Here is a 55580-nt window from a genome sequence, read left to right as displayed (position 1 = left end):
CCGCACCCGGCTCAAGCGGCTGATCGAACAGGCGAGCCGCAAGCCCAAGCCGCGGATCAAATCCCGCCCCTCGCTCAGCTCGATCAGGCGCCAGAAAGACAAGAAGGCGAAGAAGAGCCAGACCAAGGCGATGCGCAAGAAACCAGACGTCTAGGCGTCACACCGCCCGCCGCCCGCAGCTTCCAGCTCGCGGCAGAGCGCGTCGGCGCCCGCCTCATCCCCGCCCGCGCGCAACACCGCAGCGAGACCGGTCACGGCTTCGGCGTTGAGCGGGTCCAGCGCCAATACGCGGCGATACCAGAGCTCCGCCTGTTGCGGCTCTCCGGCTTCAGCCCGCAAACGCGCGACCGACAGGCCTACCGCGCTGTGCCAGGGCCGGATGGCGACGGGATTGGCGGCGTAATCACGTGACATGGCTTCAAAACTGCGCGCCAGAAGCTCCGCCTGCCGCTCGGGATGGCCCGTCAGCTCTTCAAGCTCTGACAGGTTGATCATCGCGCCCCAGTTCTCAGGGTCGATCACCAGCGCCCGGTCATAGGCGCGGCGTGCGGCGTCAAAGTCTGATTGCGCCGCCTTGATGAGCCCCAGCGCCCGCCAGGCGCGAGCGTGTCCGGGGTCAAGCTCGGTCGCCTCTTGCGCCAGCGCTTCAGCGCGCAAGAGCGCCGCTTGCGCGCGCGGCGTCTGCATTTCGCCCGACTGAAGCGCTTCGGTCAGCGTGGTTCGGTTCGCTTCGCCCTCAAGCCCCCAGCGGATGACCCGCTGGGTCAGGGCGTTCGCCTGTCCCGCCAGCGCCGCCGCATTGCCCGGGTCTTGGGCCAGCGCCCGCTCATAAAGCCGCAAGGCCGCTTCATTGTCCGAGCGCGTATACTGGGCGTAAAAACCGTCCGCGCGATCAAGCAGCGCCGAGGTCTCATCGTTTGTCTGGATAGAAGGCTCCGGACGCGGCGCCTCCCCGCCCCGCGATAGCACGCTCGCCCCGACCAGAATGACCATCAACACCGCCGCCGACGCCGCCAGAACCGGCGCGCCCACCTTGCCCAGAGGCGTCCGGGGCGTGTCTTTGACCGGCTCGACCGGTTCAAGCAGGCGATAGCCGCGCCGGGAGACCGTCTGCACATAGCGCGGGGATTTCGCATCATCGCCCAAAGCATGGCGCAGCTTCCAGACCGTACGCGACAAAGCGTCGTCATTGACGCTGGCGCCTGGCCAGAGCGCAGCGGCGATCTCGTCTTTCGAGCGCACCTCACCCTTGGACTCGGCCAGATAGACCAGAAGGTCCATCACCTGCGGCTCCAGCTCAACCACGCCTTCAGGTCCCGTGAGCTGGTTCAGCCCCGGATCGACTCGCCAGGCTCCCATCCGGAACGCGGTTTCAGCTCTCATTTCAGTCCTGACGCGATAAAAGGAGGAAAGGTCAGACAATCAGGAAGCGGTGGTCATGGCAATCTTGCGCCTGTCGATCTTGTGTGAATGAGCGTCCAGTGCGGGACGCCACACAGTTCAGGAAGACACACATGGTTCGATCCCTTTTGCTCGGCGCGCTCGCCGCCGCCCTGCTGCCGACCTGTCAGGCGCAGGAGCTGATCTCCGCGGATCAGGCGCAAGAAGACGCCCAGGCGCTATATGAAGGCCTTCAGGCGGCCCATTATGATCTTTACGTCAACACGCCCAAGCCGGTCTTTGACCAGTATTACCAGGAGCTGCAAGACAGGCTCGACGACGGCCCGATCACCCCGTCCGCCTTTCACGCCGCGCTGCAGCGTTTCGCCGCCCACGCCCATATCGCCCACACCCGGATTGAAGGGTTCAATCCCGGTTTTGTCGACCATATGTCTGATGAAGCTCTGGTCTTTCCCTTGAGCTTTGAGGTGCGCGAGGGCGAGGTGATTATCACCCAGGCGCCGACTGGTTCCAGTGTGCGCCCCGGCGACCGGATCATGATGCTGGAAGGCGCGTCCAATGCGGACTGGCTGGCGCGCCTGACCCGCAACATCTCCGCGGATACGCCCGCCCTCGCCTACAGCCAGATGCAGGGCATGGAGCTGTATTATATCTGGCTGGAATACGGCCCGCTCTCGCGCTTCACGCTCGAGCTTGAAGACGCGGCGGGCGTCAGACGTCAGGTCGAGCTCGACGCCGTTCCCATGGCGGCGCTGTCAGACCGCGAGGGCGTTGAGCGCATTGATCTGTCGGGCCGCGACGCCCGCATGCTGACGGGCGACATCGCGTATCTGCGTCCCGGTCCATTTTACAATACGGCCGCCCAGACCCCGCAAGAGGCCTATGATCCTGAAGCGCTGGCCGCCTACACTGCCTTCATCGACGGCGCCTTTGAGCGCTTCATCGATCAGGGCGCGCAGGCGCTGATCCTCGATGTTCGGGACAATCCGGGCGGGGACAATTCCTGGTCAGATCCGGTCATCTCCTGGTTCGCCGACCGCCCGTTCCGCTTCGCCTCAGAGTTCCGCATTCGCGTCAGTGACCTGAGCACGGCGTCCAATCAGGCGCGGATCGACGCGGCGCCGGGCGGTCCGTCCAGCACATCGCAGATGCTGGCTGATCTCTATGACAGCGCGCCCAATGGCGAAACGGTGAGCTTTGAGCTTCCCTACGCCCATCCGCGTGAGGGGCGGCGGTTTGACGGCGCGGTTTATGCGCTCGTCGACCGGCGCAGTTTTTCAAACGCCGTCTCGGTGGGCGCGATTGTGCAAGATTACGGCTTTGGCGCTGTGATCGGCGAAGCCAGCACCGACATGACCACCACGCTGGGCGCCATGGAGCAGTTCACCCTGCCCCATTCAGGTATTGTGGCGGGCTATCCCAAGGCGCTGATCATCCGCCCCAATGGCGACACGCACACCCACCCGCTGGAGCCGGATGTTCGTTTGCCCGGCCCGAGGCTTGGCGATCAGGGCGATGTGATGCTGGACGCTGCGATCGCTCATATCGAGCGTCAGGGGCGCTGACACAAAAAACCCCGGCGGATCGCTCCGCCGGGGTTTTGCGTTCAGCTCTGCTGGCGCAGATTAGCCGACGATTTCGTCGTCGGAGAAGAAGAACGGGATTTCCTGAGCGGCGGTTTCCGGCGCGTCAGACCCGTGCACGGAGTTGGCTTCGATGGATTCTGCGAACTCCTTGCGGATGGTGCCGGGAGCCGCGTCTTCCGGGTTGGTGGCGCCCATGACTTCGCGATATTTCGCGATGGCGTCTTCACCTTCGAGAACCTGCACGACCACCGGGCCGGAGATCATGAAGCTCACGAGATCGCCGAAGAACGGACGCTCTTTGTGCACGGCGTAAAAGCCTTCAGCCTGCTCTTTGCTCAGACGGATGCGCTTCTGCGCGATGATGCGCAGACCGGCTTCCTCGATCTTGGCGTTGATGGCGCCGGTGAGGTTACGCGCGGTGGCGTCGGGTTTGATGATGGAGAAGGTGCGCTGGATCGCCATGTGACGGAGTCCCTGTCTGGCCTCTCAAGGATTGAGAGGGGAATGGATTTGCCGCGGCTTATAGCCATGCCGGACGGGTATGAAAACCCGTGTCCGCCATTGGCGCTGATCTCATGGCCCTAAAGCCCCTCAAAACCCGCCATGCGCCAGATTTCATCGGGGCTGTGTGCGCTGATCTCCACAATGCCCAGTCCCGAGTTCGCCATGGCCTGCCGCACGAGCTCGGCGCCGGTGCGATAGCCGACCGCTTCGCGGCCGTCAGGATGGGCGAACATCCAGTGCCCGTAATTGGCGCGGCGCGGCAGCGCCCGGATTTCCTCGGCCCAGGCGCGGAAGGTGTCGTCGTCGAGCGGCTCATACGCCGTCTCTCGTCCTTCATAAGCTTCCGCATAGATCTCGGCGAGGCCCTCATTGGCGGCCGCAATGGCGATTCCCGGTCCGAAGGCGTTGTTTTCGATGGTCCAGCCGCGCGCCAGATGGTGCATCTCATGCAGCCCGGTGCGCATCAGGCCTGCCTGCGCCGCCGCTTCGACGCCGCCCGGATAGGTGACCGAGAGCTCGATCACCAGCTCGCCAGGGCGCTGCGCCCGGCCTGTCACCCCGCCCAGCGCGTCCACGCCGGGACGGTGAATCGGCACGACCGTCACGGAGACGCTGTCAGGCAGCGCGGGAAAATCCGCCTGCGTCGCTTGATGCGCCGCAGTGAGAATCCGTGAAATCACCGCGCGTTCTGATGCCGTGAAGTCATGCTCCGAGCCTGTTTCAAACGATACGGAAACCGCACTTTGCACGCTGTCGGCGGGCTGATGGGCAAGCGCGACCATCGTGCCCCCCGAAGCGCCCAGCATGAGGGCGAGCGTAAGTGTTCTGACCATAACCAACCTGTGTTCTGTAATGTTATGCCGTCATGACTAACGCTCCCGTCATGGGCCTGGGATTACCAATCCATGACAAGTTGGACAGCCTGAGGGTCACTCGCCTCCGCGCAATCGGCTTGCCCGCCGCGTCAGGGCGATGTAACCGGCACGCCTTATGTTGCACATCAATGACCTCTCCCACCGCATCGACGGACGCTTGCTGTTTGATCAGGCGACGCTGTTCCTCCCCGCCAAGACCCGCATGGGGCTGGTGGGGCGCAACGGCACGGGCAAATCCACGCTGTTCCGGCTGATCCTGGGCGACGCCACCCCCGATGACGGATCGGTGAGCTTGCAGCCCGGCGCGCGCATCGGCACGGTGGCCCAGGAAGCCCCGGCGGGGCAGACCCCGGTGATGGATTTCGTGCTGGCCGCTGATCTTGAGCGCACCGCTCTGCTCGCCGAAGCGGAAACCGCGACGGACCCGCATCGCATCGCGGACATCCAGACCCGGCTCGCCGATATTGACGCGCACTCGGCTGAGGCGCGCGCGGGCGCGATCCTCAACGGTCTTGGGTTCAGCGCGACCGATCAGGGGCGCGCCTGCGCCGAGTTTTCCGGCGGCTGGCGCATGCGCGTGGCGATGGCGGCGACCCTGTTCGCCCAGCCCGATCTGTTGCTGCTGGATGAACCGACCAACTATCTCGATCTGGAAGGCGCGGTCTGGCTGGAGACCCACCTTCAGAAATTTCCCGGCGCCGCGCTGATCATCTCGCACGACCGCGACCTTCTGAACTCATCCGTGCATTCCATCGTCCACCTCAAGGATCTCAAGCTGTCGGTCTGGGATGGCGGCTATGACCAGTTCCAGCGCCAGCTCGCCGAGCGTCAGCGCCTGCAGATGAAGATGGTGGAGAAGCAGGAAGACGAACGCCGTCACCTGCAAGCCTTCGTCGACCGGTTCAAGGCCAAGGCGAGCAAGGCCAAACAGGCCCAGTCGCGCGTCAAACGGCTGGAGAAGATGCAACCTGTCGCCACCATGGTGGAAGACCCGGTCGCGCCGTTTGAGTTTCCGCACGCCGAGCGCCGCATGGGCAATCCGCTGGTGCGCTTTGACGCCTGCGCGACGGGGTATTCAGACGACAAGCCGATCCTTCGCAACATGGACATGCGCATCGACACCGATGACCGCATTGGTCTGCTGGGCCGCAATGGCGCGGGCAAATCCACCTTCACCAAGCTCCTGACCGGCGCGCTGAAAGTCACCGACGGCGCCATGCGCATGCACAAGAAGGCCGTGGTCGCCCATTTCGCCCAACACCAGATCGACGCCCTGTCGGCCAATCATTCCGCCTACACCCATGTGCTCGAGCGCATGGAGGACGCCACTGAAGCCGAGCGCCGCGCCCGCCTCGCCCGCTTCGGCCTGCCCGCCAACCGTCAGGAAACGCCGGCGAAGAATTTGTCAGGGGGCGAGAAGGCGCGCCTTCTGATGAACCTCATCACCTTTGACGGCGCGCATCTTCTGATCCTCGACGAGCCGACCAACCACCTCGACATCGACAGTCGTGAAGCGTTGAAAAACGCCATCAACGCCTTCGAGGGCGCGGTGATCATCATCTCCCACGACCGGGATCTGATCGAAAGCTGCGTGGACCGGCTCTGGCTCGCCGCAGACGGCACGATCAAGCCCTATGACGGGGATATGGATGATTACCGCCGAGAGCTGTTGGCGGGCGAAGTCAAACCGCGCGACAAATCCAAACCCCTAGGCGGGCAGAAGACCCAGGACCGGCGCGACGCCGCAGCCGCGCGCGAAAAGCTCAAACCCTTGAGGGCGCAAGCGGCCAAATGCGAGAAAGAGATCGAACGCCTCAAAGGCGTGCTTGAGAAGATCGACGCCGGGCTCGCGGTCGATGGCCTGTGGGAGAAGGACCCCAACCTCGCAACCGAGCTGACCAAGAAACGTTCCAGATGCGTGGATCTGATCGACGAGGCGGAGATGGCGTGGCTGGAAGCCGAAGAAGCGCTCGAGGCGGCGACGCAGGCGGCGCAGGCCGGATAAACCCCGACGGTCTAAGCCTAAAGTCGTGTGACCGGCGGTCACCTTGTCCAGAGACACTCCCCGTGTCCAAATGCGGATCAAACGTCTTGAGAACGTGATCCCGGGGAGTGTTTTGACATGGGCTCTATCTACGACACCGATCTTGATCGCAACGCGGCGAACCATGTGCCGCTGAGCCCGATCAGCTTTCTGACGCGCACCGCCCGCGCCTATCCTGAAAAGCTCGCTGTCATCCATGGCGATATCCGCCGCAACTGGGGCGAGGTGTATGAACGCTCGGTCCGGCTCGCCTCGGCGCTGTCAAAGCGTGGCGTAAAGAGAGGCGATACGGTCGCGGTCATGGCGCCGAACATTCCCGCCTTCGTGGACGCGCATTTCGGCGTGCCCATGTCCGGCGCCGTGCTCAACGCGCTCAATATCCGGCTCGACGCAGAAGCGATCGCCTTCATCCTCAAGCATGGCGAAGCCAAGGTGATCCTGGTGGATCGCGAATTCTCCTCCGTCATCGCTCAGGCCGTCGAGGCGCTAGAAACAAAGCCCCTGATCATCGATATCGACGATCCCCTCGCCGAGCATGGCGATCTGATCGGGGAGATCGAGTACGAGGCCTTCCTGAAAGAGGGCGATCCGGACTTTGAGTTTCATCGTCCGACCGATGAATGGGACGCCATTGCGCTCAATTACACCTCGGGCACCACGGGCGATCCCAAGGGTGTCGTCACCCATCATCGCGGGGCCTATCTCAATGCCCTCGGCAACGCCATGGAATGGGATCTGCCCCATTTCCCGGTCTATCTGTGGACGCTGCCGATGTTTCACTGCAATGGCTGGTGCTTCCCCTGGACGATTGCGGCCAAGGCGGGCGTCAATGTCTGCCTGCGCAAGGTCGAGCCTTTCGCCATCCTCTCCGCCATCGCCGAGCACAAGGTCACACACCTCTGTGGCGCGCCCATCGTGATGAGCATGATGATCCAGCTGCCAGAAAAGGAACGGCCCACATTTGATCACCCCGTCGCCATGATGACCGCCGGCGCCTCCCCGCCCGCCAGCGTGATTTCGGGGATGGAGGCGATGGGCGTGACGGTGACGCACACCTACGGCCTCACGGAAGTCTACGGCCCGTCCATCGCCTGCGCGTGGAAGCCGGAATGGGATGAGTTGCCCCTGAAAGAGCGCGCGCGGCTGAAGGCGCGTCAGGGCCTGCCCTACATCACCCAGGAAGACCTGATGGTGGCGAACCCGGAAACCCTGGAGCCGCTGCCCTGGGACGGGGAAAGCCTTGGGGAGATCATGATCCGCGGCAATGCAGTGATGAAAGGGTATCTGAAAAACCCCGCCACCACCGAGAAAAGCTTCAAGGGCGGCTGGTTCCACACCGGCGACCTCGCCGTCACTCATCCCGACGGCCATGTGGAGATCAAGGACCGCTCCAAGGACATCATTATCTCGGGCGGCGAGAACATCTCCTCGGTCGAGGTGGAGGATGTGCTCTACAGCCATCCTGATGTGGCGGCGGCGGCCGTCGTGGCCAAACCTGACGCGAAATGGGGTGAAACGCCCTGCGCTTTCATTGAGTTAAAGAGCGGAAGCGATGTAACGCCTGAGGCGATCATCGCCTATGCACGCGAGCATCTGGCGCACTTCAAGGCGCCGCGTCTGGTGGTGTTCGGCGAACTGCCCAAGACCGCCACCGGCAAGATCCAGAAATTCGTGCTGCGCGAACGGGCAAGGGAGATGGGCTAGCGCGATAGCACGAGCTCATCGGCGTAGAGCGTGCGGATCCAGTCCGGCAGGATCGGACGCACGACCTGGCGCATGCCCCGCTTGAACTCGAGACAGCGTTTGGGCGGGGTGTTGAGCCGCGAATTGTCATAGACGAAACCGCGATCCGCCTTCAGCACCGCTTGGCGGATCAGCGCGCCACAGCGTTCGAACCGGGCGCGGACCTTGTCCTCGGGCACGGCATGGCCGTGCTCATCCACCCGCGCCTTGACCCGCGCGACGGACAGCTCCGGCGTCTCGACGCCGACATGCATGACAATCAGGGTGAAGCCCGCTGCTTTCGCCTCATCCACCAGCGCCAGCTTGGAGGGGTGGGAGAACACCGTCTCGGTGACGAAATCGCGCTTGTCGGCGATGAACGCCGCCCGGCGCTCGGTCGCGATGCGCGCCGCCTCATAGGACGCGTCCAGCGCGCCATCCTTCAGCTCATCACGCTGTATGAGGTCGGCATTGATGAAGGGACCTGCAAAGATCGGCGCGACGCGGGTTTCATAAAGGGTCGACTTGCCCGCCCCGTTGGGGCCGGCCAGCACAATCATGACAGGGGTCATGCAGCGGCGTCGGGAGTCTCGCGCACCAGCTCGCCGTTCTCATCAAGCCCAACGCCACGGCCCAGCTGACGACGCCCCTCAAAGAACGCCTCTTCACCTTCACTGGGCTCAGCCAGAGCGGCTGAAAACGCGTCAAGCCAGACATCGTGCTCTTCATCAGAGAGGGTGTTCGGAGCCGCCTCGCCCGCCAGAACGGCGTTGATGCGGGCATGATCGAAATTGCCCGAGGTCTCGATGGCGCGACCGATCCGCACCCAATGGGCGATCTGACCGGCGATCGAACGACTCTGCCGTTCGGACTCAGTCCGAACGAGCTTCATGATGTCATCACTGAGTTTCACAGACTGGGCCATGATCGCCTCCTGCCAACAAGGTAGCATTTTGCCACCCGCCGGGCAAATGGCGCATAAGTCTGGCCCCTACCCATAGAACTATCCGATGCCCTCGCCGTCCTTACCCGGCCAGTTCCAGACAGGCATGCACCACGAATGCGCGCGGGAAATGGATAAACACGACAGGCGGGACCGCTTCGCAATCCCGCCTGTTTCATCAAAGGGCTAATTGCCCGGCATGTTCGCCGGATCAAAGAACGTCGCCAGCGCGATTGTCGTCAGCAGAGCGATTTCACGATAGGGATCATCCTCAGCTGGCAAGTAGAGCGTTGAGCGCATAACGCCGTAATCCATGCCGGCGATCTCACGCCCGTCAGCGCGGACCACATATCCGGGCACCTTCCCGGACGGAAAGGCTATGCCGCTCAAGCGTTGGGTCTCAAACTGTACGGTCTGGCCTTCATGGACCATCTGCCCAGCGCGTTCATTTCGCCCGGCTCCCAAGAAACCCCGACCGCGCTGGAAGGCGAGCTCTAACCGGCTGTCGATGGGTTCGCCGTTCCGACTGATTGTGCAGACATAGCTCAGCTGTTGACGATCCCAGGTGATCCAGAACAGCTCAAACTCGGACTCCCCGCCCGCACAGGACAGGCTGACAGTTCCGTCCTCAAAGCCAGGGCCGTTGACGGTCAGTTGCGTGCGGGTGGCGTTACGGCGACGCACATTCATCACATTCATCGACGAAGCGCGCCCTGACCAAGTTCCCGAATACGGGCCAGCCTCCCAGGTATTAACGCCGTCTGAGCGGCCGTAACGAATTTCATAGCTTTGCGTGCGCTCGATCATAGGCGCGACGTCTTGCGGCATAGCGTCTTGCGACGCGTCTTGAGCCGTCGCCAGCGTCACCGCCAGCATCATCAGTGTCATCATGGCGCTCTCCCCAGCCCATCAACTGGCGAGAAGAATCCTTCAGATGCTCGAAGAGATCAAGCTGGCGCGTTAACGCCTTTAGCCGCACTTCACCTCGGCCACCGTGCCGTCATCGCCCACGACGATGTTCAGGCGGTCCGGGCGGTAATCTGTGGTGACGACGTCGCCGGAGCCATACACCCGGTGCGGACGCGGCAGGCTGTCAGTGTGCACCCCGCCAACGGGCTGGCCCACCAGCACCTGATAGGCCTCTGCGGCGCAGAGTTGCATCTGGTCCCCGGTCTCCGCCGCGAACTCCGATTGTGGCCCGGTTTCCAGCGGCATGGAGGCGCACGCGGTCAGCGTCAGACCCGCGGCGATGAGGGTGAGTGTACGGATCATGCTTTGCGCTCCCAGCGGCCCATTTCGTTCTGCCGCCAATAGCTAATGGCAATATCAGACTTTTTCTGGGCGGCCCAGAGCGCGCGGGCTCGCGCCAGGCTGGTTTCGTCGGACGCTTCAAACATCACCACCACCCGCTCCCAGGCGGACACATCGCCGGGATCGGCGCCGTCGAGGCAGAAGAGCATGTCAGCTTTGTTGAGATTATCCGTCCCATCAGACAGCAGGATCGGCTGGTCTTCGGGTTGAGGCGCGCTCTCGCGGCCATGAGGCAGGAAGCTGTCTTCGCGGAAGGTCCACAAATGCGCATCGAGATGATCAAGGCGCGCCTCTTCCTGGCTGCACACCAGAGCGCGGCCGCCGCGTTCGGTCAGCTTGGTCAGAAGTTCCGGCAACGCCTGGTCAATGCTGGCGTTTTCCAGATGATAGAACCACAGCTCAGCCATGTTGCGTCCTGAATGGCGACGCCCCCGGCACGAGGCCGGGGGCTCTGCGGAAAGGGCGTTAGCCCTCGAAGTTGTCACGCACCAGACGGTCCAGCAGGCGCACGCCATAGCCGGTGCCGAAGGTGGGCTGACGCGGATCCTTGGAGCCCGCATGCATGCCGGTGCCGGCGATGTCGATATGGATCCAGGGCTTCTCGTTCACGTGACGCTTGAGGAATTGCGCCGCGGTGATCGAGCCGGCCAGACGGCCCTCGCCCACGTTTTTCATATCTGCGTTCGGGGTGTCGATCTGACGGTCGTATTCCGGACCGATCGGCAGACGCCACACGGTTTCGTCGGACGCCTTGCCCGCTTTCTCCAGCTTGGCGACCAGGTCGTCATCATTGGAGAACACGCCCGCATGCTCATGGCCCAGCGCAATCAGGATGGCGCCGGTCAGGGTTGCGAGGTTGATCATGAATTTCGGATCAAAACGGTCTTGGGTGTACCACAGCACATCGCCCAGAACGAGGCGGCCCTCGGCGTCGGTGTTGTGGATCTCGATGGTCTGGCCGGACATGGATTTGACGATATCGCCCGGACGCTGGGCGTTGCCGTCCGGCATGTTCTCGACCAGGCCGATCACGCCGATGACGTTCGCCTTGGCTTTACGACCGGCGAGCGCGGCCATCAGGCCGACCACAGCGGCGGAGCCGCCCATATCGCCCTTCATTTCGTCCATGCCCTGGCCCGGCTTCAGCGAGATGCCGCCGGAGTCAAAGGTGACGCCCTTGCCGATGAAGGCGAGCGGCTTGTCGCCGGACTTGCCGCCATCCCACTTCATCACGACCATTTTGGATTCGCGCACCGAACCCTGGCCCACACCCAGCAGGGCGTGCATGCCGTATTTCTCCATCTCTTCTTCACCGAAGACTTCAATTTCAAGGCCCAGCTTGCTGATTTCCTTGACCTTCTCGGCATAGCTTTCGGGATAGAGCGCGTTCGGGGTTTCGTTGACGAGATCACGCGCCAGGGTCACGCCGTCGGCGACCGGACCCCATTGAGCCCAGAGCTTTTCAGCGGCGGAGGCATGGCTGGACACCATCTCGACGCTGGTGACGGAGGGTTTTTTGTCCTCTGACAGCTTGGTGCGGTAGGTGTCGAACCGGTAGCTCGCCAGGGTCGCGCCCAGCGCGCCGCGGCACAGCTGATCAGCGTCGCCATCCAGATGCACGGACACCGCCTTGGCGCCAGACGTCAGGACCGACTTGATCACGCCCGCCACGGCCTTCTCGGCGCCATTGCCGTCGAGCTTGGATTTCTCGCCCAGACCGAACAGCACGATGCGGGTCGCATCCACGCCCGCGGGCGCTGCAATTTCCAGAAGATCGCCGGCGCCGCCCTTGAAACGAGACGCTTCAATCGCGCGGGTCACTGCGCCGGAGGTCGCCGAATCAAGCGCCTTCGCGGCGTCCGACAATTTGCGGTCGGCGTAAACCGGCGCTGCAACTGCATCGCCAGACGCTGAGGCGGCAAACAGGATTTTCATGGCAAGCCTTTCTAGTATCTGCAAGATTACGGCGCGCGAGGACCGCGCGGCCCGTTGGAGAACTCCATGCGGGCAGTGGTATCGCATCCCAACCCGCGTTAGAAGATGCGGTCTTCATGGATACTGACTGCTCGTCCGTTCACACATTGGCGCCGAATGACCCTGTTTCAACGCTATACTTTCAGACAGGCGCTCTGGCCCTTCCTGGGCGCCATGGCGGCGCTGACCGGTCTGGCGGTCCTGACCCAGTCGCTTTCCAATCTCGATCTGATGGCGGAACGCGGCGAAACGGCGTTGGTGCTGATCTACATCACCGTGCTGGCCATGCCGCAGGTGATCGCGCTCCTGCTGCCGATCGCGGTGTTTCTGGCCGTGGCGATTTCGCTGAACCGGCTGACGAGCGATTCTGAACTGACGGTCGCGGCGGCGGCGGGCATGAGCCGGTTCCAGCGCGTCAGCCCCTTCCTGCGCCTCGCCATCTATGTGGTCCTGGTCAATCTGGTGATCAATCTGTTCGTCCAGCCGGCGAGCTTTCGCGAGATGCGCCAGCAATTGTTCGAGATTCGCACCGACCTCGCCGCCAGCTTCATGCGCGAGGGCGAGTTTGTGCCGCTGGGCGATCAGGTGACCTTTTATGTGCGCGAGATCAGTGATGACAGCGTGCTCAATGACGTCTTCATCGTCGACCGGCGCACCGGCCAGTCCGCCGCCTACGCCGCCCGGCGCGGCCGGATCGCCGCGACAGAACGCGGCCCGGTCATGCTGCTCGAAGACGGGGTGCGCACCCAGATCGACCAGTCGGGCGTTCTGACCAATCTCAGTTTTGACAGCACCAAGGTCGAGCTCACCGTGTTCGTGGACAACACGGCCTCGCTGTTCTTCAAGGAGAGCGACAAATTCCTCTCCGAGCTGTTGCGCCCCACCCCTGCGGACATCGCCCGCGCCGGCGGCAAGGACCGGCTGCTGGCCGAGGGGCATTACCGGCTCTCCGCCCCGCTTTACAGCCTGGCTTTCGCGCTGATCGCTCTGGCCGCCTACATGTCCGGCGAACATCGCCGGATCGGCTATGGGCGTAATCTGATCATCGCCGGCGCGAGCGCCGTGATCTTGCGCCTTGTGGGCTTTGGCGTGCAGGCGGCGGCGGAATCCGATGACGGCATGAACGCCGTGCAATATCTCGTGCCGCTCCTGGGCATTGCGGTTGCGATCGCAATCATCGGGCGCCCGCGTCGCCGGGCGCCCCGGCCCGCGCCTTCGCCGGCAACACTGGCGGAGGCCTGAGCATGTTCGGACGTCTCTGGCGCTATATCTTCATCCAGACCCTGATCGGGCTGATCGGCGCAGCGTTGATCATCACCGCCGTGATCATGCTGATCGACTTTGTCGAGACCTCCCGCGATATCGGCACGCGAGTCGGCATTTCCGCCTTTCAGGCGCTGCACCTGTCGATGCTGAAAGTGCCGCTGCTGGTGCAGGACACCCTGCCCTTCATCGTGCTGTTCGGGGTGTTGTTCACCTTCTTCCGGCTCAACCGCCGGTCTGAACTGATCGTCATGCGGGCCTCGGGGTATTCCGCCTGGCGCATTCTGGCGCCGGTGGCGATCCTGGCGGCGCTGACGGGGGCCGTCAGCACGCTGGCGCTTAATCCGCTGGGCGCCGCGTCCAACGCCCGGTTCGAAGCCACGCGTGAAGCCTTGTTTGAAGGCGAAGGCCAGTCCAGCGGCGCGGACCAGTCCGGCCCGGTCTGGCTGCGTGAGACGACGTCGACCGGCTACACCATGATCACAGCCCAGCAGCAAGGCGGGGACGACGCCTCTCTGACCCAGCCGGTGTTTCGCCAATATGTTCTGTCAGAGACTGGCGCGCCGACACTGGATCGCCGCATCACCGCCGATGAGGCTGAGCTCAATGGCGGCTTCTGGAGCCTTATGAACGCAGTGGAGTACGCGCCGGGCGGCCAGGCCGTGGCTCTGGGCGATGTGGCGCTTCCCACCAATGTGGGGCGACAGGCTCTGTTTGAACGCGCCCGCTCGCCCGGCGCCGTGTCGTTCTGGCAATTGCCCGCCGTCATCAATTCCGCGCGTGACGCCGGTTTATCATCGCTGGCGTATGAGCTGCGCTGGCACGGCCTTCTGGCGCAACCGCTCATGCTGGTCGCAGCTGCGCTCATGGGCATCGCCGCCACCTTGCGCCTGCATCGCCTGGGCGGAGCAGCCGCCTTCGCGGTGGCGGGCGCGACAGCGGGGTTCATTCTCTATTTCAGCCAGGAACTGATGCTGGGCCTTGGGGCGTCCGGGGCGATCACCCCGCCCACCGCCGCCTGGACCACACCCGCCCTCTTCTCACTGGCCGGTTTATTCTTTATCGCAGCCACCGAAGACGGCTGATGCGTGGACGCTGGCGCCCCAATCCGATACAGGGTTAGCTGGGGCATGGGCCAAGGGACTGAACACTGATCATGAACGCGTTGTACCGATCTGCGGCACTGGCCGCCCTGTTGGCGGCGGCAAGCCCTGCAGCGATGGCGCAGACTGTCAGCAATGATCGGGTGTATCTGGACGCGGACGAGCTGATCCAGGATCAGCAGCAGGGCCTGTATATTGCGCGGGGCGATGTCCGGCTGCAATCGGGCGACCGGGTGCTGTTTGCGCAAGAACTGATCTACAACCCCGCCCTCAATCGCGTGGTCGCCAGCGGCGGCGTGCAGATCTTTGACGGCAGCGAACCCGCGCAATTCGCAGAGGAAGTCGAGCTGAGCGATGATCTGCGCGAAGGCGTGGCGCGCGGCTTTGCAACCCTGCTTGAAAACAATGGCCGCGCCGCCGCAGGCGCAGCCCTGCGCCGCCCGGACGGCTCGGTGGAGCTGTCCAACGCCTATTACACCGCTTGCGAGCTGTGCGAGAGCGGCGAGGACGAACCCACCTGGCGCCTGCGAGCGAGCCGGGTGGTGCGCGACACCCAGAACAAGGTGATCTATTACCGCAATGTGCGGCTGGAAGTGCTGGGCCGACCGATCCTGTACTCTCCGGTTTTCGCCCATGCCGACCCGTCCGCCGCGCGCCAGTCAGGCTTTCTGTTCCCGGTTCTGAACAGCTCCAATCGTCTGGGCTTCAGCTATCAGCAGCCCTATTTGTGGGCCATCGGACCGTCCCAAGAATTGATCGTTTCACCGCGCTATATGGGCAAGGTGAACCCGCTCCTGCAGCTGGACTGGAGCCGCCGTTTCTATTCCGGCGAGATGAACGTCCAGACCAGCTTCACCTATGAGCAGGAGTTCGATCAGGACGGTAAATTCGGCGACGAAGAGCTGCGCGGCCATGTGTTCGCGGACGGCCTGTTCCGCTTCAACCAGAATTTCCGATGGGGCTTTGGCGTCGAGGCGGTGAGCGGTGATCTGTATCTGCGCCGCTATGGATTCGAGGAATCCCCGGACCGCGCTGACGGCCTGTTCGAGATTCGCGATCAGCGCATGCTGCTCAACCAGGTGTTCTTCATCGGTGATGGCGAACATTTCCATGGCGACGCCACGGTGATCCATTTCAACAAGCTGCAGGAAAACGTCGATGACGACACCCTGCCGCTGATTTCGCCCCTGATCCGGTTCGGCGCTGAATTGCCGATGCCGAGATGGGCGGGCGATCTGGATTTCAGCTTCAACACCGCCAATCTGCAGCGAAACGCCGGTGATGATTATACGCGCGCCAGCCTGGCGCTGGACTGGACCCGACCGACCATCCTGCCCGGCGGATTGAGGGCTGAGGCGTTCGCTCTGGCGCGCGCTGACGCATATGCCTTCAATGAGACCGACGCGTCGGGCAACGAGATAGACAGCACCAATCTGACCCGCTCGCTGGGCGCGGCGGGCCTCGATCTCAGCCTGCCCTTCGTTCGGCCGGGCGAGAGCGTGAACTGGCTGATTGCGCCGCGCATGGCCGCGATCATCGCCAGCAGCGACAACGCCGACAGCACGCCGGTCAATGTCGACAGCCTGTCGATCGAGTTTCAGCAAAGCCAGTTGTTCGACGCCGCCCGCGCCAATGGCTATGATTTGTGGGAAGACGGCGCCCGCCTGGATGTGGGCCTGACCGTCGCCGCAGACTGGCGCGGCGCCCTGCCTGGCGAGCTGGAAGTGTTCGCAGGCCGCAGCTTCCGTCTGGACGGCGATCAGCGCTTCCCGGCTTCCAGCGGTCTGGCCGACGATGATTCGGACTGGATCGGGCAGATCGAGCTTGATCTGGGCCAGTTTGACCTCGACGCCCGCGCCCGGATCGATTCTGAAAGCCAGGAAATCAATCGTCTGGACCTGACCGCCGGTTTTGACGCCTGGCGGGTTTCGATGAACACGCGATACACCCGCCGCACCGACGCCGCCTCCACCCGACAGCTGGAGGAGGTGACGGCCAGCGCCGGTTTCGCAATCACCGAGGACTGGTCTGTGGTCTATGACGGCGTGATTGACCTTGAAGAGAACGAAATCCGCCGCCAGCGCGCGGGACTGCAATATCGCGATGAATGCACCAGCCTGCGTATTCTTTGGGAGCGCGATAATATCGATGTGGCCAATCTGGGCCCCAGCGACTCCGTCAAACTTGAGATCGTGCTGTTCACACTGGGCGGCCTGAGTGATGATTAACGTCTGACACGCAGTCGGGCGATTGCGTCAGTCTGTGGTATCGGTATCTTGCCCGAACACCTCTAACCTTATGGTTCTTACATGGCGTTCCGACTCGCGCTGACTATCCTCGCCGGCATCGCAATGATGACCGCTGCGCCCACAGCCTCCGCCCAGCAGGTGGAAGGCATTGCAGCTGTCGTCAACGACCAGCCGATCACCACGCTGGATGTGCGCGATCGCATGCGGCTGATCATTTCCTCGGCGGGCGTCCAGCCCACTGAAGAGATGCTGGCGCGCATCCAGGATCAGGCCATCCGCGGTCTGGTGGATGAAACGCTTCAGCTTCAACAAGCGCGCGAGTTCGAACTCGAAGTGGACGAAGCGGAAGTGGATGACGCCATCGGCGACATCGCGGCGCGCTCCGGCGCGACCGTTGAAGAGGTGGAAGCCGACCTCACCGCCAGCGGCATCGACATCAATACGCTGCGCCAGCAGGTGAAAGCGGAAATCGCCTGGCAAATTCTGGTCAGCGGCCGCTATCGCTCGCGCATTCGAATCTCCGATCAGCAGATCGAGACAGCGCTGGACCGGTTCATTCAGTCCGCCTCCCAACCGCAATATCGTCTGGGCGAGATTTTCGTGCAGATCACCCCCGATGGCGGCGAAGAGCGGGCGGTCGGCGTCGTTCAGACCATTTATGACCAGCTGCGTCAGGGCGCGCCTTTCCAGGCGGTCGCCCAGCAATTCTCTGACGCGGCCAGCGCCAGCGCAGGCGGCGATACGGGCTATCTGCCCCTGTCGGGTCTGCGTCCCCAAGTGGCTGAAGTCGTGGAACAGATGCAGCCAGGTCAAATTTCCAATCCGATCCGCGTGCCTGGCGGCTTCCAGATGGTCGCCCTGATCGACAGCCGCGATGGCCAGGTGGTCGAACAGCTGACCCTGACCCAGATCACCCTGCCCCGCTCTCAGCTGACCGATGAAAAGCGCGCAGCGCTGTCTGAGGCGGCGAGCGGCATCAATAGCTGCGACGCGCTGGAAGAGGCTGTCAGCGGCATCGACGGCGTTTTCGTCACCAATCTGGGCGATGTGGGCGCAAACGCGCTTGTGCCGACCATTCGTGACGCCTTGAGCGGGCTTGAGCCGGTTTCCGCCACGCCAGTGCTGGACACGGCGGCGGGCGCTCAGGTGTTCGTGCTGTGCGACAAGGCGCTGACCGGTCCGGGCGTGCCGAGCCCGGAGCAGATCGAAAACCAGCTGGTCAATCAGCAATTGTCCCTGCTGTCGCGCCGCTGGCTGCGCGATCTGCGCCGTGACGCCACCATCGAAATCCGGTGATCCGCGCACCTCTGGCTCTGACCCTTGGGGATCCTGCAGGGGTCGGCCCTGAACTTTGCCTGAAAGCCTGGCGCGCCCTGCGCGATGAAGATGCGTGCTTTGTGGTCTATGGCGACCCGGCGCCCCTGCTGGCGGCTGCGGAGCTGCTTGACCTGCCCCGTCCTGAGCGTGTCTCGGACGCGGACGAAGCGCGCAAGGTGTTCTCGAACTTCCTGCCGGTGATCGCACTTGAAGCGTCTGAGACCGAGGCTGAAGCCGCCGTGCGCTCCATAGAGGCGGCGGTAGACGCTGTCCGCTCAGGCGAAGCGAGCGCTATCGTCACCAATCCTGTCTCCAAGGCGCGGCTGTATGAGATCGGGTTCAAGTTTCCCGGCCATACCGAGTTTATCGCACACCTCACTGAAGACCTGCCGATGCACGGCGCACGCGGCCCGGTGATGATGCTGTCGGGCGGCGGCCTGCGCACGGCGCTCGTCTCAATCCACACCCCGCTTCTGACAGCGATACAGACGTTGACGGCTGAGGCTGTGGTGAAGACCGCACATGTGGTGCGCGATGCGCTGAAGCGCGATTTCGCGCTCGCCGAACCCCGTCTGGCGCTCGCTGGATTGAACCCCCATGCAGGCGAAAACGGCGCCCTGGGGCGTGAGGAGATCGACATCCTCGCCCCCGCTCTGGATCAACTGCACGGTGACGGCGTGGATATCGTCGGCCCCTTGCCGCCAGACACCATGTTTCATGAAGAGGCGCGCGCAGACTATGACGCCGCGATCTGCCTGTATCATGATCAGGGGCTGATCCCGGTGAAAACCCTCGATTTTCATGGCGGCGTGAACATCACGCTGGGGCTTCCGGTCATCCGCACCAGCCCCGATCACGGCACCGCCTTTGACATCGCCGGACAGGGCGTGGCGCGGCCTGACAGCCTGATCGCCGCCCTGCGTCAGGCGGATCTGATGACGCGCCACCGAGAGGCTGCGTCATGAGCATGGATCAGTTGCCGCCGCTGCGCGCGGTGATCGCCGAACACGGGCTCAACGCGGACAAGCGCTTCGGCCAGCATTACCTGCTCGATCTCAATCTGACCGCCAAGATCGCCCGGCTGTGCGGGGATATGAGCGGCGCCACCGTCATGGAAGTCGGCCCCGGTCCCGGCGGGCTGACGCGCGCACTGTTCAGCGAAGGCGCCGCGCGCGTGACGGTGATCGAAAAGGACCGCCGCTTCGTGCCGGCGCTGGAACAGATCGGCGAAGTTGCGCCGGGCCGCTTCTCCATCATCGAAGCCGATGCGCTGAAAGTGGATGAAGCCGCCCTGCCCTTTGAAGGCGAGCGGATGCTGGCGTCCAACCTGCCCTATAATGTGGGGACAGCTCTGTTGATCAAATGGCTGCAGGCCGATCCGATCTGGTGGACGCGGCTTGTGTTGATGTTTCAAAAGGAAGTGGCCGAACGCGTGGTCGCCACAGCCAGCGACAAGCAATACGGGCGGCTCGCCATTCTGACCGCCGCCGTGGCCAAATCTCGCTACGCCTTCACCGTTCCGGCCCGCGCCTTCACCCCGCCACCCAAGGTGGACAGCGCGGTCGTGGTGCTTGAGCCCCTGCCCGAGGATCAGCGTTTTTCAGACCTCAAGGCGCTCTCAACCGTAACGGAAAGCGCATTCGGCCAACGCCGCAAGACCTTGCGCAAATCGCTCGGCCCGGCGGCGAGCCAGACGGGCAAAAGCGCAGAGGCGCTGCTCGATGACGCCGGAATAGACCCCGGCGCGCGCGCGGAAACCATTCCGCCCGAAGGCTTTTTCAAGCTTGCCAAAGCCTGGCGCGCGGCCCGGGGCTAGGCCCAGGCCGCACGACTGGGCGTTTTACTGGCTGTCGCCTTCCGGCGTTTCACCCGCCAGATACTCGTCCAGGAAGCTCAGATAGGCGTCTGACGCCGTGATGCGGTTTTCGCGGCGGCGGAAGCCATGCCCTTCATCGGGGAAGAGCACATACTCCACGATCGCACCGTTCTCGCGGGCCGCGGCGACCAGCTCATCGCTTTCCACCTGCAGCACCCGCGGATCATTGGCGCCCTGGATCACCAGCATGGGTTTGACGATCTGATCGGCGTGGAACAGCGGAGAGATCGCCCGGTGACGCTCGGCGTCGGTGGCCGGATCGCCCATCTCGTCGTACAGCGCTTCGCGGAAGCTCTCCCACCAGGGCGGGATGGATTCCAGCGTCCGCACCCAGTTGGTGACGCCAAAGATATTGATGCCCACGTCAAAGGCTTCCGGGTGGAAGGTCAAAGCGGCGGCGGTGATATAGCCGCCATAAGAACCGCCGATCACGCCCACGGCGTCATCGCGCACCCAGTCGAGCGAGCGCAGATAATCGCCCGCCGCCACGATGTCCTGCAGGTCTTCCTCGCCATGACGGCGGTCATCCATATGGAAGAAGGTTTTGCCATAGCCTGACGAGCCGCGATTATTGGCGGCGTACACGGCGTAGCCATTGTTCACGAGGTGCTGGATCGCGGCGCTATAGCCGGCCCGGCTTTGCCCGCCCGGCCCGCCATGCACCCAGACCAGCGCCGGCACAGGTGTATCCGCGCTGGCATTGTGCGGACGGTACATGATGCCGGGCACGGTCACGCCGTCAAAACTGTCAAAGCGGACGACCTCGGCTTCCACCAGGTCTTCGGGCTTCAGCTCGGGGTTGAGCGCTTCGGTGAGCTGGCGATGCGTTCCGGTCTGAAGATCAACCCAGTGGATATTGTTGGGCGCCACCGATGAGGTCACGCCAAACGCCATCTGGGTTTCATCTTCATTGAAGCGGACGCCGGCCAGATCACCGGCAGGCACGCTGTCAGGCAGGCTGACCGTCTCGCCGGTCGCCGTGTCGAGCACGGTCACATCGGTGAAGCCGTCATTATTGACGGCGCTGACCCGGTACTGGCCGCTGGGCGAATAGCCTACATACATCACGTCCCAGTCCGCCTCGATCAGCGGGGCGCGTTCGCCGGTGGTCAGATCATAGGTCCAGGCCTGGTTCCACTCGCCATACTCGTTGGTGGCGTAAACCAGAGCCGAGGAATCCGCGGTGAAGTCATAGGCGCCATACGCGATATTGCCTTCGTGCTCGGTGATCAGAACAGGCGCTTCATCCGAAGTCAGATCCGCCAGCAAGATGTCGCTGTCCGCCGAGGTGCGCGGCCGGTCGAGCGCCAGCCAGCGCCCGTCCGGGCTGATCGCCGACATGGCGAGCGCCTCGGCGTTTTCAAAGACCAAACTCCGCTCATAAGTCTCTGCGTCATAGGCATAAAGATCGAACGCGGCCGGATCGCGCTCATTAGTGCTGATCCAGATCTGCGAGCCGTCCGCGGACCAGCCCATAAAGCTCGCCTTGACGTTCTCACCCGGCGTCAGGTCGCGCAGGGCGCCATCGGCTTCACGCACATAAATATGATTGAGCTCGTCCCCGCCGCCATCAGCGGTCACCAGGATGCGGTCATCTTCGGGAAACCAGGACAGCGCATAGGTGGCGTTGGTGTCTGACGCCGTCAGCGCACGTTTATCGCCGCTCTCAGGGTCAAGCGCATAGGCGTTGATCACCCCGGTTTCATCAGACGAAATCAGGATTTCGCCCGTCTCGCTGGAGAAGGCATATCCTGAGCTCGCGCCCATGCCATAAGAGGTGGTGTTGAAGAACACTTCGGCCGAATGGCCCAGCTCCGGCTCTGACTGAACAGAGACCGCCGTAGCGGTGGTCGCTTCAGAGGCGCTGACGGTGACGGGGCCGGTGGAGGCCGGACCGCAGGCGGCTAGCACACACAGGCTCGAGACAATCAGCAGGCTGGTTTTAAAGGTCATGGATTCCCTCCCCTGGGTTTCATCGGGAGAGAGGTTAACACGCGTCAACACTTAGGCGAAGCGCCCCAACCTAAAGGCTCTCGCCGGCGTCCTCAGGTCCGAACCCCAGCCGCTCGGCGGCCGCAACCAGCGCCTGCTTGTCGGCGTCATGGGGGATCGCAGACCGGGCCCTCGCGAGCATGGCCTGCGCCAACTCATCCGCCTGAGCGCTGAACAGCGCCTCATCTTGCGCCTTCAGGCCGGACAGGGCGCTGAGCAAGGTGCGGGTGATGACGGGCCGGTTGGCGCCGTCAAAGGAGATTGGGTCAAAGCCGCATGCCAGCGCATGCCGCACTGAGATGCCGGGCAAGAAAACACGCTGCGTCTGATCCTCCGGGTCCGTGTCCTCATCGGCCTTTTCAGCCAAGGTGACGGACCATTTGTGCAAGACGCGCTGGATCGCGCGAATGGTGTGAATAGCGGTGCCGGGGTCATTCACGCCCGGCGAAAGCGCCTTGGACGCGATCTCCGACAGGACAATCAGCCCAAAGCACGGATCAGAACGGAAATCGCGATCCGATCCGAGATTGAAGCAGGCGCACAGCGCGTCCTCGTCAGCGGCCTCGACCGGTTTCGACAAACGGGCCAAGGGCGCGCCAGCGTCTGCAAACGCGCCGGGCGGCGCTTTGACGACCAGTTGCAAGTCCAGACGGTCACATAGCGCCCTGAGATTTTCGAGCGCCACATTCTGCACAAAGCCCGGCGCCTTGGGATGTAAATCCACGCCGCTTTCAAAGGTTGGCGCTTCATCCACATCGCGCGCCACGGGCGCATGATCAAAGGCCGTCTGGGCCACAGCCTCCACCCGGCGGATGGCTTCGGTGACGTCGCCCAGCTTTGACAATCGATCGAGCCAGCGGATCAAAGTCGCCACAACGATCAGCACCAGCAGCACGGTCAGGGCGAACAGGATCACGCGCCCGGATCCGGAATACAGCCCCAGCAAGCTGCCGATCACCCCAAGCAGGCTGAACAGGAACGCGCCGATAAAAGTGGAGATGGCGTTCTGCGCCGCGGCGTCTTCGACCAACAAGGCGCGGGCGCGCGGCGTGGCCGAGCTGGAGGCGGAGCGTAACGCCGCCACCATGGTGGAGAGCGAGAAAATCGCCACCGCCAGAAGGCTGGAGGCGAGAATGGTCAGCACCGCTTCATTGCTCTCGGTCGAGACCAGCTCTTTCCACTCAAATGGCAGGAAGGGGTCGATCAGCGGCGTGATCAGCACGACCAGCGCCGCGCCTGCCGCATAAGCGGCGGGGCGCAACCAGATGGACCGAAGCACGCGATTGACGAGAAACTCGGCCCTGGAGAGCATGAAGGGGTCTTTCTGCGCAGAGATTTCAATAAGCAGAAACGCCTGAACTGCGCGTCCGGTTCCCTATTCCTCCATCAGCGCGTCGACAAAGCCTTCAAGCCAGAGGTGGCGGGAGCGTTTCAGGCGTTCGGCGTGCAGGATCTGGCTGAGCTTTTCGAGCGCGCGCGAGAAGTCGTCATTGATCACGACATAATCATACTCGGCCCAGTGCTCGATTTCCGCCTTGGCGCGGTTCATCCGCCCCTCGATCACCTCGTCGCTGTCCTGGGCGCGCTTGTGCAAGCGGTCGCGAAGCAGCTTCAGCGAGGGCGGCAGGATGAAGACGCGCACGACGTCTTCAGGCGCGCTTTCAGCCAACGCCTGGGCGCCTTGCCAGTCAATGTCGAAGATGACGTCACGGCCTTCGTCCAGCGCCTCTTCCACAGGGCCCTTCGGGGTGCCGTAATAATGGTCAAACACCTTCGCCCATTCATAGAATTCGTTGGACTTGGTCTTGGCGATAAACTCGCCCTGCTCCATGAAATAATAGTCTTCGCCGTGCTTTTCGCCCGGCCGAGGCTCACGCGTCGTCGCAGACACAGACAGCACCAGATCGGGGTTCTGGGTCAGAAGCCGCTTGGACAGGGTCGTCTTGCCTGCGCCCGACGGGCTGGACAGCACCAGCATGAAGCCGCGCCGCTGACCGCGAAACACCGGGCCGGACAGATGATCACCGTGCATGGCGCCTACTCCACATTCTGAACCTGCTCACGCAGGCGATCGACTGTCGCCTTGAGCGCCAGTCCGATATTGGTCAGCTGAGTGTCGCTCGATTTCGAGCACAGCGTATTGGCTTCGCGATTGAATTCCTGAGACAAGAAATCAAGTTTCCGGCCGCAAGGCGAGCCCCCCTCGATGAGCCCGTGCGCGCTGTCGATATGGGCCTTGAGTCGGTCGAGCTCTTCGCGCACATCCGCTTTCACCGCCATCATGGCCGCTTCCTGCGCCAGACGGTCGGGATCAACCGCCCCCTCCAGCAGGTCTTCAAGTTTGGCCTGAAGCCGCGCCTTTATGGCTTGCGGCATGGCGCTGTCGCACGCGGCGGCCTGGGTGCGCAACTCGGCGATCTCGCCCAGATGGGCGTCGAGCATGCCTTTCAGCGCTGCGCCCTCTTCCAGCCGCGCCGCTTTCAGACCGTCAAACGCGGCCTCGACCGCTTCCAGAATGGCGGCGTTGCGCGCGTCTATCTGGTCTTCGCTGAGCACAGCGTCTTCAGAGGTGATCACACCTTTCAGCGCCAACAGCTCACCCACGGAGGGCGCCCGGGCGCCGCCACGATCCACCAGATGGGCGGTGGCGTCCACATAGGCCTGAAGCCGGGCCTGGTCGATGCTGGCTTCGCCTGTAGCGTCCGGCGCCGTCAGCGTCACATTGAGTGAAATGGATCCTCGAGTGAAACGCGCCTTGGCCAGCTCACGGATCGGATTTTCAAGCGCATCCAGCCCTTGGGGCAAGCGCAGGCGCACATCCAGCCCCTTGCCGTTGACCGACCTCGCCTCGACGGAAACGGAGCCGTACGCGCCCGAGCGTTCAGTCCGGGCGAAGCCTGTCATGCCAGACAGCGTCATTGCGATAGCCTCCCGCTAGCCCCCTTGGGCGCGTTCGCGTTCAATCCGGCGCCAGCGCGCCACATTGCGATTATGCTCGGCCAGGCTGGATGCAAACGCATGCCCGCCAGTGCCGTCCGCCACGAAGTAATAATACTCGCCCTCAGGCGGGTTCAGGACCGCGGCGATCGCGTCCCGGCCCGGATTGGCGATCGGCGTCGGCGGCAGACCGTCAATCTGATAGGTATTGTAGGGATTGGACGTGCTGTCGAGTTCGGACCGGCGAATGCCGCGGCCCAGGGGCTCGCCTTGTGTAATGCCGTAAATGATCGTCGGATCGCTCTGAAGGCGCATGCCCCGGCGCAGCCTGTTCACGAAGACCGAGGCCACCATGGGACGCTCATGGGCGATGCCGGTTTCTTTTTCCACCACCGAGGCGAGGATGATCGCTTCTTCCGGCGTGTCGAAAGGCAGATCGTCAGCCCGGTTCGGCCACAGTTCTTCGATGAGCGCGTCCTGAGCCGCCTGCATACGATCAATCACGCCCTGGCGCGTGTCGCCTCGGCTGACCAGATAGGTTTCAGGCAGCAGCGCGCCTTCGGCCGGCAAGCGCTCGATCTCACCGGTCAGAACGTCTGCAGCCTCAACCACGCGCGCGATCATCGCCGTGGTCAGGCCTTCCGCCGCCGTCACCGGATACTGGATGGTCTGGCCCGAGCGCAGAATGTCGTAGATCTCGACCATGGAGGCGGCTTCCGGGATGGCGAACTCGCCGGCCCGCAAATCACGGTCGCCGCCGTCAATCATCACCATGACGCGAAACAACCGGGCGTCCTCGACCAGGTCTTCGCGCTCCAGCTGGTTAGCGATGGCGATCAGACCGGCGCCGCGCGGCAACAGCACGGTTTCATTGGCCGCAGCCGGCCCCGGCGCGACGAACTGCTGGTTGATCCAGACCCAGCCGCCATAGGCCGCGCCCGCCGCGATGAGCGCCAGCACAACCAGAATTCCGGCGAGCCAGAGCAACAGGCGCGCAAGTCCCCCGCGCGTCTTTTCAGGTTTCGTGGCGGGGGTCTGCGTCTCGCCCATCACCAATCCTGACGCTAGTCAGCTTTGGCGAAGACGACCGAGGCGTTGGTGCCGCCAAAGCCGAAGGAGTTCGACAGAACCGCCGAAAGCTCTTTCTTCACCGCACCCTTGGCCGCCAGATTGATCGGCGTCTCAACAGACGGATTGTCCAGGTTGAGCGTCGGCGGGCAAATGCCGTCGCGCATGGCGAGGATGGAGAACACGGCCTCAACAGCGCCGGCGGCGCCCAGAAGGTGGCCGATGGCCGATTTCGTCGAGCTCATGACCAGATCAGACGCCGCATCGCCGAACAGACGCTCCACCGCGCCCAGCTCGATCTCGTCGCCCTTGGGCGTAGAGGTGCCGTGCGCGTTCACATAACCGATGTCCGCAGGCGTCAGACCTGCGCTCTTGAGCGCGGCTTTCATGGCGCGGAAACCGCCATCGCCATCATCGGCCGGGGCCGTGATGTGGTGGGCGTCACCGGACAGGCCATAGCCGCGCACTTCAGCGTAAATCGTCGCGCCGCGGGCTTTCGCCGCTTCGTATTCTTCAAGAATGACAACGCCTGCGCCCTCGCCCATGACGAAGCCGTCGCGGTCCTTGTCCCAGGGACGCGAAGCCGCTTTGGGATTGTCATTGAAGCCGGTGGACAGGGCGCGCGCTGCGCCGAAGCCGCCATAACCGAGACGGGTGATGGCGCTTTCCGCGCCGCCCGCCACCATCATGTCCGCATCGCCATAGGCAATCAGACGGGCGGCGTCGCCAATGGCGTGGGCGCCGGTGGAGCACGCCGTCACCACGGCGTGGTTCGGGCCTTTGAGGCCATGACGGATCGAGACCTGGCCGGAGGCGAGGTTGATCAGCATGGCCGGAATCACAAACGGGCTGAGCTTGCGCGGTCCGCGCTCATGCAGCGTGACCGAGGCGTCATAGATGGTCTGAAGACCGCCAATGCCGGACCCGATCAGAACGCCTGCGCGCTCCTTGGCCTCTTCACTCTCCGCTTTCCAGCCGGAATGAGCGAGCGCCTCGTCGGCGGCGGCGATGCCGTAAAGGATAAATTCGTCGATGCGCTTGCGATCTCGCGCGGGCATCACCGCATCAGGGTCAAACGACCCGGGGACGCCTTCGCCCCCGCCGTTGCGCCCGTCGACGCGCGGGATGATACCCGCCACGTGACTGGACAGATCGGACACATCAAAGTGTTCGATCTTCGCCAAGCCTGACTCCCCGGCGATAATCCGGGACCAGACATGTTCAGTTCCGCAGCCGAGCGGGGACACAAGCCCCAACCCGGTCACGACGACGCGACGCTTCGACATGAGATATGCTCCGGCTTAGCCGAGCTTTTCGGAGATGAATTTCACCGCATCACCGACCGTTTGGATGTGCTCAGCGGCATCGTCGGGGATTTCGATATCAAATTCTTCTTCGAACGCCATGACCAGCTCGACATTGTCGAGAGAGTCAGCGCCCAGATCATCGATGAAGGAAGCCTTCTCGGTCACTTTTTCGGCTTCAACGTCGAGATGCTCGACAACGATCTTTTTAACGCGCTCAAGAACGTCGGACATGTCGGTCCCTTTTCAAATTCTGTTTTGCGGACATCCCGGCGGGCGTCGCGCTTCCTAGGTGTTGTTTACGCAAGGAAGGTTCAAGTCCTTCCCCCGTGAAGCGTGCGGGCTGATAACACGCCGAAAACTCGTACGCCAGCCGCACACTGTCTGGCAAGTCGGTCCGGGCGCCCGGACCAATCAAGCCTAGATCATCGCCATACCGCCGTTCACGTGCAAGGTCTGACCGGTGACATAACCGGCTTCCGCACTGGCGAGATACACGCACGCAGCTGCAATATCTGATCCCTGACCCAGCTTGCCAGCCGGAATCGTGGAGAGAATCGCCGCCTTCTGGTCATCGGTCAGCGCGTCGGTCATCGGCGATTCGATGAATCCCGGCGCCACGCAATTGGCCGTCACGCCGCGCGACGCGACTTCCTGGGCCAACGCTTTCGTGAAACCGATCATGCCGGCCTTGGACGCTGCGTAATTGGTCTGACCCGCATTACCGGTGACGCCGACGATGGAGGTGATGCCGATGATGCGGCCGAAACGCTGCTTCATCATGCCCCGCATTGCGGCCTTGGACAGGCGGTAATGGGCTTCCAGATTGACCTTGATGACCGTGTCCCAGTCCTCGTCCTTCATCCGCATCAGCAGCTGATCGCGGGTAATGCCGGCGTTGGAGATCAGGATGTCCAGGCCATCGAGCGCTTCAGACGCCTGCTTGGGCAGGGCGTCGACGCTGTCAGCGTCCGACAGGTTCGCCGGACAGACCGCCGTGCGCTCGCCCAGCTCATCCGCCAGCTCTTTCAGCACTGCCTCACGCGTGCCCGACAGCGCCACCGAGGCGCCTGCCGCATGCAGTGAGCGCGCAATCGCAGAGCCCAAACCGCCAGTCGCGCCGGTGACGAGCGCTTTTTTTCCAGTCAGATCAAACATGTAAATCTATCCCTTCAGGGAAGCTGCGAAGGCTTCCAGATCTTCGGCGGTCACAAGCGCTGTGCCCTGCGCCTCTTTGATATGCCGCTTGAGCATGGTGGTGAGCACCTTGGCGCCCGCCTCCACGAATTGCTCCACGCCAGCAGCATGCATCGCATCGACGCTCTCGCGCCAGCGCACCTTGCCCGTGACCTGTTCAACCAGCTGGGCGCGCAGCGTTTCCGCATCCGAGACCGGACCGGCGCTGACATTGGTGACGACCGGTACGGACGGATTGGACATCTGCGCGTCCTTGAGCGCTTCCGCCATGGCGTCGGCGGCAGGCTGCATCAGCGGGCAGTGAAACGGTGCGGAGACTGGCAGCAGCATCGCCTTGCGCACGCCCATCTCCTTGATCGCGGCGATCGCGGCGTCCACCGCCGACTTGTCGCCCGAGATCACGATCTGACCCGGCGCATTGTCATTGGCGATGGTCACGATGCCGCTCGTTGCGGCCTGAGTGATCGCCTGCTCAGCCTGGTCCATCTCGGCGCCCAGCAGCGCCGCCATGGCGCCCTGGCCCACCGGCACGGCTTTCTGCATGGACTGGCCGCGCAGCTTCAGAAGCTTCGCTGCGTCTGAAACCGACAATGCGCCCGCGGCGCACAGAGCGGAATATTCGCCCAGCGAGTGACCGGCCACGAATTTGGCCGCCGTCACATCCACATCGAACTCGGATTTCAGCGCCGCCATCGCCGCCAGCGACACCGCCATGATGGCGGGCTGGGCGTTCTCGGTCAGGGTGATCTCTTCAATCGGCCCGTCCCACATCAGCTGGGACAGGTTCTGGCCCAGGGCCTCGTCCACCTCGTCAAAGACGGCGCGCGCCGACGCGAAGCTGTCCGCCAGCGCCTTGCCCATGCCGACGGCCTGGCTGCCCTGTCCGGGAAAAGTGAATGCAAGCGCCATGCGGCGTCCTCCCTCGCAACTCTGATTGCACGCGGGATAGCCGGGCGCAGCTTGAGTGGCAAGGTCTCGACCCGCTTGCGCCCGCGTCCGCCTTCGCTTATACACCGCGGCTTCACCGGCTGCGGTCCTCTGGTCGTGGTCCGTCTCGGCATTGTGTGTCGGGCGGGACCAGGGGAGCCGACGTGAGACCATCCGGCCCTTCGGATGTTGCTTGCGCCGCGGCCCTTCAGAAGGGACGACAACGTCTTATGAACAAATACGAACACGTGTTCATCGCGCGCCCGGATGTTTCTCCGACGCAGATGGAATCTTCGATCGAAGAGCTCAAGGCTCTGATCGAGGAAAAAGGCGGCAAGGTGCACAAGACCGAATACTGGGGTCTGCGCACGCTGGCTTATCGCATGAACAAAAACCGGAAAGGCCATTACGGCTATCTGGACATGGAAGCTGGCAACGAGGTGCTTGAAGCTCTCGATTACCGCCAGCGCTTCGCCGACGACGTCATGCGCTACATGACCTGCCGCGTCGACGAACTGAACGAAGAACCGAGCGCTGTGCTTCGCAAAGGCGAAGACCGCAAGCGCCGCGAACGCCGCTAGGGAGTCCCGGAACATGGCTGAGATCTCCATCTCCAACGTCCCTGCTCGCCGCGCGTTCCAGCGCCGCCGCAAGGTTTGCCCGTTCTCCGGCGAAAATGCGCCGAAGATCGACTACAAGGACATCAAGCTGCTTCAGCGTTACATGTCCGAACGCGGCAAGATCGTGCCGTCTCGCATCACCGCCGTGTCGGCCAAGAAGCAGCGTGAACTCGCCCGCGCCATCAAGCGCGCTCGTGTTCTGGCCCTTCTGCCGTACGCCGTCGATTAAGGGAGCTTAAGACCATGCAAGTTGTTCTGCTTGAACGTGTCGAAAAGCTCGGCGCCATCGGCGACGTGGTGACGGTGAAGCCGGGTTACGCCCGCAACTTCCTGCTGCCGCAAGCCAAAGCGCTGCGCGCCACCAACGCCAATATGGAACGCTTCGAGCGCGAGCGCGAAGCAATCGAGAAGCTGAACGCCGAGCGCGCCGCCAAGGCTCGCGAGGAAGGCTCTCACCTGGACGGCGCGACCTTCGTGCTGATCCGCCAGGCGTCTGAATCCGGCCAGCTGTACGGCTCGGTGTCCACCCGTGACATCGCCGACGCAGCCTCCACGCCGGAATTCGCGGTCACCCGCGGCATGGTGGACCTGAACACCGCGATCAAGACGCTGGGTCTGCACGAAGTGCGCCTGGTTCTGCACGCGGATGTGGACACCACGATCACCATCAACATCGCCCGCACCGAGGACGAAGCCGAGCGTCAGGCCAAAGGCGAGGACGTGATCGCGTCCGCCGCTGATGAAGACCGCGCTCTGGCCGAAGCCCAGGCCGTCGAACTCGCAGAGTCCGGCGTCGAAGGCGACGACGATGATTACGGCTCCAACGATGCGGACGCCGAAGAGACTGAAGAAACCGAAAGCTAGGGCTTTCCACTCTTCTGATCAGATGACGGGCGGCTCTCACACAGAGCCGCCCGTTTTCGTTTAAAGGAGCCCCTCTATGACCAACCCTATTCGCCTGGCCCATTGCGGAGACATGGCTGGCCTGGGTCTTCTGTGGCATGACGCCGTCCACACCGGCGCGGTCGGCGCCTATGACGAAGCGCAGCTTCAGGCCTGGTCCCCGGCCCCCAAAAGCGCGGCTTTCATGACCGAGCGCCTGTCAGGACAGATCATTCTGGTCGCCGAGGATGATCAAGGGCTTGCGGGGTTCTTCACCCTGACGCCCGAGGGCGAGCTCGACATGGCCTATGTGAGGCCTGACCGGAAAGGCGACGGGCTGGCGGGGTGGCTTCACGCGGCGATCCTGGATGAGGCGCGCAGGCGTGACATGACCACCCTCACCGTTCAGGCCAGCCATATCGCGCGGAAATTCTTCGAAAAACACGGCTGGACGCTGGTGCAGACCCAGACCGTGCGCCCCAACGGGGTCGAGATGCAGAACCACCGCATGGTCCTGCATCTCAAGACCATCTAGCCCTCCCGCTCGGACCGCATCCGCTCGATGCGCAATTCCACGCGCTTGATTTCCATCAGCAGGCGATTGGTCTCCATCTTGGGCGCCAGCGTGCTCTTGAAGATGGCGGAGAACACCAGAAGCACCACAGAGGGCAGCCCCCAGCGCAGCGCCTCCATCACGGCGCCCGCCTGGTAGAATTTCACCGCGCAGAATGCCCCGCCGATGAACATCAGCGCCTGAGCGATCATGATCGTCCAGTGCACCCAAGCGGTGCGGCCGGTGAACAGGCTGAGCGCCTGGGCGAAATAGCCCGGCTCGAGATCGAGCTGGGGCGAGCGGCCGTCAGCCTCTCGCAGGCTGTCTTCAATCATGCGGTCGAGATCACTCATCGGATCCTCCTTGGAGTTGCGCGGCGATTTTCCGGCGCGCATGCATGAGACGGGTCTTGATCGTGCCCGTCGGGACGTCGAGCGCGGCGGCGATCTCCGCCACGTTCAAACCCTGGATGTGATACAGCCAGAGCGCCGCGTGCTGCTCAGGCGGCAAATCACGCATGGCCTCACGGATGCGCAAGGCGTCCACCGCCCGGTCCGGATCATGGGATTCAGGCGGCGGTTCAGCTTGGGCGTCCGCTTTCAGGCGGCGGCCGGACTGGCGCTGACGGATCAGGCGCGCGCAACGGCGCTGGACAATGCGAAACGCGAACGCCGGAAAGGCGTCCACATCCCTTAAGCGCGGCAGATCTTTGAGGATCTCAACCCAGGAATCCTGCACCGCCTCCTCCACGCCATCCGCATCGCCCATCAGGCGCCAGGCGAAGGCGGACAGGCGCGGCGTCCAGCGGCTCGCCAGCGCGCCGAGCGCCCGGCGGTCGCCGGTGCGGGCGGAGGCGGCGAGATAGCCGTCCAGTGCGCGTTCAAGATCCTGGCTCATGCCCTGTCCTTTCGTTCAGGAGACAAGGTGCGACGGGGAGCCAATCGGGTTCATTGACACAAACACTTTTTCCCAGCACATCCCCCTTCCCGCGCGGATCAATGGCTTTACGACTGTTCCGGCGAGGCTTTCGGACTTGTCCACAGCCGCCTGTGGATGACCGGGAATCACTCCCGGAAAACTTCAAGACGTGTATTGCACGATCAATCCGGGTTAAGGATTGCAGACCATGACAGCAGAATCCTACGACCACACCCCCGCCCCGCTGGAAAGCCATTCCCCGCCTCATAATATCGAGGCGGAACAGGCCCTTCTGGGCGCCTTGCTGTTTGATAACGAGGTGTATCACCGCGTCGGCGACTGGCTGAAACCTGATCATTTCTATGATCCGCTGCATGGCCGCATCTATGAAGCGGCGAGCCAGCTGATCATTTCTGGCGCGCTGGCGGACGCTGTGGTGCTGAAAACCCGGTTCGAACGCGATCCGGGCATGAAGGAAGTGGGCGGCGCGGTCTATCTCGCCGATCTGATGCGCGAAGCGCCCGAACCCGCCTCCGCCGGCGAATATGGCCGCCTGATCTATGATCTGGCCATGCGGCGCGAGCTGATCCGGTTCGGCGATGAAGTCTCCCACGCCGCCAATGCGCCGGAGCCCGATGACAGCGCGGAAGACATTCTGCAAGGCGCCGAGCGCCGCCTGTTCGCCCTGGCTGAACAGGGCGGCACATCCAAGGCGCTCGAACCGTTTCATCTGGCGGTCCACAAATCGCTGGAAATCGCCTCGGCGGCCTATAAACGCGGCGGCGGCCTGTCGGGCATCTCCTCGGGGCTGAAATCGCTGGACGCCAAGATGGGCGGCCTGCACCCGTCTGACCTGGTGATCCTCGCCGGGCGCCCCTCCATGGGCAAAACCGCGCTGGCCACCAATATCGCCTTCTCGGTGGCGCGCAATTATCAGGCGGAAGAACAGCCCGACGGCACCCGCAAGACCACCAATGGCGGCATTGTCGCCTTCTTCTCGCTGGAGATGTCGTCTGATCAGCTCGCCACCCGTCTGGTGGCGGACTACACCGGCATTTCCGGCTATCTGATCCGTCAGGGCAAGATCGACGCCGCCCAGTTTGAAGACATTCGCGACGGTGTGCACGAAATCGCCGGCATCCCGCTCTACATCGACGACACGGGCGGCCTGCCCATCGGCTCGCTGATGGCGCGGTGCCGGCGCCTGAAGCGCACCATCGGGCTTGATATGGTGGTGGTGGACTATCTGCAGCTGGTCACGGGTTCGAAAAGCTCGGGCGAGAACCGTGTGCAGGAAATCTCCGAAGTCACCCAGGCTTTGAAAGCGCTGGCGAAGGAACTGTCCGTGCCCGTGATCGCCCTGTCCCAGCTGAGCCGTCAGGTGGAGCAGCGCGAAGACAAGAAGCCCCAGCTGTCCGACCTTCGTGAATCGGGCTCGATCGAGCAGGACGCCGACGTGGTGCTGTTTGTGTATCGCGAGAGCTATTATCTCGAACGCCTGGAGCCCAAGGAAGGCACAGAGCAGCATCTGGCATGGGAAGACGAGATGCGCGAGATCCGCAACCAGGCGGACGTCATCATCGGCAAACAGCGTCACGGCCCGATCGGTTCGGTGAAAGTGGCGTTCGATCCAGATCGTACGAAATTCTCCGATCTCGATTACTCTGGCCGTCAGGATCACGAGTAAGGGCGCGGCGCTGCGCCCTAACGCTTGCTCCCAGGCGCGAGCGCAGCCACATAGAGCGTCAGATGTCTGTTCTCGCTACGCCTTCTGCTGACAATACCCGCGCGCGCCTGATCGTTGATCTGGACGCGGTGTCGCGCAATTTCAAAGTCTTGCAAAAGCTCAGCCCGAACGCCGAGACCAGCGCCGTGGTCAAGGCGAACGCCTATGGGCTGGGCGCCGGGCCTGTGGCGCGGCGGCTGATGAAAGAGGGCGCGCGGACCTTCTTCGTCGCCACTGTGGAAGAAGGCGTCGAAGTGCGTGAAGCCCTGGGCGACGCTACGCCGGACATCTGGGTGTTTTCTGGCTATCGCGCCAAAGACCGTCCGCTCTACGCCAAACACCGACTGGGCGCTGTGCTGAACCAGCCGGGCGAGACCGCGCAATTTCGCGCCGACCCAGTGGGGCCGTGTGCGGTCCATATCGACACCGGGATGGCGCGGCTTGGCTATGGCGCAGGCGATATCAGCGGCTTGCTGACGGCGTTGCAGGCGCTCGACGTCTCCATGGTGATGAGCCATCTCGCCTGTTCTGAAGAGACGGCGTCAGCCCAGAACATTCGCCAGCTGGAGCGCTTTACGGCGCTGACCAACGCCCTGCCTGAAACCCGGTTGAGCCTGGCCAATACCGGCGGCGTCCTGCTGGACGAACGCTATCATTTCGATCTGACCCGGCCCGGCATCGGGCTCTATGGCGCGACGGCTGACCTGAACGCTGACAATCCATTTGAGCCTGCCGTGACCCTTCAAGCGCCGATCCTGCAATTGCGCGAAATCGACGCCGGCGACACGGTCGGTTATGGCGCAACCTATGTGGCGCATTCGCCACGCCTGATCGCGACTGTGGCTGCAGGCTACGCCGATGGCTTGCCCCGCGCGCTGTCGGGGTCAGGATGCGCCCGCATCAATGGATTACGCGCGCCTATCGTTGGAAAACTCAGCATGGATCTGACCATGATCGACGTCACCGGTCTGGAACACGACATCGCCCAGGGCGCCGTGCCTGAATTTTTCGGACCGGACCTGTATCAGGCGGCGGCGCTGGACGGCACCTTGCCCTATGAAATCCTGACCGGGCTCGGCGCCCGGGCCGAGCGCATTTACAAGGGAGCGCCATGAACCCGTTACGCGCCATCGGAGCCGGCCTGCTCGCGCTATTGCGCTCGGCGGGCGCTGTCGCCCTGTTCGCCGGTCATGCGCTGGCGGCCATGGTCCGTCCCCCCTATTTCGGCGGTCAGCTGGTCCAGCAGATCATCAAGATCGGCTTTCTCTCCCTGCCGGTGGTCGGACTGACGGCGCTGTTCACAGGCGCGGCGCTGGCGCTCAACATCTATACCGGCGGCACGCGCTTTAACGCGGAAAGCTTCGTGCCGAACATCGTCGCCATGGGCATTGTGCGCGAGCTGGGCCCGGTCATCGCCTCCTTGATGCTGGCGGGCCGGGTGTCATCGGGCATCGCGGCTGAAATCGGCGCCATGCGCGCCACCGAACAGATCGACGCGCTGCATACCCTGGCCACAGACCCCATGCGCTATCTGATCGCGCCGCGGGTGCTGGCGGGCGTTCTGGTGCTGCCCATCTTGGTCGCAACGGCCGACATCATCGGCATTTACGGCGGCTATCTGGTCAGCGTGCACTCGCTTGATTTCAACCCGACCATCTATGTGCGCAACACCTGGGACTTCCTGGAGAACTGGGACATCATCTCCGGCCTGATCAAGGCCGCGGTGTTCGGCTTCATCCTCACCTTGATGGGGTGCTATCACGGCTATTACGCCCAGGGCGGCGCCCAAGGGGTGGGCCGCGCCGCCACCAACGCCGTCGTCGCCGCGGCGGTGCTGATCTTCGCCGCCAATTATCTGCTCACCTCCCTGTTTGTGTGATCGTCATGACCGAGCGCGTTAAAATCGCCTGGAAGAACATCACGGTGGGCTTTGACGGCCGTAAGCCGGTGCTCAAGGACCTCAATCTCCAAGCCCATGAAGGCCGCTCGCTGGTGATCATCGGCGGCTCTGGCACGGGCAAGTCCGTCACCATCAAGACGGCCCTGGGGCTGATCCGGCCGCAGTCCGGCACGGTCGAGATCGACGGCGTCGCCGTGCGCGCCGGCCATGAAGACGATCCCGGCGTCGCCCAGATCGGCATGTTGTTTCAGTCCGGCGCCCTGTTTGATTCCCTGCCGATCTGGAAGAACGTCGCCTTCCGTCTGCTGCACGCCGAGCATGTGAACGCCGATGAAGCGCGCACCCGCGCCATCGAGGCGCTGGAACAGGTGGATCTGGACGCCCATGTGGCTGACCAGCGCCCCGGCTCGCTGTCGGGCGGCATGCTGAAACGCGCCGCGCTGGCCCGCGCCATCGTCGCGCGGCCGAAAATCCTGTTCTTTGACGAACCCACCACGGGTCTTGATCCCGTGACCGCGGACGTCATCAACAAGCTGATCGTGCGTCAGGTGAAAAATCTCGGCGCCACGGCGGTCTCGATCACCCACGACATGACCTCGATGCGCCATATCGCCGATGATGTGGCCATGGTCAAAGACGGCCAGATCCTGTGGCGCGGCGCGCTCGAGGGCGTGGAGAGCTGCGCCAATGACGAGGTGTGCCGCTTCGTGCGCGGCGAAAGCTCGGAAGAGTGATCGTCTGCGCCTGTTCCGGCGCCAGCCGAATCGCCGCGTTTAGGCTATAGTCCGCCCTCGCCTTTTGTAAGGAGCCCGCATGGCCCGTTCCGACACCGTCTATGTCTGCCAGTCCTGTGGCGGCGTGCACGCCAAATGGGCGGGACGGTGTGATGCCTGCGGGTCCTGGAACACGCTGGTGGAAGAAAGCGGCGCCAGCGCGCCTCTGGGCTCCAGCGCCAAGGCGCCCAGCCGCTCCACCCGCCGCTCGCGGCTGGAGCTGGTGGATCTGGGCAGCGCCACCGAAGACCCCAAGCGCTTTGAAACCGGATTGCGCGAGCTTGACCGCGTCGCCGGCGGCGGGCTGGTGCCCGGCTCGGCCGTGCTGGTGGGCGGCGATCCGGGGATCGGCAAATCCACGCTCCTGTTGCAGGCGGTCGCCCTTCTGGCCAAGGCGGGCGCGAAAGCGGTTTACATCTCTGGAGAGGAAGCCGCCGATCAGGTGCGCCGTCGCGCCCGGCGGCTAGGCCTCGCCGACGCCCCGGTGGCGCTGGCGGCTGAGACAAGCCTTGAGGTCATTCTCGACGGGCTGAAAAAAGAAACGCCGGACATCGCCGTCATCGATTCGGTGCAGACCCTGTGGTCGGATCAATTGGCGGCGGCGCCGGGCACGGTCGCCCAGGTACGCGCCTGCGCGCAGGAGCTGGTCCGGTTCGCCAAGAAGAAGAACACTATCATCATTCTGGTCGGTCACGTCACCAAGGACGGCCAGATCGCCGGCCCGCGCGTGGTCGAGCATATGGTGGACGCGGTCTTGTATTTTGAAGGCGAACGCAGCCACCAGTTCCGCATCCTGCGCGCGGTGAAGAACCGCTTCGGCCCGACCGATGAAATCGGCGTGTTCGAAATGGTCGACGCCGGTTTGCAGGAAGTGGCGAACCCGTCCGCACTTTTTCTGGATGGACGCGGTGAAGCCGCTTCCGGCGCGGCCGTTTTCGCCGGCATGGAAGGCACGCGCCCGGTTCTGACGGAAATTCAGGCGCTTGTAGCGCCCGCCGCGTTCGGCACGCCACGACGTGCGGTTGTGGGCTGGGATTCCGGTCGCCTGGCCATGGTGCTGGCGGTGCTTGAGGCGAGATGCGGCCTTGGATTCGGCGGGCGTGACGTTTATCTGAACGTCGCAGGCGGGTTGAAGATCAACGAACCCGCCGCAGATTTGGCGGTGGCTGCAGCCTTGATCTCTTCGTTCCTGGATACTCCCCTGCCCGCCGAGGGCGTGGCGTTTGGCGAGATTTCCCTGTCTGGCGATGTGCGCCCGGTCGGCCGCGCGGATGCGCGCCTGAAAGAAGCCGCAAAACTGGGGTTCAACCGCGCCCTCGCCCCTGAAGGCGTTGAAGGCGCAGGCGTGCAGGTGGACAGCGTCTCCACTGTTCAGGCGCTCGTGCGCCGATTGGGCCAGGACGCCGTTTAAGGCGCGCAACAGAGGCAGGAAAGGGACAAGATGAACGCAGCACTCGCCGGATTTGATCTCTTCGCCCTCGTCATCCTGTTTGCATCCGGGATCATGGCGCTGATGCGCGGCTTTGTGCGTGAAGCCTTGACCGTGACCGCCCTTGTGGCCGCCGCCCTCGCCGCGCTCTGGACCCGGCCTGTCTTCGCGCCGTTGACCCAATCTGTGATCGGATCGGCGCTCTTCGCCAACCTGATTTCAATGGGCATCGTGTTCTTGCTGGTCTATCTGGCGGTCAGTTTTGTCACCGGGCCGTTGACCCATAACGTCAAACAGGGCGAGGACGTCCCTGTTCTGGACCGGGCTTTGGGGTTTGTTTTCGGTCTGGCGCGCGGCCTGGTGCTGCTGGGCCTTCTGGTTCTGGTGTTCAAGAACACCCTGCCCGGCGCCACGCCCAACTGGCTGACAGGCTCTCGCGTCTATCCGCTGGCCGAGGCCAGCGCCAATCTTTTGCAGTCGCTTGCCCCTGAATCCAGCTGGGTCAACGCCAAGAAGGCTGCAGATCAACCGCAACAGAGCGTTGACGAAGACCCGATCGGTCGGCTTATCGAGCGCACAAACGAGGACGAGGACGGATGAGCTTTCCCAGCCTGACCTATGATCCCGCCACCGACCGGCCGCAGGAAGAATGCGGCGTGTTCGGCGTGCGTCGCGTGGCCGATGCGTCGGTCCTGGCCGCCTTCGGCCTTCACGCCCTGCAGCATCGCGGGCAAGAGGCCTGCGGCATCACCAGCTATGACCGTGAAAAAGGCCGCTTCACCACCGAGCGCCATCTGGGGCTGGTGGGCGAGCACTTCACCGAACCCAAGCGGCTCGAGCGCCTGACGGGCGACATGGCGATCGGCCATGTGCGCTATTCCACCTCCGGCGGGTCGGGCATGCGCAATGTGCAGCCGCTCTATGCCGATGTGCGCGGCGGCGGCATCGCGCTGGCGCACAACGGCAACCTGACCAACGCCCGCAAGCTGCGTGAAGAGCTGGTCGCCGGCGGCGCCATCTTCCAGTCCACCTCGGATTCCGAAGTGATCCTGCAGCTCGCCGCGCGGTCCAAACAGCCTGACTCCGTTGAGCGTCTGATTTCCGCCTTCACCCAGATCGAAGGCGCCTTCGCCCTGGTGGCGATGACCAATGATCTGCTGATCGGCGCGCGTGACCCGCTGGGCATTCGCCCGCTGGTGATGGGCGTGCTGGACGGCGCGACGATCTTCGCGTCCGAGACCTGCGCGCTGGACATGATCGGCGCGCGCTATATTCGCGACATCGAACCGGGCGAAGTGGTGATTGTCTCTGACGACGGACTCGAGACCCGGCGCTACGCCCCGGCCCGTCCCGCGAAAACCTGTGCGTTCGAATACATCTATTTTGCGCGCCCGGATTCAGTGATCGACGGTATTTCCGTTTACGAGGCGCGCAAGCGCATGGGCATCCGCCTGGCCCAGGAATGCCCGGCTGACATTGACGTTGTTGTGCCGGTGCCCGATTCCGGCATGGCGGCGGCTTTGGGCTTCTCAGAAGAGATCGGCCGACCGTTTGACCTGGGGATCATCCGCGCGCACTTCGCCGGCCGGACCTTCATTCAGCCCACCCAGGCCAAGCGCGATCTGGGCGTGCGGCGCAAGCACTCGGCCAATGTCTCGGTGCTGCGCGGCAAGCGCGTCCTGCTGGTCGACGACTCCATCGTGCGCGGCACCACGTCGAAAAAGATCGTACGCATGGTGCGCGAGGCCGGCGCCACGGAAGTGCATTTCCGCTCCGCCTGCCCGCCGATCACCCATCCCGATTTTTACGGCATCGACATGCCGATGCGCGAAGAGCTGATGGCCGCCAGCCATGAGCCCGACAAGATGATCGAGATGCTGGAATGCGACTCGCTAGGCTTCCTCTCCGTGGAAGGGCTCTACTGGGCCATTCACGGCGAAGCCCGCAATCCCGAAAGCCCCCAGCTTGCCGACCATTATTTCACCGGGGATTACCCCACTCGCCTTGTGGACCACGATCGCGCTGCGTCTTCCAAGGATGAACAACTCTCGCTTCTGGTTGACGCATGACCGATACAAAACCGCTTGCAGGCCGCGTGGCGCTGGTGACCGGCGCTTCGCGCGGGCTGGGCTACGCCATTGCCCTGAAACTGGCTGAGGCCGGCGCCGAAATCATCGCCACCGCCCGCACCCAGGCCGGCCTGGAAGAGCTTGACGACGCGATCAAAGCCATGGGCGGCAAGGCCACCCTGGTCCCGCTTGATCTGAACTCGGCTGACGGCATCGAAAAGCTGGCCGAAGCCGTGGCGGGCCGCTGGAAAAAACTCGACATCATGGTGGCGAACGCCGGCGTTCTGGGCACGTTGACGCCCGCCGCGCAAATTCCCTCCAAGGTGTGGAACGAGGTTCTGGCGACCAATCTGATCGCCCCGGCGCGCATGATCCGCGCCTTTGAGGGGCTTCTGAAAGCCTCTGACGCAGGTCGGGCCGTCTTCATGACCTCCGGCGTCGGCAGTCGTCGCGCCAAGGCCTATTGGGCCGCCTATGGCGCCTCCAAAGCCGGGCTCGACAATCTGGTTCAGTCCTGGGCGGAAGAGCTGATTGATACGCCCCTGCGCGCAAACCTGCTCAATCCCGGCGCGACGCGGACCCGCATGCGCGCCAAGGCGGCGCCGGGCGAAGATCCCGAAACCCTGCCGACGCCCGAAGAGATCGCGCCGAAAGTCGTCGAGCTGTGCCTGCCGACCGAGACGCGCAATGGTGAGATCGTCAACGCGCAGGGCTAGGCCTCGCACGCTTTGTCACAAACACGAAAAAGGCGGCCCGCGGGCCGCCTTTTTTATTTGTCCTTGGCGTAGGGGTTTTTCTGCCCCTTCACGATCAGCCGGATCGGCACGCCCGGCAGATCAAACGCCTCTCGCAGACCATTCATCAGATAGCGTTTATAGCTGTCAGGCAATTGCGACGCCCGGCTGGCCATCAGAACGAAGGTCGGCGGTCGCGCCTTGGTCTGGCTCAGATAACGCGGTTTGACCCGGCGGCCGTCCACGGCGGGCGGCGGGTGACGCTGGACCATTTCGGCGAGCCAGTCATTGAGATCGCGGGTTTTCACCTTCACGTCCCAGTTCTTGTGCAGCTCGGAAACGGCCGGCATGATCTTGTCGAGGCCGCGGCCTGAAATCGAGGAGATCGGGATCAGCGGCGCGCCCTTGATCTGCGGCAGAAGACGTTCGAACTCTTCGCGCAACTCGACCAGCTTGGCCTGCTTGTCCTCAATCAGATCCCATTTGGTGATCAGCACGATCAGGCCCCGACCCTCGGTCACCACCTTGTCGGCGATGGTCAGGTCCTGTTTCTCGAACGGGCGTTCTGCATCCACCAGCAGCAAGACGATCTCGGCGAACTTGATGGCGCGCAGGGTGTCCGCCGCGCTCATCCGCTCCAGCCGGTCATCCACCTTGCCGCGTTTTCGCAAGCCCGCCGTATCGTGCAGACGCACGCGGCGGCCATCCCATTCCCACTGGACGGCGATGGCGTCCCGGGTCAGTCCGGCTTCAGGGCCGGTGATGAGACGGTCTTCACCGATCAGGGCGTTGATGAGCGTGGATTTGCCCACATTCGGGCGGCCGGCGACGGCCAGACGCAGGGGCGCGCCCTCTTCATCTTCTTCACCGGTCAGGCCTTGCGCTTCCAGTTCCGACCGGATGCGCGCGCGCACTTGCTTGAGCGCGCCGGTCAGCCGCGAATACAGATCCCCCATCCCCTCGCCATGCGCAGCGGAAATGGGGACAGGCTCTTCCATGCCCAGCTTCCACGCTTCCATGGCGCCGTATTCGCCCTTGGAGCCTTCGCACTTGTTGACGGCGAGGATGACCGGAATGTGATGGCGGCGCAGAATGTCAGCGAAGCGCTCATCCATCGCCGTGACGCCTTCACGCCCGTCGATCAGGAAGATGCAGACATCGGCTTCATCAAGGGCGGCTTCGGTCTGGGCGCGCATGCGCGCCTCGATGCCGGCCTTGTTGTCTTCATAGCCGGCGGTGTCCACCAGACGCAGTTCAAGGTCGCCGATACGGCCACGCGCTTCGCGCCGGTCGCGCGTCACGCCCGGACGGTCGTCCACGATCGCCAGCGGCTTGCCGGCGAGACGATTAAACAGCGTGGACTTGCCCACATTGGGCCGTCCCACAATGGCGAGAGCAGGCAGGGTCGATTTCAAAGAATGGCTCCAGAGCCCCCTGAAATCAGCGTAAAGCGATCAGGCGGCCTTCATCGGTCAGCACGAGCACCGTTTCATCTGCGATCACAGGCGCAATGTAAACCGAATCTCCCAGATTGCGTTCACCCGTCTGCGCGCCCGTCGCCGGGTCATAGATCCGTAAATGGCCCTCCGAGGACGCCACCACAAGACGGTCCCCTGCCAAAATCGGTCCCGCCCAGGACACGCGGTTCTTGCGTTTGCGCTCATTGCGGAACTGCTGCAGCTGGGTCAGCCAGCGCACAGCGCCGGTATTGCGCTCAATCGCGACCAGCTCGGCGTTCACCGTGGTCAGGAAGAGAAAATCACCTGCGATGGTCGGTGCGTTCAAGCCGCCCGCCGGCTGTTCCCAGATGCGCTCGCCGCTGCGAATGTCAAACGCCGCCATCGAGCCTGAATGGCTCATGGCGTAGACCGCATCGCCCAGGATGACAGGGCTGGCGGCGATGTCGTTGATGGTGGAGAGCGGGGTCAGGCCGCCTGCGCGGGTCAGGGAATCTGACCACAGCACGGTGCCGTTCTGCGCCCGAAGGGCTACAAGCTCGCCCGAAGAATACGGCGCGATGACCACTTCACCCAGCACAGCCGGGCTCGGCGAGGTCAGGATGCGCGCCGTCTCGGCGATGGAGCGGTGGGTCCACAACACGTCGCCCGTGTTTGCATCAAGCGCCAGCAATTCATTGTCATCGGTGGACACGAACACCCGGCCGTCCGCCACGGTGGGCGAAGAATGGAACGGAGTCAGCGAATGGGCGCGCCAGATTTCGTCGCCCGTCGCACCGTCCAGCGCCACAAAGAAGCCGCCGCCCGAATGGGCGTAGATGCGGCCGCTGTCAAAAGACAGGCCGCCGCCAAAGGTCAGAACCTGATCGCCGCCCCGGAAGAAAGGCAGGAAGCCGTCGCCTTCCGCTTCGTGCAGGCTGGGATCGTCCAGGCGCGTGCGCCAGATCTCTTCCCCGTCTGACAGGTTCAGCGCCGAGATGCGGCCGCGAGCGTCAATGACATAGGTCACGCCGTCAGACACGACCGGGCGGGCGTTGATGCGCGCATTGCGGCTGGAGCCGTCACCGATGCGAGAGCGCCAGACGATGTTGAGATCGCCGCTGGCCTGGGTGTGCTGCATGGCGTGGGTCGGATACCCGTCCGCTTGCGGCCAGGCCGTATTCACATAAGCCCGCGGCAAGGAGACGACGCCCGCCTCATCCACGCGCAGCGTATCGCCCAGCTCCAGCACAGACCGGCGTTCGGCGGCGGGCGGCGCATTGGGGTCATCGGTCTCTTCGCCCTGAAACGGGTTCAGATTGCTCAGACGTTCGCCGGCGCCGCAGCCCGTCAGCACAAGGCTGGCGGCCATCAGGGCGTAAAGCGGCAGGGTGCGAGACAGGGTCACTGCCCGTCCTCCTCTTGCTCGGCGGTCTGACCCGCAGTCTCAGCTGGCGCTTGCGCCGGCTCCTGAGTATCCGCAGCAGGCTCGGCCGCGGGTTGCGCGGTCATCTCAACCGGCGCCGCTACGGGGGCGCGTTGATTGAGATAGGACTGCGCCTCCACCACGCGCTGGCTCATGCCCTCAGGCATGTCGAGCGCGATCGACAGCAATTGATAACGCTGACGCGCTTCATCCCAGCGTTCGTCGCGCAAGGCCGCAGCGGCCATCAGTTCGCGCGCCAGCAGCCCGACAGGCGCTGCGCCTTCAGTCAGCGGTTCGAGCCGGTTGGCGAGGTCGTCATAGGACAGCGCATCAAACTGGGCGAGCGCCGCCTGATACCGGGCCAGATCCCGGATCATCGGCTCGGGGCTGAGTTCAGCAGCCTGAGCGAACAGGCGCGCCGCCTCATCGCGATTGCCCTGGGACAAGGCGATGTCGCCGCGACGCATCAGCGCCAGGGTTTCGTAGCCGCGCGGCGCAGACTCAGTGAGCGCCTGGAACTGGCTGTCGGCCTGCATGACATCGCCGGCTTCATACAGCTCGGCCGCCGCCTGGAAGGCGTCTGAGGCGCTGTCGGCGCGCTGCTTGGTGGACCATTCAATAAATTGATACGCCCCCACGCCCAGCACGATTGCAGCGACACCGCCGCCAACCCACGGGCCCCATTTCTTGAGAAGGGCTTTGTACCGTTCCTGGCGCAGCTCTTCTTCAACTTCGTCGAAAACGTCGACCACCGGGGCGCTCCACTTGTTTCAAATCTCTGTGCGGCGGACCCTAGCCGCGTGCACCGCGACGGGCAATACGCGCTTGCGGTATCAGCGCTTCTTGGCGCTGTAGACATGATCGGGGCCCGGAAAGGCGCGCGAACGAACTTCGCTGGCGTAGGCCTTGAACGCCGCCTCGGAAACTTCACGTAAGTTGCCGTATTTCTTGACAAACCTCGGTGTCCAGTCGAACAGGCCCAGCATGTCCTGCATCACCAGCACCTGACCATCGCACGCCGATGACGCGCCAATGCCAATTGTGGGGACTGACACCATCTGCGTCACTTCACGCGCCAGGTCTTCGGCCACGCCTTCCACCACAATGGTGAAAGCGCCAGCCTCGTCCATCGCGCGTGCTTCAGCCAGCACCTTGGCGCGGCTGTCGTCGTCTCGGCCCTTGGCCTTGAAGCCGCCATCGGCCAGCGCCGCCTGGGGCCGCAACCCCACATGAGCCACCACCGGAACGGCGCGCTCCACCAGATACCGCACTGTGTCCGCCATCTGCACGCTGGTCTCGAGCTTTACAGCGCCCGCGCCGGTCTCCTGCAACACGCGCACGCAATTGGCGAAGGCCTGCTCTTTGGACTGTTCATAGCTGCCAAACGGCATGTCCACGACCACCAGCGCCTGTTTCGAGCCGCGCATCACCGCCTGACCGTGCAGGATCATCATCTCCAGCGTCACCGAGATGGTGTTGGGCAGGCCATGCACCACCATGCCGACCGAATCGCCCACCAGAATCAAATCGGTGTGCGGATCCATGACAGCGGCCATCGGCGCGTCATAAGCCGTCAGAGAGACAATGGGCTCACCGCCCTTGCGAGCGCGGATGTCGGGCGGGGTGAGCCGCTTGATCGGCGCCTGGGTTTGAGCGGACATGGAGGGGACTCCCTAACAATCAGAGCCCGGCAGACTATCGCGCTTTCGCAGGCGCACAAGTCAGCTGGCGTCACTGTATCGTGTAGGGATCAGATATAGCTGCGCACGCCGGGCAGCACCCAGGCGAAGCCCAGCGCTACAAGAGCCAGGATGGCCGTCACCAGGGCTTCCGGACCGAAAAAGGACAAGGCCTGCCCCATCACCCCATTGACCTGATCCACAGGCGCCAGCGAGACAAGGTTTTCCAGCTGGCTGCCCGCCACCGCAGAGCCAGTCGCCCCGGCGCCGCCCAGCGCCAGAAAGCGCACCCGGTCGGGATTGGCGAGACGCTTGGCGACATGCTCCACAAAAACCGGGTCGTCCTGCGGCGGCGCCACCTCGGCGAACATCGCCGTCAGGTCCGCATCAAAGGCGTCGTCGTTCAGATGATCATGTTCGTCCGTCATGCCGCCGCCTCCTTGCGTTCGAACCAGGCTTTCAACTTGCCCTTGCCGCGATTGACATGGCTCTTCACCGTGCCGAGCGGAAGGCCTGTAACCTCCGCTGCGTCAGAATGCGACAATCCTGACGCATAACATAGTACGACACAGACCCGCTCTTCCTCACCCAATGTGGCGAGCGCCCGGTCGAGATCCACCCGCGCGCCGCCATCGCTAGGCGCCTGGTGGGTCTCCATGGGTTGGGCCTTGAGCTTTTCCATCGTCTTGTCGATCGCCTTGCGCTTTCGCGCGCTCATCAGGAATTCGTTGTAGGCGATCCGGCACAGCCAGGCCTTGAATGATCCTGCGCCTGAATAGGCGGAGATCTTGTTATAGGCCTTGATGAACGTCTCCTGCGCCAGATCATCGGCCAGGGCGGCGTTGCGGCATAATCGCATCAGCACGGCGCGCACAGCGGACTGGTAGCGGGTGACCAGAGAGGAGAACGCCCTCTGGTCCTTGCCCGCGATCACCATCGCTATCAGTTCGCCATCACTGGGCGTCATGCCACAGCTCCCCCTGACAAGACCGGATCAGTCCTGATCTTTCTTGCGCGAGAACAGCCCGAACAGCATCAGAACCACGCCGATAAAGCCAGGGAAGGCGGAAACGGCGACCATAATCGTCACAACCTGATTGTCGCCCTCAACCGTGCCGATCGCGACTCCCAACACGATCAATGCGGCTGCAATAGCGATGAGGATCGCGCCGGCTTTCAGATCGCCGCCTTTCGGCTTTTCCTGAACACCCAGCGCCTTGATGGTCTCGGGGCTCAATTGCTGACCGCTGCGCACCGCTTCGCGGACCGTCTCAAGCACGGCTTTCCGCCGTGATGCCGACCCGATCACATTCAGCGCGACGATCGCCACGACCATCGTGAACAAGCCCAGCGGAATCAGAACTTCTTCCATAATCAACCTCCAGATTTGGGACGCGCTCAAGGCGTCCTGTACTGCTTAGATGCCGGGTGCGGTGCGATTGGATGCAAACTCGACGACGGCGACGCCAAAAAGCTGCATGTGGAAATAAGCGATCAACGCGGACGCCAGCAAGCCAATAAGCACAGCGGTGAGATCCGCCCACAATTGACCGGGCCGCGCAAAGTGCCCGCCGCTCCAATAACCCTCCACCAGCAAGATCGCAGACCAGCCCGCGAACGCGCCGAACAAAACGATGGACGCCAGCTCGCCATTGGCCAGGAGGTGAGATCCCGACCACAGAAAGACGCCCAGCGTCATCGGGTGGCGCGTGATCGAACGGATATGGCTGGGCAGATAGGTGGCGATGATCAGGATCAGCGACAGCGGCACCGCCACCAGCGCCAATGTGCGCGTCCAAGCGGGCGGCCACCAGATATTGACCGACGGGTGGGCCAGAATCTGGCCATAGATGATCAAGGTCAGACCGATCGTGCTGAGCACGGAATAGAAGATCGCAAACAGCGCTTCGCCGGTCACTTTGACCACCAGCGCCTTGATCCCCAGAACTCGCGTCAGGTGAACCCCGATAAAAAAGATCAGGCCTGTGATCAGCACGCCCATAAACAGCCCTCCCCTTGAGCCATGCAAACCTAGACCGACTCTCGCCCTGCTGGCGAGTGGAAGTGTCGGTCTGCGGCGCCACGTCTAATTGCCCCCGCTCCGAAAGAGACCAGACTGAAAAAGGATTTGCGGAGGCTCCATGACTGATCTGCTGCGGTTCTTACTGCGTCACGCCATTCTGGGCATGGCGATCGGCATCGCCTTCACAGCGGTGCTCCTGGTTCTGGATGTCGGTCATCTCAGACGCCTGACCGAAGGCCGTCTGACTGGCCTCGGCGTCCGGCTGCTTCTGGCTTTCTTTATCGGTTCCACATTCGCCAGCCTGCAGATGGGCATCGCGGTGATGTACAACCCGCCCGGCGATGGAGCGTCTGATGATGCTGACGATGGGGCTGGCGAAGACTGATCGCCTTTCCCATCTGACTCTTTCGTAATGCGCGGCCGCTGCGTGGACTGTTTCATCGCAAGGGGGCGATGCCCTATGGTGCGCGCAATCGAGCCAACATCCTTTGGGAGGGGATATCTCATGCGTTCACTTCTTCTCGCCGCCGCCAGCGGGCTGGCGCTCGCCGCCTGCAGCCAACCGGCTGACACCTCATCTGACGCCGGCGCCGCATCGAGCACCGACACCCAGGCCGCACAGCAAATGCAGGATGCGTCCATGACCGATCAGGCTGAGGCGACAAACCCGCTGATCGCGGAATGGGACGGCCCGTTCGGCGGCGTGCCCGCCTTTGACCAGATGGAGCTGTCTGATCTGCGTGACGCGCTGGAGATCGGCATGGACCGCTCCCGCGCCGAGATCGAAGCCATCGCCAACAATCCCGACGCGCCGACCTTTGAAAACACCATTGTCGCCATGGAGCGCACCGGCGACGCCCTGGACCGCGTGTTTGTCTATTACGGCATCTGGTCGTCCAATATGAGCTCGCCCGAGTTCCGCGAGATCCAGCGCGAAATGGCGCCGGTCCTGTCGGCTTTCTCATCGGAAATCACCCAGAACGAAGAGCTGTTCGAACGTATCCGCTCCGTCTACGAAGGCGAGGAAATGGCGACGCTGCGCCCCGACCAGCAGCGCCTTGTCCAGCTCACCTATGACAGCTTCGCCCGCAATGGCGCGACTCTGGAAGGCGCCGAAGCCGAGCGCTACGCCGCCATTCAGTCGCGTCTGGCCGAACTGCACACCCGTTTCGCCAACAATGTGCTGGCGGATGAAGAAAACTACGTCACCTATCTCAATGACGATCAGCTGTCCGGCCTGCCGGAAAGCTTCGTCACCGCCGCCGCCAATCTGGCCGCCCAGCGCGATCATGAAGGCGAGTACGCCGTCCTGAACACGCGCTCCTCGATGGATCCGTTCCTGACCTATTCAGACGAGCGCGATCTGCGCGAGGAAGTCTGGCGCACCTATTACAATCGTGGCGACAATGGCGATGAGTACGACAACAACGCCATCATCGCCGAAATCCTGCAGCTGCGCGACGAGCGCGTCGGGCTTCTGGGCTATGACAATTACGCCCAATGGCGTCTGGAAAACCGCATGGCGGGCAATCCGGAGAACGCGCTGGAGCTGATGGAGACCGTCTGGCCGGCCGCCATCGCCCGCGTCGAGGAAGAAGTCGCCCAGATGCAGGCGCTGGCCGATGAGCGCGGCGACGACATCACCATCGAGCCGTGGGATTACCGCTACTACATGGAAAAGGTGCGTCAGGCCGAATACGACCTGAACTCCGAGGAAGTGAAGCAGTACTTCAACATCGAGAACCTGCGCGAAGCCATGTTCTACGTGTCGGGCGAGCTGTTCGGCTTCGCCTTTGAAGAGATCACTGACGGCTCCGTGCCGGTCTTCCACCCCGATGTGCGCGTCTGGGAAGTGACCGACAATGAAAGCGGCGATCATATCGGCCTGTGGTATCTCGATCCGTACGCCCGCCAAGGCAAGCGCTCGGGCGCCTGGGCGACCAGCTATCGCGGTCACACCACGTTTGACGGTGAAGAAACCGTGCTGTCGTCGAACAACTCAAACTTCATCCAGGGCGCGCCCGGCGAGCCTGTGCTGATCAGCTTTGACGATGCGACGACCTTCTTCCACGAAATGGGTCACGCGCTGCACGCCCTGTCCTCGAATGTCGCCTATCCGTCGCTGAATGGCGGCGTGCGCGACTACACCGAGTTCCAGTCCCAGCTTCTGGAGCGCTGGGTGCTGACCGAGCCGGTGATCGAGAACTATCTGCGTCACGCCGAAACCGGCGAGCCGATGCCTGATGATCTGGTGGCTCGCATCCGCGCCGCCTCGACCTTCAACCAGGGCTTTGCGACCACCGAGTATCTCGCCTCGGCGCTTGTGGACATGTACTTCCACACCGCCGATCCTGAAGGCATCGACCCCGACGCGTTCGAGCGGGAAACGCTGGAGCGTCTGGGCATGCCCGACGAGCTGCCCATGCGTCACCGCACCCCGCACTTCGGCCACATCTTCTCCGGCGAAGGCTATTCGGCGGGTTATTACGGCTATATGTGGGCGGACGTTCTGACCTCTGACGCGGCGGAAGCCTTCGCCGAAGCGCCGGGCGGATTCTACGACGCCGAAGTCGCCGAACGCATGGTTCAGTACCTGTTCGCACCGCGCAACTCGATTGATCCGGCCGAGGCCTATCGCCAGTTCCGCGGCCGCGACGCCACCGTCGAGCCGCTGATGCGTGACCGGGGCTTCCCGGTTCCGGGCGAAGAGGGAGAGGGCGAATAAGCCTCTTACCCTACCGACAAGACAAGGCGGGCGGCTCAACGAGCCGCCCGTTTTTGTTTCCGCTCCCCTAGAACGGCAGTTCGGTCAGGTCCGGCAACGGCGCCGTGATCCGTGCGCTATCCACATCCTCGCCCGCCATGAAGGCGTGCATGACCGCATGAACCTCAGGCGTCGTCATGTAGAGGTTGTGGCCTGCGTTCTCGACGATCACCCAGTCCAAATCGCTCATGCCCGCCAGAGCGGCGCGTTGACTGTCCGGATAGGTGCGGCCATCCAGCGTGCCGGACAGCAGCAGGATCGGCGTATCGCCCTGCGGCGCGGCGCGAAACCCGTCGCCCAGATCCAGCCCGTCCCAGAGGCGGTTCAGCTGCGGCATGGGAAAGTTCAGATACGCGCCCAGAAGCGCGGTTTGCGCTTCGGCCTCCACCTGCGCCAGCCGCGCATCGGTGATGCCGGACGCCAGGTCCATCGCCGTGGACATCGGGCTCAGGCTGATCGGTTCGCCCAGATCATAAAAGCGGCCGATCAGAGCCGCGGCGAGGTTTGCACTACCCGCCTGATCGAGCTCTGCATACATCGCCAGCGCGATGGCCGCCGAACCGGGGTCCGCGATCAGGCCCGAGGTCATTTGCTGCAAGTCCCGGCGTTGCAACAGGTAGGGCGTGGCGCCGCCCTGTTGGTCTGGAATTTCCAGCATCAGGGGCTCCGCCTGCAGACGCGCATGCACGCGCCGCATCATGCCGGCGATGTCAGGGTAAGCCGCAGCAGCGGCCGGCTGGGCATTCACAGCCTGCTGCAGCCTTTCAATGTAGGCCTCTGTTTGTGATGGCAGTTTGACGGTCTGATCCAGGCCTTCGGCGCTGGCGAGGATCGCGCGATCAATCTCGTCGGGAATGGATTTGAGCGCCGCCATGGCCAGATGCGTGCCGTAGGAAATTCCCCACAGCGTCATCTGCTCGGCGCCCAGATGCGCACGCAGATCTGACAGATCCGCCACGCTCTGCTGGGTCGTGTACCCCTCAATGGCTACGCCCTCTTCGCGCCAGAAGGCGCGGCACTCCAGCGCCGCCTGGCGATAGGCGTCCGCATACTCAGCGTCCGTACTCGGCTCGGTCTCTGAGACCTCGACGCTGGAGATGCATTGCGGCAGATCATTGCGCGACAGCCCCGTACCGCGCTGGTCAAAGGCGATGACGTCGCCATGACGGCGCATCTGCATGAACAGATCAAAGCGTTGGCGGCGGGCCGTCCCCGTGCCGGAGCCGCCCGGCCCGCCGGCGAGATAAACAATGGGCGGACCATTCGCGCCTTCCAGCGCCGGGAAGCGGACATAACCGATCTCGATCATCCGGCTGTCCGGATCATTGCGGTTTTCGGGCGCCTGGAACGCGCCTTGGTACGCCTGGACGCTGTCGCTGGCATTACTGGTGAAGGTTATGGGATCTTCCGCCTGAGCGGCGCCTGTCAGCGCCAGAGCGGAAACGATTGCAAACAAGCCTGACCGCATGTGTTTCTCCATTATGACATCATCCCGCTCTTGCGGCGGGGCAAGGAGCATGGTTGGTCTGATCAGCGCCCTGTGTCAGGCGCGCTTCGGTCAGCGGCGCGGCCTGATCGGTGAACGGCGCCCGGAGAGAGCCCAGTTGAAGATCCAAGCGCACACCCTGCTCCCCCTTGCATTGGCGCTGCTGATTGGGCTCGCCCTGCCGTCTGACGCGCACGCACGCCAGGCCATCAATCTCAGCGGCCTTCCCATGGTGGTCTGCCCTGTCGAAGCTCAACAAGCCTCGCCGCCGACTTTCGATGCGTCCACGTGCGAACCCGGCCGGTTTTACGCCCTTGATCCGCAAGGCCGGGACCTCTGGGCGCGACTGACTTTCACCGTCGATCAGGACTGGATCGACACCTCCGGGCCCAAAGGCGTCTTCATTTCAGGCCTCGCCGCCAGCGAATTGCATCTGAACGGGGTGAAGATCGGCGCCAACGGCCAGCCCGGCCCAGACCGGGCGTCAGAACGTCCCGGACGCATCGATTACGCCGCCCACGCCCCGCGCGACCTATTTGTGGCGGGCGAGAACACGCTGGATCTGCACCTGTCCAGCCATCACGGCTTTCTGACCCTGAGAGCGCCGATGCAAGGCCTGTTTCTGGACGAGTACGGCTCTCCCACAGCTGATATTCTGAGCTATTACTGGCCCGGACTGATCATGCTCGGCGTGTTCATTCTGGGCGTTCTCGTATTTCTGGCCATGGCCGCGCGGTCAGAAGACCGCGAAGCGCCAATCATCCTCGCCGTGATGAGCGCCAGCCTGGGCGCGCAGCTCTTGATCGAGACGTCTCGCGGCCTCGTCGCCTATCCCTACCCGCTGCATGATGCGCGGTTGATCGGCATTGTTCTGGGCGCCTATCTCTTCTCGCTCAGCTTGATCGCCCATGGCTTGAAGGAATTCTCCGCTCTCACCCTCAAGCGCCGCCTGTCAGGACTGCTCGGCGCCGCTGTGTTGCTGCTGGCGCCGGTCGCTCTGGCCCGCGGATTTGACGGCAAGACCTGGACCACACTCACTTTGGCGTTCGGCCTTGTTGCGCTCATCGCAGGATATGCGGCATGGAAGGGACGGCGAGATGTCTGGCCCTACATCGTCGGGTTCAGCTTCGCCATGGTCCTGGCGGTCTTCACCCAAAGCCAGTTCATCGACTTGCACCTGTACTGGCTGGGGGCGCTGTTTCTGATCGCGCTGTTCGTCCGGCAGGCGCTGACCCTGATCCGAGAGCAGGCGCGCCGACGCGCCGAAACCCGCCGCGCCGAAGCCCTGGACGCTGCTCTCGCTCTTGCGCAACAAGCGTCCAAGCCCGCCGTGCTGACGCTCGAGAGCGCAGGGCGCACCGATTATGTCCGCACGGAAGAGATCGTCCGCATTCAAGGCGCGGGCGATTATGTGGATCTGGTCTATGCCGATGGCCGCACCGTGCTTTACACGTTGACGCTGACGGCGCTCGAACAGCTTCTGCCGCCCACATTCCTGCGAGTGCACCGCTCACACATCGTCAACACCGCCCATGTGGGACGGCTGGACCGTGAGCCGGGTGGCGGGGGACGGCTGGTGATGACCGGAGAGATCGAAGTCCCCGTCAGTCGCAGGATTATGCCTCGCGTGAAAACCGCCTTATCGCAGGCAGGCGGAGCCTCCGCTGCAACGACCACCCTTTGAGCGGAACGTGTCCAAGCCCCGGACGTTAGCAAAGAGACCCCGATGGCTGAGGACGCGTGCTTGTAAGCCGCCCACAGCCCCTTACCTCTAGCGGCACATCCCCCGATAGGAGCTCCCCCCATGAATATCCTGATGGTCCTGACTTCACACGATCAACTTGGCGACACCGGCGAGAAGACCGGCTTCTGGCTCGAAGAATTCGCCGCGCCCTATTACGCCTTCAAGGATGGCGGCGCGAAGCTCACCCTCGCATCGCCCAAGGGCGGCCAGCCGCCGCTGGATCCCAAAAGCGACAGCGAAGACGCCCAGACCGAAGACACAAAACGATTCAAAAGCGACGAAGACGCGCAAAAAGCGCTCGCCAATACGGTGAAGCTCTCAACTGTGAGCGCCGATGATTTTGGCGCCGTCTTCTATCCCGGCGGCCACGGCCCGCTCTGGGATCTGACCAATGACGATGACAGCGTGGCGTTGATCGAGTCGTTCTGGAACGCTGACAAGCCGGTCGCAGCGGTTTGTCACGCCCCGAGCGTTCTTCTGAACGCCAAGGACGAGCATGGCCATCCGCTGGTGAAGGGCCGCAAGGTCTCCGGCTTCACCAATTCAGAAGAAGAGGCTGTGGGCCTGACCAATGTCGTCCCCCTCCTGCTCGAAGACGCCCTGAAGGAAAAGGGCGGCGATTATCACAAGGGCGAGGACTGGGCGCCGTTCGCGGTGTCTGACCACCGCCTGATCACCGGCCAGAACCCGGCCTCCTCCAAACCGGTCGCTGAAGCGTTGATGGCCCAGCTCAAGATCGGCTAAGCGACCGCCCTTCCAGAAAGCCCCCGGCGGACTTGTCCGCACGGGGGCTTTTTTATGCGCTCAGGCGCGAGGGGCGCGACCGCCCGTGGCCACGCCGGACACCAGAAAGGCCAGCGCCAGCACGCTCAGAATGGCCGCGACCACATAGAACTCGGCGTCATAGCTGCCCAACGCGCCGGTATATCCCAGGATCGCGAACACGCCCGCCAGACCGGCGAACAGCGTCACCAGAAACCCCGTCGCGCCATTCGCCCGCGGCTGTGTGGTCTCATATGTCGCCAAGGGCGCATCAATATCGGTGAGCAAGGCCTCAGGCGGCTCCTGACCGGAGGCGGCATAGGCTTTGAGAAGTTCGAGCCGGGCTTGTGTGTTCTTGAACCGCATCAGGCTGCTCCACCCGGCGGCGATAAAGAAGCCGAGCGGAAACAGAAGCCACCAATACGCGCTGAAAAGTGCGACGAAGCTGTCCATGAATCAGGTCTCCTGTGCCTGACACGCCTTCAGCGGCGCGCCGTGTCCGTCACCCTCAAGGAGTGATCTGAGGCACAATATGACCCAGGAGCGACGGCTTCGTCAGGGCAGCCTGTCACGTCAAAACGGTGACATGTGTCATGCAGGCGGCGCTGCGAACACCGCCCCGTTTGCGCGCTTTAGTAATGCGGCGGCTTCTCATTGCCGGGGGAAGGCAAGCCCGCCTCCAGCTCAGCGATCCGGCCGTCAGACTGGCTCAACCGGGTCTTCAGTGCCTCGATTTCCTTGGTCTGACGGGTCAGGACCTCGGACAGATCATCGAGCATCTGCTGCTGCTCGGCCACATGGATTTCAAGCTGATCGAGGCGGTTGGAACTCATCACACGCTTCCTGGCGTTTCAATCACGAGCACGCGCGCAGCGCCTTGCGGGTGCGCCACATGGGCGTCACCGGACTGGGCGTGAAACACGTCGCCCTCGTCCATTGGCAGAATAGAGATATCACCGGCAGCGTTCTTGACGTGCATGTCGAGTTTGCCCTTGAGCAGGACAAACACTTCCGGCCCGTCATTGACGTGCCACTTATAGGGCTGGTCGGTCCAGTGCATCCG

58 protein-coding genes (1 of these 58 running past the window's edge) are annotated in these 55580 nt (G+C 63.4%); 26 read left to right on the top strand and 32 right to left on the bottom strand.

The window, feature by feature from the left end; genetic code table 11:
• Positions 1 to 154 carry the final stretch of an alternative ribosome rescue aminoacyl-tRNA hydrolase ArfB gene (gene arfB / locus B3M53_RS07405; protein WP_273020191.1) on the top strand. 257 nt of this gene lie to the left of the window's left edge, so 154 of the gene's 411 nt are visible here — the last part of the coding sequence; its start codon lies off the left edge, out of view; the stop codon is at positions 152 to 154.
• Here the strand turns inward: arfB and B3M53_RS07400 are convergent.
• Complete coding sequence (locus B3M53_RS07400) at positions 151 to 1383, bottom strand: winged helix-turn-helix domain-containing protein (protein WP_273020190.1); 1233 nt, start codon at positions 1381 to 1383, stop codon at positions 151 to 153. The genes arfB and B3M53_RS07400 overlap by 4 nt on opposite strands.
• A 131-nt stretch (positions 1384 to 1514) precedes the next feature.
• Here B3M53_RS07400 and B3M53_RS07395 point away from each other — a divergent pair, with 131 nt between their 5' ends.
• Positions 1515 to 2966 (top strand): S41 family peptidase, encoded by a 1452-nt coding sequence (locus B3M53_RS07395; protein WP_286800022.1) that lies wholly within the window; start codon positions 1515 to 1517, stop codon positions 2964 to 2966.
• Positions 2967 to 3026: 60 nt separating this feature from the next.
• Here B3M53_RS07395 and ndk read toward each other — a convergent pair whose 3' ends face one another.
• A complete protein-coding gene (gene ndk / locus B3M53_RS07390) occupies positions 3027 to 3449 on the bottom strand; it encodes a nucleoside-diphosphate kinase (protein WP_160091877.1) in 423 nt (140 codons plus the stop codon).
• A gap of 119 nt (positions 3450 to 3568) precedes the next feature.
• Entirely contained in the window at positions 3569 to 4273 is a 705-nt protein-coding gene (locus B3M53_RS07385; protein ID WP_169447531.1) for a DUF2268 domain-containing putative Zn-dependent protease, read from the bottom strand.
• 208 nt (positions 4274 to 4481) lie between these two features.
• On the opposite strand from B3M53_RS07385, the gene B3M53_RS07380 reads away from it, so the two are divergent.
• Together B3M53_RS07380 and B3M53_RS07375 are read left to right on the top strand one after the other, a co-directional pair.
• Entirely contained in the window at positions 4482 to 6371 is a 1890-nt protein-coding gene (locus tag B3M53_RS07380) for an ABC-F family ATP-binding cassette domain-containing protein (protein WP_273020188.1), read from the top strand.
• A 117-nt stretch (positions 6372 to 6488) separates the two neighbouring features.
• Positions 6489 to 8114: an acyl-CoA synthetase gene (locus B3M53_RS07375; protein ID WP_273020187.1), complete on the top strand. Its 1626-nt coding sequence runs from the start codon at positions 6489 to 6491 to the stop codon at positions 8112 to 8114.
• Here B3M53_RS07375 and B3M53_RS07370 read toward each other — a convergent pair.
• The 6 genes from B3M53_RS07370 to B3M53_RS07345 form a co-directional block, all read right to left on the bottom strand.
• On the bottom strand, positions 8111 to 8704 hold the full coding sequence (locus B3M53_RS07370) for a zeta toxin family protein (protein WP_160091881.1): 594 nt from the start codon (positions 8702 to 8704) through the stop codon (positions 8111 to 8113). The two genes, B3M53_RS07375 and B3M53_RS07370, sit on opposite strands and share 4 nt — an antisense overlap.
• Entirely contained in the window at positions 8701 to 9057 is a 357-nt protein-coding gene (locus tag B3M53_RS07365; protein WP_160091882.1) for a TA system antitoxin ParD family protein, read from the bottom strand. Before B3M53_RS07365 ends, B3M53_RS07370 begins: the two co-directional genes overlap by 4 nt.
• Before the next feature lie 204 nt (positions 9058 to 9261).
• Positions 9262 to 9966, bottom strand: coding sequence for a hypothetical protein (locus B3M53_RS07360; protein ID WP_273020186.1), 705 nt, complete (start codon positions 9964 to 9966; stop codon positions 9262 to 9264).
• Positions 9967 to 10044: 78 nt separating this feature from the next.
• A complete protein-coding gene (locus B3M53_RS07355) occupies positions 10045 to 10347 on the bottom strand; it encodes an I78 family peptidase inhibitor (RefSeq protein ID WP_273020185.1) in 303 nt (100 codons plus the stop codon).
• Positions 10344 to 10793, bottom strand: coding sequence for a DNA polymerase III subunit chi (locus B3M53_RS07350; protein ID WP_273020184.1), 450 nt, complete (start codon positions 10791 to 10793; stop codon positions 10344 to 10346). Before B3M53_RS07350 ends, B3M53_RS07355 begins: the two co-directional genes overlap by 4 nt.
• Before the next feature lie 58 nt (positions 10794 to 10851).
• On the bottom strand, positions 10852 to 12321 hold the full coding sequence (locus B3M53_RS07345; protein WP_273020183.1) for a leucyl aminopeptidase: 1470 nt from the start codon (positions 12319 to 12321) through the stop codon (positions 10852 to 10854).
• Between the two features lie 156 nt (positions 12322 to 12477).
• On the opposite strand from B3M53_RS07345, the gene B3M53_RS07340 reads away from it, so the two are divergent.
• The 6 genes from B3M53_RS07340 (at position 12478) to rsmA (ending at position 20108) form a co-directional block, all read left to right on the top strand.
• A complete protein-coding gene (locus tag B3M53_RS07340; RefSeq protein WP_022702011.1) occupies positions 12478 to 13602 on the top strand; it encodes an LptF/LptG family permease in 1125 nt (374 codons plus the stop codon).
• Positions 13603 to 13604: 2 nt separating this feature from the next.
• Complete coding sequence (locus tag B3M53_RS07335; protein ID WP_273020182.1) at positions 13605 to 14708, top strand: LptF/LptG family permease; 1104 nt, start codon at positions 13605 to 13607, stop codon at positions 14706 to 14708.
• 71 nt (positions 14709 to 14779) lie between these two features.
• Positions 14780 to 16954, top strand: a complete 2175-nt coding sequence (locus B3M53_RS07330; protein ID WP_273020181.1) for an LPS-assembly protein LptD — start codon at positions 14780 to 14782, stop codon at positions 16952 to 16954.
• An 81-nt stretch (positions 16955 to 17035) separates the two neighbouring features.
• Entirely contained in the window at positions 17036 to 18271 is a 1236-nt protein-coding gene (locus B3M53_RS07325; protein ID WP_160091886.1) for a peptidylprolyl isomerase, read from the top strand.
• Positions 18268 to 19257 carry a 4-hydroxythreonine-4-phosphate dehydrogenase PdxA gene (pdxA, locus tag B3M53_RS07320; protein WP_273020180.1) on the top strand — a complete coding sequence of 330 codons (990 nt, stop codon included), beginning with the start codon at positions 18268 to 18270 and terminating at the stop codon, positions 19255 to 19257. Before B3M53_RS07325 ends, pdxA begins: the two co-directional genes overlap by 4 nt.
• Positions 19254 to 20108 (top strand): 16S rRNA (adenine(1518)-N(6)/adenine(1519)-N(6))-dimethyltransferase RsmA, encoded by an 855-nt coding sequence (rsmA, locus tag B3M53_RS07315; RefSeq protein ID WP_286800019.1) that lies wholly within the window; start codon positions 19254 to 19256, stop codon positions 20106 to 20108. The genes pdxA and rsmA overlap by 4 nt, the downstream gene beginning before the upstream one ends.
• Positions 20109 to 20132: 24 nt before the next feature.
• Here the strand turns inward: rsmA and B3M53_RS07310 are convergent, their stop codons facing one another.
• From B3M53_RS07310 to fabD, 9 genes are all read right to left on the bottom strand, one after another.
• Positions 20133 to 22121 (bottom strand): S9 family peptidase, encoded by a 1989-nt coding sequence (locus B3M53_RS07310; protein WP_273020178.1) that lies wholly within the window; start codon positions 22119 to 22121, stop codon positions 20133 to 20135.
• Between the two features lie 70 nt (positions 22122 to 22191).
• Positions 22192 to 23472, bottom strand: a complete 1281-nt coding sequence (locus B3M53_RS07305; RefSeq protein ID WP_273020177.1) for a DUF2254 domain-containing protein — start codon at positions 23470 to 23472, stop codon at positions 22192 to 22194.
• Positions 23473 to 23535: 63 nt separating this feature from the next.
• Positions 23536 to 24192: a guanylate kinase gene (gene gmk, locus B3M53_RS07300; protein ID WP_022702003.1), complete on the bottom strand. Its 657-nt coding sequence runs from the start codon at positions 24190 to 24192 to the stop codon at positions 23536 to 23538.
• A gap of 5 nt (positions 24193 to 24197) precedes the next feature.
• Positions 24198 to 25079 carry a YicC/YloC family endoribonuclease gene (locus tag B3M53_RS07295; protein WP_273020176.1) on the bottom strand — a complete coding sequence of 294 codons (882 nt, stop codon included), beginning with the start codon at positions 25077 to 25079 and terminating at the stop codon, positions 24198 to 24200.
• 15 nt (positions 25080 to 25094) lie between these two features.
• Positions 25095 to 26147: an endolytic transglycosylase MltG gene (gene mltG / locus B3M53_RS07290; protein WP_022702001.1), complete on the bottom strand. Its 1053-nt coding sequence runs from the start codon at positions 26145 to 26147 to the stop codon at positions 25095 to 25097.
• Positions 26148 to 26161: 14 nt separating this feature from the next.
• Complete coding sequence (gene fabF, locus B3M53_RS07285; RefSeq protein ID WP_022702000.1) at positions 26162 to 27451, bottom strand: beta-ketoacyl-ACP synthase II; 1290 nt, start codon at positions 27449 to 27451, stop codon at positions 26162 to 26164.
• 15 nt (positions 27452 to 27466) lie between these two features.
• On the bottom strand, positions 27467 to 27703 hold the full coding sequence (locus tag B3M53_RS07280) for an acyl carrier protein (RefSeq protein WP_009800441.1): 237 nt from the start codon (positions 27701 to 27703) through the stop codon (positions 27467 to 27469).
• Between the two features lie 186 nt (positions 27704 to 27889).
• Complete coding sequence (gene fabG, locus B3M53_RS07275; protein WP_273020175.1) at positions 27890 to 28627, bottom strand: 3-oxoacyl-[acyl-carrier-protein] reductase; 738 nt, start codon at positions 28625 to 28627, stop codon at positions 27890 to 27892.
• A 6-nt stretch (positions 28628 to 28633) separates the two neighbouring features.
• Positions 28634 to 29575, bottom strand: coding sequence for an ACP S-malonyltransferase (gene fabD, locus B3M53_RS07270; RefSeq protein WP_273020174.1), 942 nt, complete (start codon positions 29573 to 29575; stop codon positions 28634 to 28636).
• A gap of 182 nt (positions 29576 to 29757) precedes the next feature.
• On the opposite strand from fabD, the gene rpsF reads away from it, so the two are divergent.
• The 4 genes from rpsF (at position 29758) to B3M53_RS07250 (ending at position 31630) form a co-directional block, all read left to right on the top strand.
• The gene (rpsF, locus tag B3M53_RS07265; RefSeq protein ID WP_286800016.1) at positions 29758 to 30174 is read left to right on the top strand and encodes a 30S ribosomal protein S6; all 417 of its coding nucleotides are present in this window, start codon (positions 29758 to 29760) and stop codon (positions 30172 to 30174) included.
• Between the two features lie 13 nt (positions 30175 to 30187).
• Entirely contained in the window at positions 30188 to 30442 is a 255-nt protein-coding gene (gene rpsR / locus B3M53_RS07260) for a 30S ribosomal protein S18 (RefSeq protein ID WP_022701996.1), read from the top strand.
• 14 nt (positions 30443 to 30456) lie between these two features.
• A complete protein-coding gene (gene rplI, locus B3M53_RS07255; RefSeq protein WP_022701995.1) occupies positions 30457 to 31077 on the top strand; it encodes a 50S ribosomal protein L9 in 621 nt (206 codons plus the stop codon).
• Positions 31078 to 31153: 76 nt separating this feature from the next.
• Positions 31154 to 31630, top strand: coding sequence for a GNAT family N-acetyltransferase (locus tag B3M53_RS07250; RefSeq protein WP_273020173.1), 477 nt, complete (start codon positions 31154 to 31156; stop codon positions 31628 to 31630).
• On the opposite strand, the gene B3M53_RS07245 is transcribed toward B3M53_RS07250, so the two are convergent.
• Entirely contained in the window at positions 31627 to 32001 is a 375-nt protein-coding gene (locus B3M53_RS07245) for a DUF6768 family protein (RefSeq protein WP_273020172.1), read from the bottom strand. The two genes, B3M53_RS07250 and B3M53_RS07245, sit on opposite strands and share 4 nt — an antisense overlap.
• Positions 31994 to 32545 (bottom strand): RNA polymerase sigma factor, encoded by a 552-nt coding sequence (locus B3M53_RS07240; protein ID WP_022701992.1) that lies wholly within the window; start codon positions 32543 to 32545, stop codon positions 31994 to 31996. The genes B3M53_RS07245 and B3M53_RS07240 overlap by 8 nt, the downstream gene beginning before the upstream one ends.
• A gap of 229 nt (positions 32546 to 32774) precedes the next feature.
• Between B3M53_RS07240 and B3M53_RS07235 the strand changes: the two genes are divergently transcribed.
• From B3M53_RS07235 to B3M53_RS07200, 8 genes are all read left to right on the top strand, one after another.
• Positions 32775 to 34253: a replicative DNA helicase gene (locus B3M53_RS07235; RefSeq protein ID WP_273020171.1), complete on the top strand. Its 1479-nt coding sequence runs from the start codon at positions 32775 to 32777 to the stop codon at positions 34251 to 34253.
• Between the two features lie 62 nt (positions 34254 to 34315).
• The gene (gene alr / locus B3M53_RS07230; RefSeq protein ID WP_273020170.1) at positions 34316 to 35407 is read left to right on the top strand and encodes an alanine racemase; all 1092 of its coding nucleotides are present in this window, start codon (positions 34316 to 34318) and stop codon (positions 35405 to 35407) included.
• Complete coding sequence (locus tag B3M53_RS07225) at positions 35404 to 36171, top strand: MlaE family ABC transporter permease (RefSeq protein WP_022701990.1); 768 nt, start codon at positions 35404 to 35406, stop codon at positions 36169 to 36171. Before alr ends, B3M53_RS07225 begins: the two co-directional genes overlap by 4 nt.
• Before the next feature lie 5 nt (positions 36172 to 36176).
• Positions 36177 to 36926 carry an ABC transporter ATP-binding protein gene (locus B3M53_RS07220; protein ID WP_022701989.1) on the top strand — a complete coding sequence of 250 codons (750 nt, stop codon included), beginning with the start codon at positions 36177 to 36179 and terminating at the stop codon, positions 36924 to 36926.
• 79 nt (positions 36927 to 37005) lie between these two features.
• The gene (gene radA, locus B3M53_RS07215; RefSeq protein ID WP_273020169.1) at positions 37006 to 38376 is read left to right on the top strand and encodes a DNA repair protein RadA; all 1371 of its coding nucleotides are present in this window, start codon (positions 37006 to 37008) and stop codon (positions 38374 to 38376) included.
• A gap of 30 nt (positions 38377 to 38406) precedes the next feature.
• Positions 38407 to 38994 carry a CvpA family protein gene (locus B3M53_RS07210; RefSeq protein WP_022701987.1) on the top strand — a complete coding sequence of 196 codons (588 nt, stop codon included), beginning with the start codon at positions 38407 to 38409 and terminating at the stop codon, positions 38992 to 38994.
• On the top strand, positions 38991 to 40463 hold the full coding sequence (gene purF, locus B3M53_RS07205) for an amidophosphoribosyltransferase (RefSeq protein ID WP_022701986.1): 1473 nt from the start codon (positions 38991 to 38993) through the stop codon (positions 40461 to 40463). Before B3M53_RS07210 ends, purF begins: the two co-directional genes overlap by 4 nt.
• Positions 40460 to 41179, top strand: a complete 720-nt coding sequence (locus B3M53_RS07200) for an SDR family NAD(P)-dependent oxidoreductase (protein ID WP_160091904.1) — start codon at positions 40460 to 40462, stop codon at positions 41177 to 41179. The genes purF and B3M53_RS07200 overlap by 4 nt, the downstream gene beginning before the upstream one ends.
• Before the next feature lie 53 nt (positions 41180 to 41232).
• Here the strand turns inward: B3M53_RS07200 and der are convergent, their stop codons facing one another.
• The 8 genes from der to B3M53_RS07160 form a co-directional block, all read right to left on the bottom strand.
• Complete coding sequence (gene der, locus B3M53_RS07195) at positions 41233 to 42612, bottom strand: ribosome biogenesis GTPase Der (RefSeq protein WP_160091905.1); 1380 nt, start codon at positions 42610 to 42612, stop codon at positions 41233 to 41235.
• A gap of 25 nt (positions 42613 to 42637) precedes the next feature.
• Positions 42638 to 44041 carry a PQQ-binding-like beta-propeller repeat protein gene (locus tag B3M53_RS07190; RefSeq protein WP_273020168.1) on the bottom strand — a complete coding sequence of 468 codons (1404 nt, stop codon included), beginning with the start codon at positions 44039 to 44041 and terminating at the stop codon, positions 42638 to 42640.
• Positions 44038 to 44811 (bottom strand): tetratricopeptide repeat protein, encoded by a 774-nt coding sequence (locus B3M53_RS07185; protein WP_273020167.1) that lies wholly within the window; start codon positions 44809 to 44811, stop codon positions 44038 to 44040. The genes B3M53_RS07190 and B3M53_RS07185 overlap by 4 nt, the downstream gene beginning before the upstream one ends.
• Before the next feature lie 81 nt (positions 44812 to 44892).
• On the bottom strand, positions 44893 to 45720 hold the full coding sequence (panB, locus tag B3M53_RS07180; RefSeq protein ID WP_273020166.1) for a 3-methyl-2-oxobutanoate hydroxymethyltransferase: 828 nt from the start codon (positions 45718 to 45720) through the stop codon (positions 44893 to 44895).
• Positions 45721 to 45809: 89 nt separating this feature from the next.
• The gene (locus B3M53_RS07175; RefSeq protein ID WP_022701980.1) at positions 45810 to 46166 is read right to left on the bottom strand and encodes a hypothetical protein; all 357 of its coding nucleotides are present in this window, start codon (positions 46164 to 46166) and stop codon (positions 45810 to 45812) included.
• Positions 46163 to 46705: an RNA polymerase sigma factor gene (locus tag B3M53_RS07170; protein WP_022701979.1), complete on the bottom strand. Its 543-nt coding sequence runs from the start codon at positions 46703 to 46705 to the stop codon at positions 46163 to 46165. Before B3M53_RS07170 ends, B3M53_RS07175 begins: the two co-directional genes overlap by 4 nt.
• A 27-nt stretch (positions 46706 to 46732) precedes the next feature.
• Positions 46733 to 47110: a DUF6249 domain-containing protein gene (locus B3M53_RS07165; RefSeq protein ID WP_022701978.1), complete on the bottom strand. Its 378-nt coding sequence runs from the start codon at positions 47108 to 47110 to the stop codon at positions 46733 to 46735.
• A 45-nt stretch (positions 47111 to 47155) separates the two neighbouring features.
• Positions 47156 to 47740, bottom strand: a complete 585-nt coding sequence (locus tag B3M53_RS07160) for an NnrU family protein (RefSeq protein WP_022701977.1) — start codon at positions 47738 to 47740, stop codon at positions 47156 to 47158.
• Between the two features lie 139 nt (positions 47741 to 47879).
• Between B3M53_RS07160 and B3M53_RS07155 the strand changes: the two genes are divergently transcribed.
• Positions 47880 to 48146 carry a hypothetical protein gene (locus tag B3M53_RS07155; protein ID WP_273020165.1) on the top strand — a complete coding sequence of 89 codons (267 nt, stop codon included), beginning with the start codon at positions 47880 to 47882 and terminating at the stop codon, positions 48144 to 48146.
• 120 nt (positions 48147 to 48266) lie between these two features.
• Positions 48267 to 50486, top strand: a complete 2220-nt coding sequence (locus B3M53_RS07150; RefSeq protein ID WP_273020164.1) for a M3 family metallopeptidase — start codon at positions 48267 to 48269, stop codon at positions 50484 to 50486.
• 67 nt (positions 50487 to 50553) lie between these two features.
• Here B3M53_RS07150 and B3M53_RS07145 read toward each other — a convergent pair whose 3' ends face one another.
• Positions 50554 to 51993 (bottom strand): alpha/beta fold hydrolase, encoded by a 1440-nt coding sequence (locus tag B3M53_RS07145; protein WP_273020163.1) that lies wholly within the window; start codon positions 51991 to 51993, stop codon positions 50554 to 50556.
• Positions 51994 to 52042: 49 nt separating this feature from the next.
• On the opposite strand from B3M53_RS07145, the gene B3M53_RS07140 reads away from it, so the two are divergent.
• Both B3M53_RS07140 and B3M53_RS07135 read left to right on the top strand, forming a co-directional pair.
• Complete coding sequence (locus tag B3M53_RS07140; protein ID WP_273020162.1) at positions 52043 to 53695, top strand: LytTR family DNA-binding domain-containing protein; 1653 nt, start codon at positions 52043 to 52045, stop codon at positions 53693 to 53695.
• Positions 53696 to 53815: 120 nt separating this feature from the next.
• Positions 53816 to 54499 carry a type 1 glutamine amidotransferase domain-containing protein gene (locus B3M53_RS07135; protein WP_273020161.1) on the top strand — a complete coding sequence of 228 codons (684 nt, stop codon included), beginning with the start codon at positions 53816 to 53818 and terminating at the stop codon, positions 54497 to 54499.
• A gap of 60 nt (positions 54500 to 54559) precedes the next feature.
• Here the strand turns inward: B3M53_RS07135 and B3M53_RS07130 are convergent, their stop codons facing one another.
• From B3M53_RS07130 to B3M53_RS07120, 3 genes are all read right to left on the bottom strand, one after another.
• Positions 54560 to 54970, bottom strand: coding sequence for a hypothetical protein (locus B3M53_RS07130; protein WP_273020160.1), 411 nt, complete (start codon positions 54968 to 54970; stop codon positions 54560 to 54562).
• A gap of 179 nt (positions 54971 to 55149) precedes the next feature.
• Complete coding sequence (locus B3M53_RS07125; RefSeq protein WP_273020159.1) at positions 55150 to 55350, bottom strand: SlyX family protein; 201 nt, start codon at positions 55348 to 55350, stop codon at positions 55150 to 55152.
• The coding region (locus B3M53_RS07120; protein WP_286800013.1) for a cupin at positions 55350 to 55580 on the bottom strand (231 nt) is incomplete at its 5' end. The genes B3M53_RS07125 and B3M53_RS07120, both read right to left, overlap by 1 nt.

The sequence above is a fragment of the Oceanicaulis sp. UBA2681 genome (assembly GCF_002354675.1).
Lineage (GTDB): Bacteria > Pseudomonadota > Alphaproteobacteria > Caulobacterales > Maricaulaceae > Oceanicaulis > Oceanicaulis alexandrii.
This window is presented reverse-complemented; position numbering and strand designations above follow the sequence as displayed.

Excerpts from the sequence above, each read along its gene's own strand:
- B3M53_RS07200 (WP_160091904.1), top strand. The coding sequence starts at position 40,460 with ATGACCGATACAAAACCGCTTGCAGGCCGCGTGGCGCTGGTGACCGGC.
- ndk (WP_160091877.1), bottom strand. The coding sequence starts at position 3,449 with ATGGCGATCCAGCGCACCTTCTCCATCATCAAACCCGACGCCACCGCG.
- B3M53_RS07245 (WP_273020172.1), bottom strand. The coding sequence starts at position 32,001 with ATGAGTGATCTCGACCGCATGATTGAAGACAGCCTGCGAGAGGCTGAC.
- B3M53_RS07240 (WP_022701992.1), bottom strand. The coding sequence starts at position 32,545 with ATGAGCCAGGATCTTGAACGCGCACTGGACGGCTATCTCGCCGCCTCC.
- B3M53_RS07235 (WP_273020171.1), top strand. The coding sequence starts at position 32,775 with ATGACAGCAGAATCCTACGACCACACCCCCGCCCCGCTGGAAAGCCAT.
- B3M53_RS07385 (WP_169447531.1), bottom strand. The coding sequence starts at position 4,273 with ATGGTCGCGCTTGCCCATCAGCCCGCCGACAGCGTGCAAAGTGCGGTT.
- B3M53_RS07150 (WP_273020164.1), top strand. The coding sequence starts at position 48,267 with ATGCGTTCACTTCTTCTCGCCGCCGCCAGCGGGCTGGCGCTCGCCGCC.
- B3M53_RS07295 (WP_273020176.1), bottom strand. The coding sequence starts at position 25,079 with ATGACGCTGTCTGGCATGACAGGCTTCGCCCGGACTGAACGCTCGGGC.
- purF (WP_022701986.1), top strand. The coding sequence starts at position 38,991 with ATGAGCTTTCCCAGCCTGACCTATGATCCCGCCACCGACCGGCCGCAG.
- B3M53_RS07165 (WP_022701978.1), bottom strand. The coding sequence starts at position 47,110 with ATGGAAGAAGTTCTGATTCCGCTGGGCTTGTTCACGATGGTCGTGGCG.
- B3M53_RS07310 (WP_273020178.1), bottom strand. The coding sequence starts at position 22,121 with ATGACCTTTAAAACCAGCCTGCTGATTGTCTCGAGCCTGTGTGTGCTA.
- B3M53_RS07225 (WP_022701990.1), top strand. The coding sequence starts at position 35,404 with ATGAACCCGTTACGCGCCATCGGAGCCGGCCTGCTCGCGCTATTGCGC.
- B3M53_RS07325 (WP_160091886.1), top strand. The coding sequence starts at position 17,036 with ATGGCGTTCCGACTCGCGCTGACTATCCTCGCCGGCATCGCAATGATG.
- radA (WP_273020169.1), top strand. The coding sequence starts at position 37,006 with ATGGCCCGTTCCGACACCGTCTATGTCTGCCAGTCCTGTGGCGGCGTG.
- B3M53_RS07170 (WP_022701979.1), bottom strand. The coding sequence starts at position 46,705 with ATGACGCCCAGTGATGGCGAACTGATAGCGATGGTGATCGCGGGCAAG.
- B3M53_RS07175 (WP_022701980.1), bottom strand. The coding sequence starts at position 46,166 with ATGACGGACGAACATGATCATCTGAACGACGACGCCTTTGATGCGGAC.
- B3M53_RS07345 (WP_273020183.1), bottom strand. The coding sequence starts at position 12,321 with ATGAAAATCCTGTTTGCCGCCTCAGCGTCTGGCGATGCAGTTGCAGCG.
- B3M53_RS07250 (WP_273020173.1), top strand. The coding sequence starts at position 31,154 with ATGACCAACCCTATTCGCCTGGCCCATTGCGGAGACATGGCTGGCCTG.
- B3M53_RS07355 (WP_273020185.1), bottom strand. The coding sequence starts at position 10,347 with ATGATCCGTACACTCACCCTCATCGCCGCGGGTCTGACGCTGACCGCG.
- B3M53_RS07160 (WP_022701977.1), bottom strand. The coding sequence starts at position 47,740 with ATGGGCGTGCTGATCACAGGCCTGATCTTTTTTATCGGGGTTCACCTG.
- B3M53_RS07375 (WP_273020187.1), top strand. The coding sequence starts at position 6,489 with ATGGGCTCTATCTACGACACCGATCTTGATCGCAACGCGGCGAACCAT.
- rsmA (WP_286800019.1), top strand. The coding sequence starts at position 19,254 with ATGAGCATGGATCAGTTGCCGCCGCTGCGCGCGGTGATCGCCGAACAC.
- B3M53_RS07400 (WP_273020190.1), bottom strand. The coding sequence starts at position 1,383 with ATGAGAGCTGAAACCGCGTTCCGGATGGGAGCCTGGCGAGTCGATCCG.
- B3M53_RS07330 (WP_273020181.1), top strand. The coding sequence starts at position 14,780 with ATGAACGCGTTGTACCGATCTGCGGCACTGGCCGCCCTGTTGGCGGCG.
- rplI (WP_022701995.1), top strand. The coding sequence starts at position 30,457 with ATGCAAGTTGTTCTGCTTGAACGTGTCGAAAAGCTCGGCGCCATCGGC.
- fabD (WP_273020174.1), bottom strand. The coding sequence starts at position 29,575 with ATGGCGCTTGCATTCACTTTTCCCGGACAGGGCAGCCAGGCCGTCGGC.
- B3M53_RS07395 (WP_286800022.1), top strand. The coding sequence starts at position 1,515 with ATGGTTCGATCCCTTTTGCTCGGCGCGCTCGCCGCCGCCCTGCTGCCG.
- fabG (WP_273020175.1), bottom strand. The coding sequence starts at position 28,627 with ATGTTTGATCTGACTGGAAAAAAAGCGCTCGTCACCGGCGCGACTGGC.
- B3M53_RS07135 (WP_273020161.1), top strand. The coding sequence starts at position 53,816 with ATGAATATCCTGATGGTCCTGACTTCACACGATCAACTTGGCGACACC.
- panB (WP_273020166.1), bottom strand. The coding sequence starts at position 45,720 with ATGTCCGCTCAAACCCAGGCGCCGATCAAGCGGCTCACCCCGCCCGAC.
- B3M53_RS07360 (WP_273020186.1), bottom strand. The coding sequence starts at position 9,966 with ATGATGACACTGATGATGCTGGCGGTGACGCTGGCGACGGCTCAAGAC.
- B3M53_RS07340 (WP_022702011.1), top strand. The coding sequence starts at position 12,478 with ATGACCCTGTTTCAACGCTATACTTTCAGACAGGCGCTCTGGCCCTTC.
- B3M53_RS07335 (WP_273020182.1), top strand. The coding sequence starts at position 13,605 with ATGTTCGGACGTCTCTGGCGCTATATCTTCATCCAGACCCTGATCGGG.
- B3M53_RS07280 (WP_009800441.1), bottom strand. The coding sequence starts at position 27,703 with ATGTCCGACGTTCTTGAGCGCGTTAAAAAGATCGTTGTCGAGCATCTC.
- B3M53_RS07210 (WP_022701987.1), top strand. The coding sequence starts at position 38,407 with ATGAACGCAGCACTCGCCGGATTTGATCTCTTCGCCCTCGTCATCCTG.
- B3M53_RS07125 (WP_273020159.1), bottom strand. The coding sequence starts at position 55,350 with ATGAGTTCCAACCGCCTCGATCAGCTTGAAATCCATGTGGCCGAGCAG.
- B3M53_RS07370 (WP_160091881.1), bottom strand. The coding sequence starts at position 8,704 with ATGACCCCTGTCATGATTGTGCTGGCCGGCCCCAACGGGGCGGGCAAG.
- fabF (WP_022702000.1), bottom strand. The coding sequence starts at position 27,451 with ATGTCGAAGCGTCGCGTCGTCGTGACCGGGTTGGGGCTTGTGTCCCCG.
- B3M53_RS07305 (WP_273020177.1), bottom strand. The coding sequence starts at position 23,472 with ATGCTCTCCAGGGCCGAGTTTCTCGTCAATCGCGTGCTTCGGTCCATC.
- B3M53_RS07140 (WP_273020162.1), top strand. The coding sequence starts at position 52,043 with ATGGTTGGTCTGATCAGCGCCCTGTGTCAGGCGCGCTTCGGTCAGCGG.
- B3M53_RS07145 (WP_273020163.1), bottom strand. The coding sequence starts at position 51,993 with ATGCGGTCAGGCTTGTTTGCAATCGTTTCCGCTCTGGCGCTGACAGGC.
- alr (WP_273020170.1), top strand. The coding sequence starts at position 34,316 with ATGTCTGTTCTCGCTACGCCTTCTGCTGACAATACCCGCGCGCGCCTG.
- B3M53_RS07365 (WP_160091882.1), bottom strand. The coding sequence starts at position 9,057 with ATGGCCCAGTCTGTGAAACTCAGTGATGACATCATGAAGCTCGTTCGG.
- rpsR (WP_022701996.1), top strand. The coding sequence starts at position 30,188 with ATGGCTGAGATCTCCATCTCCAACGTCCCTGCTCGCCGCGCGTTCCAG.
- B3M53_RS07130 (WP_273020160.1), bottom strand. The coding sequence starts at position 54,970 with ATGGACAGCTTCGTCGCACTTTTCAGCGCGTATTGGTGGCTTCTGTTT.
- B3M53_RS07155 (WP_273020165.1), top strand. The coding sequence starts at position 47,880 with ATGACTGATCTGCTGCGGTTCTTACTGCGTCACGCCATTCTGGGCATG.
- B3M53_RS07350 (WP_273020184.1), bottom strand. The coding sequence starts at position 10,793 with ATGGCTGAGCTGTGGTTCTATCATCTGGAAAACGCCAGCATTGACCAG.
- B3M53_RS07220 (WP_022701989.1), top strand. The coding sequence starts at position 36,177 with ATGACCGAGCGCGTTAAAATCGCCTGGAAGAACATCACGGTGGGCTTT.
- B3M53_RS07380 (WP_273020188.1), top strand. The coding sequence starts at position 4,482 with ATGTTGCACATCAATGACCTCTCCCACCGCATCGACGGACGCTTGCTG.
- mltG (WP_022702001.1), bottom strand. The coding sequence starts at position 26,147 with ATGGGCGAGACGCAGACCCCCGCCACGAAACCTGAAAAGACGCGCGGG.
- gmk (WP_022702003.1), bottom strand. The coding sequence starts at position 24,192 with ATGCACGGTGATCATCTGTCCGGCCCGGTGTTTCGCGGTCAGCGGCGC.